At 72.6% G+C, this 57027-nt stretch carries 48 protein-coding genes (2 of these 48 running past the window's edge); 15 read left to right on the forward strand and 33 right to left on the reverse strand.

What is annotated here, in order from left to right; genetic code table 11:
* The 4 genes from AB0E05_RS08980 to AB0E05_RS08995 all read left to right on the forward strand — a co-directional run.
* A protein-coding gene (locus AB0E05_RS08980) for a nitrate- and nitrite sensing domain-containing protein (RefSeq protein ID WP_361960863.1) crosses the window boundary here: on the forward strand, positions 1–2597 show its 3' portion. The gene continues 787 nt to the left of window position 1, outside the view; the window shows 2597 of its 3384 coding nt (coding positions 788–3384); its start codon lies beyond the left edge, outside the window; its stop codon occupies positions 2595–2597.
* Between the two features lie 10 nt (positions 2598–2607).
* A complete protein-coding gene (locus AB0E05_RS08985; RefSeq protein ID WP_358825178.1) occupies positions 2608–3021 on the forward strand; it encodes a roadblock/LC7 domain-containing protein in 414 nt (137 codons plus the stop codon).
* A 97-nt stretch (positions 3022–3118) separates the two neighbouring features.
* A complete protein-coding gene (locus AB0E05_RS08990; protein ID WP_361960865.1) occupies positions 3119–3760 on the forward strand; it encodes a DUF742 domain-containing protein in 642 nt (213 codons plus the stop codon).
* Positions 3741–4322, forward strand: coding sequence for an ATP/GTP-binding protein (locus AB0E05_RS08995; protein WP_130585192.1), 582 nt, complete (start codon positions 3741–3743; stop codon positions 4320–4322). Before AB0E05_RS08990 ends, AB0E05_RS08995 begins: the two co-directional genes overlap by 20 nt.
* Positions 4323–4502: 180 nt before the next feature.
* Here the strand turns inward: AB0E05_RS08995 and AB0E05_RS09000 are convergent, their stop codons facing one another.
* The 3 genes from AB0E05_RS09000 to AB0E05_RS09010 all read right to left on the reverse strand — a co-directional run bounded on the left by AB0E05_RS09000 (position 4503) and on the right by AB0E05_RS09010 (position 8776).
* A complete protein-coding gene (locus tag AB0E05_RS09000; protein WP_361960867.1) occupies positions 4503–4709 on the reverse strand; it encodes an acyl-CoA carboxylase subunit epsilon in 207 nt (68 codons plus the stop codon).
* 28 nt (positions 4710–4737) lie between these two features.
* The gene (locus AB0E05_RS09005) at positions 4738–6321 is read right to left on the reverse strand and encodes an acyl-CoA carboxylase subunit beta (protein WP_361960869.1); all 1584 of its coding nucleotides are present in this window, start codon (positions 6319–6321) and stop codon (positions 4738–4740) included.
* Between the two features lie 154 nt (positions 6322–6475).
* Positions 6476–8776: a polysaccharide lyase 8 family protein gene (locus AB0E05_RS09010; RefSeq protein WP_361961071.1), complete on the reverse strand. Its 2301-nt coding sequence runs from the start codon at positions 8774–8776 to the stop codon at positions 6476–6478.
* Positions 8777–9060: 284 nt separating this feature from the next.
* Here AB0E05_RS09010 and AB0E05_RS09015 point away from each other — a divergent pair, with 284 nt between their 5' ends.
* Positions 9061–9651 carry a YceI family protein gene (locus AB0E05_RS09015; protein WP_361960871.1) on the forward strand — a complete coding sequence of 197 codons (591 nt, stop codon included), beginning with the start codon at positions 9061–9063 and terminating at the stop codon, positions 9649–9651.
* On the opposite strand, the gene AB0E05_RS09020 is transcribed toward AB0E05_RS09015, so the two are convergent.
* The 14 genes from AB0E05_RS09020 to AB0E05_RS09085 all read right to left on the reverse strand — a co-directional run bounded on the left by AB0E05_RS09020 (position 9638) and on the right by AB0E05_RS09085 (position 25030).
* Positions 9638–10240: a DUF6309 family protein gene (locus AB0E05_RS09020; protein ID WP_361960873.1), complete on the reverse strand. Its 603-nt coding sequence runs from the start codon at positions 10238–10240 to the stop codon at positions 9638–9640. The genes AB0E05_RS09015 and AB0E05_RS09020 overlap by 14 nt on opposite strands.
* A gap of 181 nt (positions 10241–10421) precedes the next feature.
* Positions 10422–11786 carry a hypothetical protein gene (locus tag AB0E05_RS09025; RefSeq protein WP_361960875.1) on the reverse strand — a complete coding sequence of 455 codons (1365 nt, stop codon included), beginning with the start codon at positions 11784–11786 and terminating at the stop codon, positions 10422–10424.
* Positions 11787–11869: 83 nt separating this feature from the next.
* The gene (gene cimA / locus AB0E05_RS09030; protein ID WP_361960877.1) at positions 11870–13504 is read right to left on the reverse strand and encodes a citramalate synthase; all 1635 of its coding nucleotides are present in this window, start codon (positions 13502–13504) and stop codon (positions 11870–11872) included.
* 667 nt (positions 13505–14171) lie between these two features.
* Positions 14172–15500 carry an MFS transporter gene (locus AB0E05_RS09035; protein ID WP_361960879.1) on the reverse strand — a complete coding sequence of 443 codons (1329 nt, stop codon included), beginning with the start codon at positions 15498–15500 and terminating at the stop codon, positions 14172–14174.
* Positions 15501–15595: 95 nt separating this feature from the next.
* Entirely contained in the window at positions 15596–16210 is a 615-nt protein-coding gene (locus AB0E05_RS09040) for a TetR/AcrR family transcriptional regulator (RefSeq protein ID WP_361960881.1), read from the reverse strand.
* Positions 16211–16297: 87 nt separating this feature from the next.
* On the reverse strand, positions 16298–17281 hold the full coding sequence (locus tag AB0E05_RS09045; RefSeq protein WP_361960883.1) for a transcriptional regulator: 984 nt from the start codon (positions 17279–17281) through the stop codon (positions 16298–16300).
* Between the two features lie 55 nt (positions 17282–17336).
* Positions 17337–18395, reverse strand: a complete 1059-nt coding sequence (locus AB0E05_RS09050; RefSeq protein ID WP_361961073.1) for an agmatine deiminase family protein — start codon at positions 18393–18395, stop codon at positions 17337–17339.
* A gap of 27 nt (positions 18396–18422) precedes the next feature.
* On the reverse strand, positions 18423–20171 hold the full coding sequence (locus tag AB0E05_RS09055) for an urease subunit alpha (RefSeq protein ID WP_361960885.1): 1749 nt from the start codon (positions 20169–20171) through the stop codon (positions 18423–18425).
* Positions 20168–20851, reverse strand: coding sequence for an urease subunit gamma (ureA, locus tag AB0E05_RS09060; protein WP_361960887.1), 684 nt, complete (start codon positions 20849–20851; stop codon positions 20168–20170). The genes AB0E05_RS09055 and ureA overlap by 4 nt, the downstream gene beginning before the upstream one ends.
* 101 nt (positions 20852–20952) lie before the next feature.
* Positions 20953–21492 carry a tetratricopeptide repeat protein gene (locus AB0E05_RS09065; RefSeq protein ID WP_361960889.1) on the reverse strand — a complete coding sequence of 180 codons (540 nt, stop codon included), beginning with the start codon at positions 21490–21492 and terminating at the stop codon, positions 20953–20955.
* A gap of 58 nt (positions 21493–21550) precedes the next feature.
* Positions 21551–22639: a branched-chain amino acid aminotransferase gene (locus tag AB0E05_RS09070; RefSeq protein ID WP_361960891.1), complete on the reverse strand. Its 1089-nt coding sequence runs from the start codon at positions 22637–22639 to the stop codon at positions 21551–21553.
* A 251-nt stretch (positions 22640–22890) separates the two neighbouring features.
* On the reverse strand, positions 22891–23931 hold the full coding sequence (locus tag AB0E05_RS09075; RefSeq protein ID WP_361960893.1) for a 3-isopropylmalate dehydrogenase: 1041 nt from the start codon (positions 23929–23931) through the stop codon (positions 22891–22893).
* 89 nt (positions 23932–24020) lie between these two features.
* Positions 24021–24152, reverse strand: coding sequence for a hypothetical protein (locus AB0E05_RS09080; protein ID WP_361536953.1), 132 nt, complete (start codon positions 24150–24152; stop codon positions 24021–24023).
* 317 nt (positions 24153–24469) lie between these two features.
* Positions 24470–25030 (reverse strand): GNAT family N-acetyltransferase, encoded by a 561-nt coding sequence (locus AB0E05_RS09085; RefSeq protein WP_361960895.1) that lies wholly within the window; start codon positions 25028–25030, stop codon positions 24470–24472.
* Positions 25031–25130: 100 nt separating this feature from the next.
* On the opposite strand from AB0E05_RS09085, the gene AB0E05_RS09090 reads away from it, so the two are divergent.
* From AB0E05_RS09090 to AB0E05_RS09100, 3 genes are read left to right on the forward strand one after another with little or no spacing between them, the layout of a single operon-like run.
* Positions 25131–25706, forward strand: coding sequence for a CDP-alcohol phosphatidyltransferase family protein (locus AB0E05_RS09090; RefSeq protein WP_361960897.1), 576 nt, complete (start codon positions 25131–25133; stop codon positions 25704–25706).
* A complete protein-coding gene (locus AB0E05_RS09095; RefSeq protein ID WP_361960899.1) occupies positions 25703–26569 on the forward strand; it encodes a phosphatidate cytidylyltransferase in 867 nt (288 codons plus the stop codon). Before AB0E05_RS09090 ends, AB0E05_RS09095 begins: the two co-directional genes overlap by 4 nt.
* Positions 26566–27912: a lysophospholipid acyltransferase family protein gene (locus tag AB0E05_RS09100; RefSeq protein ID WP_361960901.1), complete on the forward strand. Its 1347-nt coding sequence runs from the start codon at positions 26566–26568 to the stop codon at positions 27910–27912. Before AB0E05_RS09095 ends, AB0E05_RS09100 begins: the two co-directional genes overlap by 4 nt.
* 25 nt (positions 27913–27937) lie before the next feature.
* Here AB0E05_RS09100 and AB0E05_RS09105 read toward each other — a convergent pair whose 3' ends face one another.
* On the reverse strand, positions 27938–28408 hold the full coding sequence (locus AB0E05_RS09105) for a hypothetical protein (protein ID WP_361960903.1): 471 nt from the start codon (positions 28406–28408) through the stop codon (positions 27938–27940).
* A 146-nt stretch (positions 28409–28554) separates the two neighbouring features.
* Here AB0E05_RS09105 and AB0E05_RS09110 point away from each other — a divergent pair, with 146 nt between their 5' ends.
* Together AB0E05_RS09110 and AB0E05_RS09115 are read left to right on the forward strand one after the other, a co-directional pair.
* A complete protein-coding gene (locus AB0E05_RS09110) occupies positions 28555–29109 on the forward strand; it encodes an SRPBCC family protein (RefSeq protein WP_361960905.1) in 555 nt (184 codons plus the stop codon).
* Positions 29110–29185: 76 nt separating this feature from the next.
* Positions 29186–29500, forward strand: coding sequence for a metalloregulator ArsR/SmtB family transcription factor (locus AB0E05_RS09115; protein ID WP_361961075.1), 315 nt, complete (start codon positions 29186–29188; stop codon positions 29498–29500).
* Positions 29501–29625: 125 nt separating this feature from the next.
* Here the strand turns inward: AB0E05_RS09115 and pruA are convergent, their stop codons facing one another.
* Both pruA and AB0E05_RS09125 read right to left on the reverse strand, forming a co-directional pair.
* Positions 29626–31266 (reverse strand): L-glutamate gamma-semialdehyde dehydrogenase, encoded by a 1641-nt coding sequence (pruA, locus tag AB0E05_RS09120; RefSeq protein WP_361960907.1) that lies wholly within the window; start codon positions 31264–31266, stop codon positions 29626–29628.
* A gap of 41 nt (positions 31267–31307) precedes the next feature.
* Positions 31308–32234: a proline dehydrogenase family protein gene (locus AB0E05_RS09125; RefSeq protein ID WP_361960909.1), complete on the reverse strand. Its 927-nt coding sequence runs from the start codon at positions 32232–32234 to the stop codon at positions 31308–31310.
* Between the two features lie 190 nt (positions 32235–32424).
* On the opposite strand from AB0E05_RS09125, the gene AB0E05_RS09130 reads away from it, so the two are divergent.
* Positions 32425–33627 carry a helix-turn-helix domain-containing protein gene (locus tag AB0E05_RS09130; RefSeq protein WP_361960911.1) on the forward strand — a complete coding sequence of 401 codons (1203 nt, stop codon included), beginning with the start codon at positions 32425–32427 and terminating at the stop codon, positions 33625–33627.
* Positions 33628–33991: 364 nt separating this feature from the next.
* Here the strand turns inward: AB0E05_RS09130 and serA are convergent, their stop codons facing one another.
* From serA to AB0E05_RS09160, 6 genes are all read right to left on the reverse strand, one after another.
* On the reverse strand, positions 33992–35596 hold the full coding sequence (gene serA / locus AB0E05_RS09135; RefSeq protein ID WP_361960913.1) for a phosphoglycerate dehydrogenase: 1605 nt from the start codon (positions 35594–35596) through the stop codon (positions 33992–33994).
* Between the two features lie 277 nt (positions 35597–35873).
* The gene (gene ilvC / locus AB0E05_RS09140; RefSeq protein WP_361960915.1) at positions 35874–36872 is read right to left on the reverse strand and encodes a ketol-acid reductoisomerase; all 999 of its coding nucleotides are present in this window, start codon (positions 36870–36872) and stop codon (positions 35874–35876) included.
* Positions 36873–36980: 108 nt separating this feature from the next.
* On the reverse strand, positions 36981–37508 hold the full coding sequence (ilvN, locus tag AB0E05_RS09145) for an acetolactate synthase small subunit (protein WP_361536977.1): 528 nt from the start codon (positions 37506–37508) through the stop codon (positions 36981–36983).
* A 30-nt stretch (positions 37509–37538) separates the two neighbouring features.
* Positions 37539–39398, reverse strand: coding sequence for an acetolactate synthase large subunit (locus AB0E05_RS09150; RefSeq protein WP_361960917.1), 1860 nt, complete (start codon positions 39396–39398; stop codon positions 37539–37541).
* Between the two features lie 337 nt (positions 39399–39735).
* The gene (locus AB0E05_RS09155) at positions 39736–42531 is read right to left on the reverse strand and encodes an EAL domain-containing protein (protein ID WP_361961077.1); all 2796 of its coding nucleotides are present in this window, start codon (positions 42529–42531) and stop codon (positions 39736–39738) included.
* Between the two features lie 377 nt (positions 42532–42908).
* Entirely contained in the window at positions 42909–43868 is a 960-nt protein-coding gene (locus AB0E05_RS09160) for a 2-hydroxyacid dehydrogenase (RefSeq protein ID WP_361960919.1), read from the reverse strand.
* Between the two features lie 118 nt (positions 43869–43986).
* On the opposite strand from AB0E05_RS09160, the gene AB0E05_RS09165 reads away from it, so the two are divergent.
* The 3 genes from AB0E05_RS09165 (at position 43987) to AB0E05_RS09175 (ending at position 46489) form a co-directional block, all read left to right on the forward strand.
* The gene (locus AB0E05_RS09165; protein WP_361960921.1) at positions 43987–45012 is read left to right on the forward strand and encodes an aldo/keto reductase; all 1026 of its coding nucleotides are present in this window, start codon (positions 43987–43989) and stop codon (positions 45010–45012) included.
* 113 nt (positions 45013–45125) lie between these two features.
* Complete coding sequence (locus tag AB0E05_RS09170) at positions 45126–46283, forward strand: PQQ-dependent sugar dehydrogenase (protein ID WP_361960923.1); 1158 nt, start codon at positions 45126–45128, stop codon at positions 46281–46283.
* Positions 46284–46297: 14 nt separating this feature from the next.
* Positions 46298–46489 carry a DUF6191 domain-containing protein gene (locus tag AB0E05_RS09175; RefSeq protein WP_361960925.1) on the forward strand — a complete coding sequence of 64 codons (192 nt, stop codon included), beginning with the start codon at positions 46298–46300 and terminating at the stop codon, positions 46487–46489.
* A 36-nt stretch (positions 46490–46525) separates the two neighbouring features.
* Here the strand turns inward: AB0E05_RS09175 and AB0E05_RS09180 are convergent, their stop codons facing one another.
* From AB0E05_RS09180 to AB0E05_RS09190, 3 genes are all read right to left on the reverse strand, one after another.
* Positions 46526–49588: an AAA family ATPase gene (locus tag AB0E05_RS09180; RefSeq protein WP_361961079.1), complete on the reverse strand. Its 3063-nt coding sequence runs from the start codon at positions 49586–49588 to the stop codon at positions 46526–46528.
* A gap of 107 nt (positions 49589–49695) precedes the next feature.
* A complete protein-coding gene (locus tag AB0E05_RS09185; RefSeq protein ID WP_361960927.1) occupies positions 49696–49884 on the reverse strand; it encodes a hypothetical protein in 189 nt (62 codons plus the stop codon).
* A gap of 208 nt (positions 49885–50092) precedes the next feature.
* Entirely contained in the window at positions 50093–50992 is a 900-nt protein-coding gene (locus tag AB0E05_RS09190; RefSeq protein WP_361960929.1) for a LysR family transcriptional regulator, read from the reverse strand.
* Between the two features lie 99 nt (positions 50993–51091).
* On the opposite strand from AB0E05_RS09190, the gene AB0E05_RS09195 reads away from it, so the two are divergent.
* Entirely contained in the window at positions 51092–52357 is a 1266-nt protein-coding gene (locus AB0E05_RS09195) for an MFS transporter (RefSeq protein ID WP_361960931.1), read from the forward strand.
* Here the strand turns inward: AB0E05_RS09195 and AB0E05_RS09200 are convergent, their stop codons facing one another.
* The 4 genes from AB0E05_RS09200 to AB0E05_RS09215 form a co-directional block, all read right to left on the reverse strand.
* Entirely contained in the window at positions 52358–53149 is a 792-nt protein-coding gene (locus AB0E05_RS09200; protein ID WP_361960933.1) for a GNAT family N-acetyltransferase, read from the reverse strand.
* A gap of 62 nt (positions 53150–53211) precedes the next feature.
* The gene (locus AB0E05_RS09205; protein ID WP_361960935.1) at positions 53212–53793 is read right to left on the reverse strand and encodes a GNAT family protein; all 582 of its coding nucleotides are present in this window, start codon (positions 53791–53793) and stop codon (positions 53212–53214) included.
* A 57-nt stretch (positions 53794–53850) separates the two neighbouring features.
* Complete coding sequence (locus tag AB0E05_RS09210) at positions 53851–56100, reverse strand: MMPL family transporter (protein ID WP_361960937.1); 2250 nt, start codon at positions 56098–56100, stop codon at positions 53851–53853.
* A 183-nt stretch (positions 56101–56283) separates the two neighbouring features.
* A protein-coding gene (locus AB0E05_RS09215) for a phosphocholine-specific phospholipase C (RefSeq protein ID WP_361961081.1) crosses the window boundary here: on the reverse strand, positions 56284–57027 show its end. It continues 1371 nt past the right edge of the window; 744 of the gene's 2115 nt are visible here — the last part of the coding sequence; its start codon lies off the right edge, out of view — the gene reads right to left on this strand; it ends in the stop codon at positions 56284–56286.

Consider the following 57027-nt stretch of genomic DNA (forward strand, 5'->3'; position numbering starts at 1 on the left):
ACTCGTACAACTACCTGGAGCAGATCGCGGTCGCCGAGTACATCTCCGGCGGCACCCAGCAGGACGCGGACAAGCTCACCTCCGTCATGAAGCGCAAGGCCGACGAGGGCGCGCAGCAGCTTCAGGCGTCCGGGCTCAAGCCGGCGCCGGGTGCGGACGGCTCGGTGTTCGCCGGGATGGCCCAGAAGATCGGCTCCGGCGCCTCCCCCGAGGACCTGGCGAAGCAGGACATCACGCCCGAGACGTGGACGGCCGCGGCCACCGCCAAGTTCGAGGGCTATCTGGAGGTCGAGCGCGACCTCGTCAAGCAGGCCGTCGAGGAGGCCGCGTCGATCTCCGCCGACGCCAAGCGGAACGCCATCCTCAGCGGTGCGATCGTGGTCGTCGCCCTGTTGGTCGCCTTCTTGCTCGCCGCGGCCGTGGCACGGCAGATGAGCCGCTCCATGCGCCAGCTGCGCTCCGCCGCCTTCGCCATCGCCGAGCAGCGCCTGCCGATGCTGGTCGACCAGCTGTCCCGTACGGAACCGGGTCGGGTGGACACCCGGGTGCAGCCGATCCCGATCGACACCCGGGACGAGATCGGCGAGGTCGCCCGCGCCTTCGACCAGGTCCACCGGGAGGCCGTGCGGCTCGCCGCCGAGCAGGCCATGCTCCGGGGCAACGTCAACGCGATCTTCACCAACCTCTCGCGCCGCAACCAGTCGCTGATCGAGGGCCAGCTGACCCTGATCACCGAGCTGGAGAACAACGAGGCCGACCCGGACCAGTTGGAGAGCCTGTTCCGACTGGACCACCTGGCGACCCGGATGCGCCGCAACGGCGAGAACCTGCTCGTCCTCGCCGGCGAGGAGCCCGGTCGCCGCTGGAACCAGCCCGTGCCGCTGGTCGACGTGTTGCGCGCCGCCTCGTCCGAGGTCGAGTCGTACGAGCGCATCGAGCTGACCGGCGTACCGGAGACGGACATCCACGGCCAGGCCGTGACCGACCTCGTGCACCTGCTGGCCGAGCTGCTGGAGAACGCCACGTCGTTCTCCTCCCCGCAGACCAAGGTCCGGGTGACCGCGACCCGGCTGCCCGACGGCCGCGTGATGATCGAGATCCACGACAAGGGGATCGGGCTCACCGCCGAGGACTTCGCGGACATCAACCACAAGCTGGCCAACCCGCCGACCGTGGACGTCGCGGTCTCCCAGCGCATGGGCCTGTTCGTGGTCGGTCGGCTCGCCGACCGGCACGGCATCCGCGTGCAGCTGCGCCCCTCGGGCGAGCAGGCTGGCACCACCTCGCTGGTGATGCTGCCGGACCCGATCACCCACGGCGGCGGTGGCGAGCCGCTGCCGGAGGACGACTTCACCGTCTCGCAGATGATCCCGGAGCAGCAGGCGCACCCCCAGGGCGGCCCGGCGCTGACGGCCGCGGACCTGGGCTTCGACGACTCGCGCTACGGCGATCAGCAGCAGGGGCCCGGAGCCGGACGGCCGGCGGTGGGCACCGGCCCGCTGGACCCGGTGGGCCGCTCGCTGGCCCGCGGAGGGCGCCGGACGGCGCTGGGGGCCCAGGCGCCCGGCGGCGACCAGCCGCAGACGTACCAGGACGTGCAGCAGCAGGGGCAGCCGTACGACACCGGGCAGTGGGGCCACGACCCGCTCGCGGGGCAGGGTCAGGACGGCCGGGGCGGCTACCCCGCCCAGCCGTCGTACGACGGCTTCCAGACCGGCGGTTACGCCGAGCCGGCGGTGGAGCAGACGCAGCCGATGTCCCCGGTGCACCAGGAGTCCTACGAGGCACAGGCACCGCTGACGTCACAGATACCCCAGGCGCCGCAGGCACACGAACTGCCGCAGGCGCCCCAGGATGCTCAACTGCCTCCGGGCTCGGGGTATCCGGAAGCCGGCTTCCCCGATCACGGCCGGCTCGAACAGCCCTACGGCGGCCAGTATGCTCCCCAGCCCCAGCAGGCGGAGTGGCCGGATCAGAGCGGTTTCCCGGGTGCGTACGAGCCTGATTACCGTCCGGAGTCGGAATCTGCCCGCAGCGCCCCCACGAGTGGCGCCGAGAGCGTAGGCTTCGAGCGTCCGGGACCTTCTCCGAGCAGTGGTCACGAGCTGACCGAGGCCGGTCTTCCTCGGCGCGGCTCCAAGCAGCGGTCGCAGCCCGCGCAGGATCAGCCCCAGCCCAGCCAGCAGTGGCAGCAGCCCGGGGACCAGGTCCCGCAAGCGCCGCAGGGCGCCCAGCCCGAGACGGCGACCGACGGCGGCGACGAGGCCGCCGAGGCCGGTGGTCAGCAGGACTGGCGCTCGGCCAACGACGAGCGCTGGCAGCGGGCGGAGAAGCTGCGCGAGCCGAAGGCGGGCGGGATCACCTCGTCCGGACTTCCGCGGCGGGTGCCCAGGGCCAACCTCATCGAGGGCACCGCGGAGCAGACGCCGCAGCAGGGACTGCCCCAGGTCTCGCGAGCGCCCGAGGACGTGCGCGGCAGGCTGAGCAATCTGCGCCGCGGGGTCCAGCGGGGTCGCGGCTTGGGAGCGGACACGAACGGACCGGCCACCTACGATCACGACGGTGGCCCGGGCAGTACCTACAACCAGGAGCGTTAGTGTGAGCCCGATGAGCCAGGCGGCGCAGAATCTCAACTGGTTGATCACCAACTTCGTGGACAACACCCCCGGGGTGTCCCACACCGTGGTGGTCTCCGCCGACGGACTCCTGCTGGCGATGTCCGACGGATTCCCCCGGGACCGCGCCGACCAGCTGGCAGCAGTGGCCTCCGGACTGACCTCGCTGACCGCGGGGGCCTCCCGGATCTTCGAAGGCGGCGCCGTCAACCAGACGGTGGTGGAGATGGAGCGCGGCTTCCTCTTCATCATGTCCATCTCCGACGGCTCCTCCCTCGCCGTGCTGGCGCACCCGGAGGCCGACATCGGCCTGGTGGGGTACGAGATGGCGTTGTTGGTCGACCGGGCGGGCAGCGTGCTCACCCCGGACCTGAGGGCGGAACTCCAGGGCAGTCTTCTCAACTAACCGGCAGACAGTGCGTTTTACGCCACCGCACCATTAGGGTGCGGTGGCGCGGGTCCACAGGGACAGCAACCGGCGGATCGCGGTCGGAGGAGGAAACGTGGCAACACCCCCGGGCGGACGCCCGTATGACGGCGGTGAGCATCACCTGCCGGGCGAGCACTCGCACCACGGCTACCCCTTTCCCTCCACGCCGGGCAGAGAAGGCGACCACTTCTCCCGCCACCCCCAGCAGCCCCAGCAGTACCCTTCGCAGCAGCCGTACGACCCGGGATACGGCGGCGGGCAGCCAGCCCATCCGCACCAGCCGTCCCACCACCAGCAGCAGTACCAGGAGCAGCGCTACCAACAGCCTCAGGGCCGGCGCCGCACCCCTCCGCCTTCGCCCAGCCAGGGCGGCCCCAATCCGCTGGTGCGGCCGTACGCCATGACCGGCGGCCGGACCCGGCCGCGGTACCAGCTCGCCATCGAGGCGCTGGTCAGCACCACGGCGGATCCGACGAGGTTGCAGGGGCAGTTGCCCGAGCACCAGCGGATCTGCCGGTTGTGCTTCGAGATCAAGTCGGTCGCCGAGATCTCGGCACTCCTCTCCATTCCCCTCGGCGTTGCCCGGATCCTCGTCGCCGACCTGGCGGAGGCCGGACTTGTCGCCATCCACCAGCCCGGCGGCGACGAAGCCGCCGGTGGCCAGCCAGACGTGACACTGCTCGAAAGGGTGCTCAGTGGACTTCGCAAGCTCTAGCGGCGGTGCGCCTCGATCGACCACCAGCGCGAAGATCGTGGTGGCCGGCGGATTCGGCGTGGGCAAGACCACGTTCGTCGGCGCCGTCTCGGAGATCAACCCGCTGCGTACCGAAGCCGTCATGACCAGCGCATCCGCCGGCATCGACGACCTCACCCACACCGGCGACAAAACCACCACCACCGTCGCCATGGACTTCGGCCGCATCACCCTCGACCAGGACCTCATCCTCTACCTCTTCGGCACCCCCGGACAGGACCGCTTCTGGTTCATGTGGGACGACCTCGTCCGCGGCGCCATCGGCGCCGTCGTCCTCGTCGACACCCGCCGCCTCGCCGACTGCTTCCCCGCCGTCGACTACTTCGAAAACAGCGGCCTCCCCTTCGTCATCGCCCTCAACGGCTTCGACGGACACCAGCCCTACACCCCCGAAGAAGTCCGCGAAGCCCTCCAAATCGGCCCCGACACCCCCATCATCACCACCGACGCCCGCCACCGCGCCGACGCCAAAAGCGCCCTCATCACCCTCGTCGAACACGCCCTCATGGCCCGACTGCGCTGATCCGTCCGCCGCCCCGGCGTTGCCCGTCTTCGCAAGAAGCCCTCGACGCCTCCCCTTCCGGGAGGCCGAGGGCTTCTTGCGCGTCCGGCGTGCTCCTCGTGGCCGAACGCCGAAGCGCCCGCCGGCCGGAGTGACGGCCTGCGGGCGCTCGGGTGACGATGCGGGCGGGTGCCCGGCGGGTCAGCCCTGCCAGCTGTGGGAGGGCTGGAAGGCGCGCTGGCGCTCCAGGCGCCGCCAGGGGGCGGTGGAGCGGGCGTGGGTCGCGGGTTCGGCCGGGACGGACGCGGCGCGGGCCATCAGGACCGCGGTGATCGCGGCCAGTTCCTCGGGCTCGCAGTGGCCCTTCTCGACCCGCAGCAGGGAGGCGTCGGCGGTGGGGGTGCTCATGTCTGGAGGCTCCGTATTCTCCGCAGCGTCACTGCGGGGGGTTGCCGTGCTTGCGCGACGGCAGGTCGGCGTGCTTCGTGCGGAGCATCGCGAGGGAGGCGATCAGCACCTCGCGCGTCTCGGCGGGGTCGATGACGTCGTCCACCAACCCGCGCTCCGCCGCGTAATAAGGGTGCATCAGCTCGGACTTGTACTCCTTGACCATGCGCGTCCGCATGGCCTCGGGGTCCTCCGCGTCGGCGATCTGGCGGCGGAAGATGACGTTCGCGGCGCCCTCGGCACCCATCACCGCGATCTCGTTGGTCGGCCAGGCGTAGGTCAGGTCGGCGCCGATGGACTGGGAGTCCATCACGATGTACGCGCCGCCGTACGCCTTGCGCAGGATCAGGGAGATCCTCGGCACGGTCGCGTTGCAGTACGCGTACAACAGCTTCGCACCGTGCCGGATGATCCCACCGTGCTCCTGGTCGACGCCCGGGAGGAAGCCGGGCACGTCCAGGAGGGTGACGATCGGGATATTGAAAGCGTCGCACATCTGCACGAAGCGTGCAGCTTTTTCGGACGCCTCGATGTCCAGGACGCCCGCCAGCGTCTGCGGCTGGTTGGCGATGATGCCGACGACCTGGCCGTCGAACCGGGCCAGGGCGCAGATGATGTTGCGCGCCCAGCGCTCGTGGACCTCCAGGTAGTCGCCGTCGTCGACGAGTTCCTCGATGACCTTGTGCATGTCGTACGGGCGGTTGCCGTCGGCCGGGACGAGGTCGAGCAGGACGTCCGAGCGACGGTCGGCCGTGTCGGTCGCGGCGACCTGCGGCGGGTTCTCCCGGTTGTTCTGCGGCAGCATCGACAGCAGGTAGCGCACCTCGGCGAGGCAGGTCTCCTCGTCGTCGTACGCGAAGTGCGCGACGCCGCTGGTCTCGGCGTGCACGTCCGCGCCGCCGAGGCCGTTCTGGGTGATCTCCTCGCCGGTGACGGCCTTGACCACGTCCGGTCCGGTGATGAACATCTGCGAGGTCTCGCGGACCATGAAGACGAAGTCGGTGAGGGCGGGGCTGTAGGCAGCGCCGCCGGCGCACGGGCCGAGCATCACCGAGATCTGCGGGATGACGCCGGACGCCTTGGTGTTGCGCTGGAAGATGCCGCCGTACCCGGCGAGGGCGCTCACGCCCTCCTGGATGCGGGCGCCGGCGCCGTCGTTCAGGGACACCAGCGGCGCACCCGCCGAGATGGCCATGTCCATGATCTTGTGGATCTTCGTGGCGTGGGCCTCGCCCAGCGCGCCGCCGAAGATCCGGAAGTCATGGGCGTACACGAAGACGGTGCGGCCCTCGACCGTGCCCCAGCCGGTGACGACGCCGTCGGTGTGCGGACGCTTGGCCTCCAGGCCGAAGCCGGTGGCGCGGTGCCGGCGCAACTGCTCGACCTCATGGAACGAGCCCTCGTCCAGCAGCAGCGCGATCCGCTCGCGCGCGGTCAGCTTGCCCTTGGCGTGCTGCGCCTCGGTCGCGCGGTCGCTGGGGCCGCTGCGGGCCCGCTCGCGCAGATCGTGGAGCTCGGCCACGCGGCCCCGCGCGTCGGTCGGCTCGCTGGCGGTCTCGTCCACAACTGTCATGGATCGACCCTACGGACCCGAACAAGAAAACTCCGCCGTTGACTCCGTACAGTCTCCGGACGTTTCTCCTGTGAGGCTCGTACATAAGGGTGTGGCGCACTACCCCTACTGCCAGGCTAGGGGGAGTTTTGTTTGTGGGGTGCCCACAAGGCGTTCAGCGCAGCGTCACCTCGCAGCGACGGCCTGCACCCGCGGTCCCCCCGTTCAGCCGCAGCCGAATGGCCCCGCCGGTGGCGAGCACCTCGATGTCGGGGTCGACGGAGGTGACCGCGCGCACGGGGCGGTGCCAGGTGATCTCCACCGGGCGGCCGGTGCGCGCGGGGTCGCTCAGGCACAGGGTGGCGGTGGTGGCGCGCGTGCGGACCAGCACGCTCGCCGGGGCGGATGCGCTGAGCGGGCCCGCGGCGCCGGCCCGCCAGAAGTTGGCGGCGGTCAGACCGCGGGAGCGCACCGCAACGGCCTGGTGGGCCGCGCTGTTGTCGAGGACGGTCAGCCAGTGCCGGTCCGCGGCGCGGGCGGCGACCCGTGCGGGGCCGGCGCCGGGCATCAGGAGGTAGGTGTAGCGGGCGTCCTCGGGGTCGGTGCCGTGGTCCAGATAGAGGGTCTGGTAACGGCGGGTGACCTGCTCGGTGGAGCTGGTGGTGTTGATGTCGCGCCAGGCGCCGGTGCGGTCCTCGCGCAGGGTCCGCAGCCGGCCGGTGCCTTCGGCCAGGACCCAGCCGCCGTGTCCCTCCAGATGGGCCCAGCGCCGGCCGCGGAGCAGCCGGGCCCGGCCGCCCTCGCCGAGGTTGCGGTTGTCGACGACCGTCTCCACGGCCGTGCCGTCGGTGCAGGTGATGCCGGCGCCGAGGCAGACGACCGCGTCGTCGAGGAAGAACCAGGACTTGTGCGCGACAAGGGTGGAGCCGAGCCCCATGAGGTGCTGTCCGACGGCCGCGTACGTCCCGTCGCTGACCCCGCCGACCCAGCGGGCGGCGGGCCTGGGCTCGCCCCACTCGCCGCCCTCGCGGTCGGCGAGCCGTCGGGTCGACACGGTGGTGCCGGGCAGCCGGTACGGGTCGACGGTCGGCCAGAACCAGTCGGTGTACTGGTCGCCGTGGGCGCCCCGGGGCCACCAGGTGAGCATCCCGGCCCCGGTGTGCCAGCCGCGCGGGTGCTCGCCGTTGCCGCACTCGTAGTACGCGATGCGGTCGGAGCACATCGCGAGGTTGGCGCTCCAGCCGGGGCGGCGGTGGACTGCCCGGTCCATGGCGGCGAAGAGCGTGTGGCCCACGGGCTCGGGCGCGGCGGGCCCGGGCGTCGCGGCGACCGCGTGCAGCCGGGCGAGGTCGGCCACCCCGTACTGGGGGGAGGTGAGGACGGGCAGGGTGGTGTCCCGGGCGATCCACCCCTTGATCCGGGCGTGCCAGCGCTCGCGTTCGGCCGGGCTCGCCGCCTGGGCGAGGAGCGCGATCGCGGCGATCGCGGCGTGGCCGTGGAAGTGGTCGCTGCGCATGACCCGGCGGTCGTCGCCCCGCAGCAGCCCCCGACTCACGGCGCGACCGCTGACGCTGTCCATCATCAGCCCGTCGAGGATCAGGGGTGCGTACGCGCGCTCGACGGCGTCGAGCACGATCTGCCGGGCCGGGTCGGTGACCTGCCAGGGGGAGTCGGCGAGGAGGGCGAGGAGCCGGCCGAGGCCGTCGAGCAGCACCTGTCCGTACGTGCCGGTGTAGGCGACCCGGGTGTGCTGGACGAAGGAGCCGTCGACGTAGAGGCCGTCGCCGCTGGTGACGTACGGGAAGACGGGCGAGAGCGCGTCCCGGGCGAGGGCGATCTTCTCGGGGGCGCGGCCCAGGACGCCGCGCAGGGCGACGGAGCGGCACAGGTCGACGCGGTTGGCGCCGGTGGAGGTGCCGGAGTAGTCGCGCAGGGCGGAGTCGGGGACGAAGTGGTCGACGGCGGCGCAGGCGGCGGCGCGCTGGGCGGGGGTGAGGTGGTCGTGCACCGCGGCGACCACGTCCATCAGCAGGCGGGGGCTGCCGATCTGCCACTCCCACCAGTTGCCGTGACGGGTGGTGCCGGGGTGGTACACGGTGGCGGCGAGGTGGTCGAGGCCGCGGAGGGTGTCGGCAAGCAGCCCCGGGTCGGCCTCGGGTCGGTACGCGTACGCCTGGGCCATCGTCCACAGCCGGCCGTAACTGCGGGTGATCCCGGCGGGCGGGTCGTACGGGCAGTCCGGCCAGAGCGAGCCGGGTGCGGGGGCCATGGTCGCGCGGACGGCGGCGGCCAGTCGGGCGGTTTCGGCGAGGCGGGCGGCGTAGGGCTCGGCGGCGGGGTCGTATCCGGTGCCGAGGGCGATGGCGAGCCAGCGGCGGCGGAGGGTGTCGTACGGGTCGGCCGTCCCGGCGCGCGCCGGGTCCGGGGCCAGGGCGGGTAAGGCGAGGGTGAGGGCGCCGGCGCCGGACGCGCCCATGAAGACGCGGCGGGACCAGGCTGAGGACGGGGTCACGTACACCTCCCGAAACGGTGGTGGCACTGCGGACACGGGCCCGGCTGCCGAGACAAGCACGACGTCACCGGGCCTTCAAGGGCCGCGGCGCAGATACTGAAAGCGCTTGCCCACCGGCGCCCCGCCCGTTCACCCGTGAGGAGTCGTTTCGGGCCACCACCCGAGAAGAAGTTGAACTTTCAACCTCAAGGGTCTACAGTCCTCATCGTTGAACATTGAACCATCCCCGTCCCCCCAAGGAGTTCGTCATGGGCATCTTCAACCGCAAGTCCGACGCCGCCGCCCCCGTGGACCCCGCCCTCGCGGCCCTCTCGGGTGACTACACGATCGACCCGGCGCACAGCAGCATCGGCTTCACCGTGCGGCACGCGATGGTGACCAACGTCCGCGGTGCCTTCGACGAGTACGACGGCAAGCTGTCCCTGAACGGCGCCGACCCGGCCTCCTCCTCGGCCAGCATCGACGTCAAGATCGCCAGCATCGACACCGCCAACGCGGACCGCGACAACCACCTGCGCAGCGCCGACTTCTTCGACGCCGAGAACTTCCCCACCATGACCTTCCGCTCCACCCGCGCCGAAGAGGCCGGCGGCGGCACCTACCGGATCATCGGGGACCTGACCATCAAGGACGTCACCCGTCCGCTCACCATCGACCTGGAGTTCAACGGCTCCGCCAAGGACGCCTTCGGCAACGAGCGCGTCGGCTTCGAGGGCGGCGCCACCATCCTGCGCTCCGACTGGGGCCTGACCTGGAACGCCGCGGTGGAGACCGGCGGCGTCATGGTCAGCGACAAGGTCAAGCTGAACTTCGACATCTCCGCCATCAAGAACACCTGACGGCGCGCCGCACCCGGCGGACGTCCTCTTCGGGCCCGGCCGCGGACCGGGCGGACGGAGCGACCCCTTCCACCGCCAGGTACGCCTCGACGGTCACGTCGCCGTCGAGGCGCCCGGCCCGCTCCCAGGCCAGCATCCGGTGCAGCCCGTCCAGGTGGATCAGTCCCTCCACGGCTTCGAGCCGCTCGTAGTCGGGGCCCGGCACGGGCCGGGCGGAGAGATAGACCGGGCTCATCGGCGCCCGCGCGTGGTGCTCCAGCTTGGCGGCACAGCGCGGATTGCCGTGCAGGTACGGCTCGCCCAACTCGTGCAGCCGCGCGATGGCCGTGGCCACCGTCATGCCGGTGGGCGGGATCAGCTCGTGCTCGCCGTACTCACCCGTGTGCCAGGGCAGCACGACCTCCAGGACATCGGCGCGCTCCAGCGCGACGCGGTGCCAGCGACCGAGGACGAGCTGTGCCTGGCACAGGTTCTCCTCGGCGTCGTCGTTGGTGTTGTCCTCGTCCTCCACGCCCTCCCTCACGTGCGGATGCTCTTTCACGAAGTCCCTCAGGACCTGCTCGAACGGGACGGTGGCGAGGATCCTCATCGGGGGGCCTTTGTTCGTGGGGGCGGGATGCGCGGGGGCGGAAGGGGAACCTATCCGACGGCCCAGGGGTGCATGCCTGTCACCCGCACGATGACCGACGCGTGACGCCTTGGCCGGATCGGCGCCGGGCGGTCCGCGCACCGGTGGTGTCCGTGAATCCGTCCCGGGTCGGGCACGGCGTTCAGAAGCCGCCCCCGAAGTCCCCGCCGCCGAAGTCTCCGCCGCCACCGCCGAAGTCCGACGCGCCGAAGTCGGAGCCGGAGACGTCACCGCTGCCGAAGTCGCCGCCGCCGTACTCCGCGGCGTACGCGGGCGACGACAGCATTCCGCCCAGCATCGTGCCCACCAGCAGCGCGGGCAGCAGGCCGCCGGCGAAGTAGCCGCCGGCCCAGGGGCCGTAGGCCGGACCCGCCTCCCAGTACGGCCGGCGCCCGGTCTCCGTCTGAACCGTCCGTGCCATCGGGTCCAGACCGTCCTCCAGCCGGGCCGCGTCCGCCGCGCACACCGGCACCTGCCGGGAGAGCCCGCCGGTCGGCATCCAGTCCACGTCGGTGACGGACGGGCCGTGGCGGGGGTCGAAGAAGCACGGCGGACGGCGCTCGGGCAGCTCCCGGCCGGTGCGGCGGGCGTCCAGGACGGCCAGGCTGAAGCGGCCGTCCGCCAACTCCCCCGTCACCGCCCGCACGTCCGAGGGCCGCTCGGCCGAGCCCATCAGGGACTTCGCCCGTTCGTACGCGTCCAGCGCCCGCTCGTAGTCGGCGCGCATCGCGTCGTCCGCGCCCGGCTCCGCGGGGTGGAAGTCCAGCCGGTCCAGTTCCTCGCCGTACGCCGTGATGTCCTCATCGACGACCACGCGCAGCTTGTCGAGCGCGGCCCGCTCCTCCGCGGCCTTGCGGCGGCGGTTGCGCTGGACGACGGCGAACGTGCCCGCGGCGCCCGCGGCCAGCAGCGCGCCGAAGGCGATCAGCGCCCCGGTGTTCATGCTGCCGTCGCCCGCGGCGGCCCAGGAGGCGGGGGCGCTGCCCCGCATCTGCGGGAGCGCCTGGTCGGCGAAGGCGTTCAGCTGCGCGGCGGCGTCCGCGCCGGCCGGCGTCTTCACCGCGGTGACCAGGGACTGCACCTGCTGCGCGGGCATCACGGTGCCGTCGGCGCCGGCGTTGAAGCCGTCGCCGAGGCGGACCGCGTACAGGCCCGCGACGCCGGTGTCGGCGCGCAGGGTGGCGAGGACGGAGTCCGCGGGGAAGTCCGGGGTGTTCGGCAGCACGGCGACGAACAGCGGCTTGTCCGCGTCCCTGATCTTGTCGGCGAGGGCCTTCGCGTCGCCCGCGGACAGTTGGTCAAAGGCGCGCGGATCGACGTACACGGGGCCGTTGCGCAGTGCCTCGGCCACCGTCTTCGGGCCGAGGGCCGGCGCCTCGGCCACCACGCGCGCCTCGGCGGCGGACGGCGGGCCGGGGTCCGCGAGCGCCCCGGGCGCCGCCGCGAAGCCGAAGCCGAGCAGCGCCGCCAGCACGCCCACGAGTGCGGAGGGGAGCCTGATGCTCATACCTCGACGCTACCCGAAAGGGTGATAGCGAACCTTTCGGGCAGCGAGCGGTGCGGCGGGCCCGACGGGCGGGCCCGCGCGGCTCACTCGGCGGGCTCGACGCCCGCCCGCAGCAGCCCGTAGGTGTACGCGTCCTCCAGCGCCTGCCAGGACGCGGCGATGACGTTGTCCGCCACGCCCACCGTCGACCACTCCCCCGCGCCGTCACCCGTGGTGATCAGCACCCGGGTGGTGGACTCGGTGCCGTGCCGCCCTTCGAGGATGCGGACCTTGTAGTCCACCAGCTCCAACTTGGCGAGCTGCGGGTAGAAGCGCTCCAGGCCGACCCGCATCGCCCTGTCCAGGGCGTTCACCGGGCCGTTGCCCTCGGCGGTGGCGACGATGCGCTCGCCCTTGGCCCACAGCTTGACGGTGGCCTCGTTGGCGTGGGAACCGTCGGGGCGGTCCTCGACGATGGCCCGCCAGGACTCGGTGCGGAAGTAGCGGCGCGCCCGGCCCTCGGCCTCGGCGCGCAGCAGCAGCTCGAAGGAGGCGTCGGCGGCTTCGTACGTGTACCCCTTGAGCTCGCGCTCCTTCACCCGCGCCACGACCCGGCCGACCAGCTCGCGGTCGTCGCCGAGGTCGATGCCCAGCTCCCGGCCCTTGAGCTCGATGGACGCCCGGCCCGCCATGTCGGAGACCAGCATCCGCATGGTGTTGCCGACCCGCTCGGGGTCGATGTGCTGGTACAGGTCCGGGTCGACCTTGATCGCGGAGGCGTGCAGCCCGGCCTTGTGCGCGAACGCGGACAGGCCCACGTACGGCTGGTGCGTGGAGGGGGTGAGGTTCACGACCTCGGCGATCGCGTGCGAGATCCGGGTCATGTCGGCGAGCGCGCCCTCGGGCAGGACCTGCTTGCCGTACTTCAGCTCCAGCGCGGCGACGACGGGGAACAGGTTGGCGTTGCCGACGCGCTCGCCGTAGCCGTTCGCCGTGCACTGCACGTGGGTGGCGCCGGCGTCCACCGCGGCGAGCGTGTTGGCGACGGCGCAGCCGGTGTCGTCCTGCGCGTGGATGCCGAGCCGGGCCCCGGTGTCCGCGAGCACGGTCGCCACCACGGCCTGGACCTGCGCGGGCAGCATGCCGCCGTTGGTGTCGCAGAGGATCACCACGTCCGCGCCCGCCTCGGCCGCGGTGCGGACCACGGCCTTGGCGTACGCGGGGTTGGCCCGGTAGCCGTCGAAGAAGTGCTCGCAGTCCAGGAACACCCGCCGGCCCTGCTCGCGCAGGTGGGAGACGGTGTCCCGGACCATCTCCAGGTTCTCCTCCAGGGTGGTGCGCAGCGCCAGCTCCACGTGCCGGTCGTGCGACTTGGCGACCAGCGTGATCACGGGCGCGCCGGACGCGAGCAGGGCCTGGACCTGGGGGTCCTCGGCGGCGGTGGCGCCGGCGCGGCGGGTCGCGCCGAAGGCGACGAGTTGCGCGTTCTTGAAGCTGATCTCCTGCTGGGCCCGGGCGAAGAACTCCGTGTCCCGGGGGTTCGCCCCCGGCCATCCCCCCTCGATGAACCCCACGCCGAAGTCGTCCAGGTGCCGGGCGATGGTCAGCTTGTCGGCGACGGTGAGGTTGATGCCCTCGCGCTGGGCACCGTCGCGGAGGGTGGTGTCGAAGACGTGGAAGCTGTCGTCCGTCGTCGGCCTCGACGACGGCTTCGGCGCTGGCTTCGGCTGGGTGTTCATGGCTTGTGCTGCTCCTGTCGGATGGGCGGGTCCCGGAATGACTGGATCCACTTGCCCCTATCCTCTCGCGCAGGGCGCCTCCGGCGGGGGTGGGGCCGGGGCGCGGACGCTGCGGAAAAGAAAAAACCCCTCGCGGGTGCGAGAGGTCTGCGCGCGGGTCTGGGGCACGGTGGCACGGCGTACGGATGGTGACGTACGGGGTGTCACGGCGGACCGGCGCGCCTGCCGATAATCATGGCGAGGGTAGGCACGGTCGCATCCTGCCACACGCCTCCGGCGGGGGTGGCGGAGTCTCACCATCCGGGACGCCGATCTCGACCCCTGCACCCCGGGGCCGGGGCACGCCTGCCCGTGCCTCGCCGTGCCTGGCGAGACCGCGGATTCCCTGCGGGACCGTTGGCCGCTGCGGCTGGTGCTGGGCTGTTCGCGCAGTTCCCCGCGCCCCTGGTCGCCTGCGGCGTGGGCTCGACCTGCACGGTCGTAGCCCCTCCGGGCGAAGCCCGGGGCACCAATAGGGGCGCGGGGGACTGCGCGACAAGCCACCGTGGGGCCGCGCAGGGCAATGCTCCCGCAGGGGAACGGCGGGTATGGCAGGAGCGCCGGGGGCCCGTACCCCAGGGCGCGGAGTTGCGTGGGCAACCCACCGCGGCGCGAGCGCAGTCGCGGGTCAGGGCGACGGGACCCGGGAGGAATCCGCGGCGGCGGGCGACTGAGGCGACGCACGGCCCACCGACTTCAGATCGATGTCGCGCGTTTCGCGCATCGTCAGGTACACCACCAACGACACCGCCGCGCACCCCGCGACGTACCAGTAGTACCCGGACTCGACCCCCGCGTCCTTGAACCAGAGCGCCACGTACTCCGCCGTTCCGCCGAACAGCGCGTTGGCGATCGCGTACGGCAGCGCCACGCCCAGCGCCCGCACCCCCGTCGGGAACAGCTCCGCCTTCACGCACGCGTTGATGGAGGTGTAGCCGGTGATGACCACCAGCGCCAGCAGCGAGAGGCCGAACGCCGGCCAGAAGGAGCCGGCGTGCTGGAGCAGGGTCATGATCGGGACGGTGAGGAACGTGGAGCCCAGCGCGAAGGTGATCAGCAGGGGGCGGCGCCCCACCCGGTCCGACAGCGCGCCCGCGAGCGGCTGGAGGCAGGCGAAGACGATCAGCGCGCAGAAGGAGACCAGCGTCGCCGTCTGCTTCGACAGGCCAGCGGAGTTGGAGAGGTACTTCGTCAGATAGGTGGTGTACGTGTAGTACGCGACCGTGCCGCCCATCGTCAGCGCGATCACCAGGACCGCTTCCCGCTTGTGCGCGAGCAGCGCCTTGATGGTGCCCTTCTCCCGCTCGGGGGTGGCTTCGTCGTCCTCCTCGTACACCTCCGTCTCCAGCATGTTGCGCCGCAGGTAGAAGACGACCGCGGCGCCCAGCGCGCCGATGATGAAGGGGATGCGCCAGCCCCAACTGTGCAGTGCTTCGTCGGACATGGTGCGCTGGAGGATGATCTGGAGACCGAGGCCCAGGATCTGACCGACGGTCATGGAGACGTACTGGAAGCTGGAGGCGAGGCCGCGGCGGCCGGGTGCGGACGCCTCGGTGAGGTAGGTCGCACTGGCCGCGTACTCGCCGCCGACGGAGAGCCCTTGGAGGAGTCGGGCGACCAGCAGGACGGCCGCGCCGCCGTAGCCGGCGACCGAGTACGTCGGGGCGACGGCGATGAGCACGGCGGACGCGGACATCAGGGTGACGGTGAGCGTCAGCGCCGCCTTGCGGCCCTTGCGGTCGCCGACCCGGCCGAGCAGCCAGCCGCCGACCGGCCGCATGAAGAAGCCGACGGCGAAGATGCCGGCGGTGTTCATGAGCTTGGCGGTCTCGTTCCCGTCGGGGAAGAACGCGCCCGCGAAGTACGTGGCGAAGCTGGCGTACACGAACCAGTCGAACCACTCGACCATGTTCCCGGCGGAGCCGACCCAGATCTTCTTCCAGTGCTCTCGTCCCATGGGCGAAAACCGTGCCGGAGGCCCGTCGGCAGCGACAAGGGTTGCATCGGCAACGATCGGGAGTACTTGCGTGCGTTGCGTTCCCGCCGCGGGGCTCAGGGGGCGTCGGTGCGCAGCAGCGAGTCGCCGAGGAAGTCGGCCACGTGCGCGAGGGCACCGGCGCGGTCCGCGCCCGGCAGCCCCACCGCCACGTGCACGCTGAGTCCGTCCAGCAGCGCCCGCAGCCGGGTCGCGTACCGGTCCGGCTGCACCGCGCGGAACTCGCCCTGCGCGACGCCCTCGACGAGCAGGGCGACCAGGTCCCGGTGCCAGGCACCCTCGATGGCGGCCTGGCGGGCGCGGGCCGCGTCGTCCGCGTACGCCGAGCGGTTCCACACCTCCAGCCACAGCGTCCAGTGCGGGTCGCGCGGTGCCTCGGGCAGATAGAGCCGTACGTAGGAGTCGAGCCGTGCGGCGGCCGGCGCGGGGCGGGACAGCAGTTCGCCGCGCTCCGCGCCGAGGCGGCCCTCGCTCCACTCCAGGGTGCGCAGCAGCAACTCGTCCTTGGTGCCGAAGTAGTACAGGAGGTGGCCGCTGCTCATACCGACGTCCCGGCCGAGGCCCGCCATGGTCAGGGCGTCCAACCCGCGCTCGGCGATGGTGTCCATGGCGGCGCGGAGCACGGCCTCGCGGGGCGGCGCGACATTGCGCCGCCGGGCGGGTGGGGTCATACGGGGCTCGGCCCTTTCTCGGGACGTCCGGCGGCGTGCGGCCCCTGCCGGCCGCCGGGGCGCCGGCAGGGGATTCATCCGTACGTTCTACCGGATCCCCGGAGTGCGCCTGGTGGAGGAGGTCCGACGGGTGAGCTGGGTGATGTCGGACGGGGGCACCGGGTCGGACGGGGAGAGCGGCAGGTTCTCGTAGAGGTCCTGGACGCAGGGGTCGTGCAGGTACTCGTCGAGCAGCGAACGCAGGCCCATCACGTCCCCGCCCACCTCGATGTGCTCCAGCGAGCGACAGGCGTAGCCGCACGCCTCGTACTCCTCGCCCTCGGCGGCCTCGATCGCCGCCAGGCCCAGGTAGACCATGGAGCGCTGGCCGTGGTCCTCGGTGCTGAGGTGGGTCATCGCGTACAGCAGGGTCCGACGGGCCTGGGCGGTCAGCCCGGCCTGGAGTTGGATCCGGCCCTTGAAGACGCCGAGCAGGGCGGGGGTGAACCAGTCCAGCCAGGCCGGGGCCGTGGCGACGTCCGCCGCGTGCAGGACGGCCTCGGCCCCGTCGACCAGGTGCAGGGCCCTGGCGTTCTCCCCGGCGCGGGCGACCCGTTCGGCCTCTATCAGATCCAGCCAGGCGTTGAGGTGGTCGTTCGGCGTACCGCGCGAGGCGAGGGCGCGCGCCTCCGTGAGGACGTCGGTGGCGGCCACGGCTCCCGGCCAGCCCGGCACCAGCGCCGCGTGGCCGACGGCGGCGGCGGCGAGCTGCGGATCGCCGCCCAACTCGGCCGATTCCCGGGCCTCGCGGAAGTCGACGTCCGCTCCCGACGGGTCCTGGAGTCCGAGGAGGCGAACGCGTCCGGCCAGCACCAGGCTCTCGGCGAGCGCCACGGCGAGCGTGCGCCGCTGCTCGCCCCCGACCCCGGTCATGAGCTTTCTGCCCTGGGCCGCGTGGTCGCTCAGTACGCCCAGCAACTCGGCCGGGTCGGTGGTCCAGTACTGCGACCGGTACATCCGGGTGTCCGCCTCGAAGTAGGCGACCTCCGATTCACCGGCCTCGCCCTGGACCTCGTCTGCGGTCGGGGACATGCGAGCTTCACCTCCGGAGCGGACGGCCGAACGACGCTGGCGGGGCCGTCATCGGTCAATTGTCCCCCGAATTCCGCCCGACCGCGGGCTGCTGCTGGGTGATGCAATGGATTCCGCCACCCCCGGCGAAGATCGTCCGGGCGTCGACCAGGGTCACCTCGCGGTCGGGGTAGAGCCGGCGGAAGATCTGCGCCGCCTCCTCGTCCCGGGGGTCGTCGAAGGCGCAGAGCACCACTCCCCCGTTGCACACGTAGTGGTTGATGTACGAGTAGTCGGCCCAGCCGCCGTCCTCGTCGTGCAGGGCGGTGGGCGCCGGGACCTCGACGACCTCGATCGGGCGGCCCTTGGCGTCGGTCTGGGCACGCAGGAAGGCCACGTTCTCGGCGCAGGGTTCGTGGTCGGGGTGGGCCGGATCGGGCTGGGTGTGGGCGACGATCACCCCGGGTCCGGCGAAGGCGGCGACGATGTCGACGTGGCCGAGGGTGCCGTAGCCGTTGGTGGGGGTCTCGCCCCGGCCGGCCGGCGGCGCGGGGTAGTCGGCGGTCAGCCCGCGGCGCAGCCAGATCGCCTTGGTGGTCCCGAGTTTGGCGTGGATCTCGGCCTCGACCTGCTCCTTGGTCCAGCCGGGATTGCGCTCGGGGCCGAGTTGGACGGTCTCGGTGAGCAGGACGGTGCCCTCGCCGTCGACGTGGATGCCGCCGCCCTCGTTGACCAGCGGGGAGGCGTGCACGGGGGCGCCGACGAGATCGGCGACCGCGCGGGCGATCTTCGCGTCGTGCTCCCAGCGTGCCCACGGCTGGGCGCCCCAGCCGTTGAACACCCAGTCCACGGCGGTCAGTCGGGTGCCGTCGGTGACGAACGTCGGGCCGATGTCCCGCATCCAGGCGTCGTCGAGGGCGCGCTCGACGACGTCCACGTCGGGGCCGAGGAGGCTCCGGGCGTGCGCGCGCTGGCCGGGGCCGACGACCACCGTCACCGGTTCGTGGCGGCGTACGGCGCGGGCGACGGCGGCCCAGGCGCGCCGCGACTCCTCCAGGTCGTCGCCGGTGAAGGTGGCGTTCGGGACGGGCCAGGCCATCCAGGTGCGCTCGTGCGGGGCCCACTCGGGCGGCATGCGGAACACGGCGTAACTCCAAAGGGGTCAGAGGAAGTAGAGGCGGTTCAGGGAGACCGATTCGGCCGGCTCCGAACGGATCGGGGCGCCGTCCAGGGTCACCAGACCGGTGCGGCCGTCCACCCCGACGTCCCCGGTGCGGGAGTTCAGCAGCAGGTCGGCGGGGCCGATGCCGCGGGTGCCGCGGACGGCGACGCGACGGCGGCGGGTGGGCAGCCGGTCGCCGCCGACGTCGATCGCGGCCCGGGCCACGAACGCCACGGACAGTTCGGCCGGAGTGGCGCCGTGCGCGCCGAACTGCGGCCCGAGGACCAGGGGTTCGCAGGTGTCGGTGGCCGCGTTCGGATCGCCCGTCACCCCGTACGCCGGGAAGCCGGCCTTCAGTACGAGCTGCGGCTTCGCGCCGAAGTAGCGCGGGTGCCACAGCACGACGTCGGCGAGCTTCCCGGTCTCGATGGAGCCGATCTCGTGGGCGAGGCCGTGGGCGATGGCCGGGTTGACGGTGAGCTTGGCGAGGTAGCGCAGCACGCGCGCGTTGTCGTCGTGGGGGCCGTCGCCCTCCAGCGGGCCGAGTTCGGCCTTCATCTTGCCCGCCATCGCGAAGGTGCGGCGCACGGTCTCGCCCGCCCGGCCCATGCCCTGGGCGTCGGACGAGGTGATGCCGATCGCCCCCAGGTCGTGCAGCACGTCCTCCGCGCCCATGGTGCCGGCGCGGATGCGGTCGCGCGCCATGGCGGCGTCGCCGGGCAGGTCGGTCTTGAGGTCGTGGACGGAGACGATCATGCCGTAGTGCTCGGCGACGGCGTCCCGGCCGAAGGGCAGGGTGGGGTTGGTGGAGGAGCCGATCACGTTCGGCACCCCGGCCATCTTCAGCACGTTGGGCACGTGGCCGCCGCCGCAGCCCTCGATGTGGAAGGCGTGGATCGTACGGCCGTCCAGCACCCGCAGGGTGTCCTCCACCGACAGGCACTCGTTCAGCCCGTCGCTGTGCAGCGCGACCTGGACGTCGTGTTCGTCGGCGACGCGCAGCGCGGTGTCCAGGGCGCGGGTGTGGGCGCCCATGTCCTCGTGCACCTTGAAGCCCGAGGCGCCGCCCTCAGCGAGGGCTTCGACGAGGGGCGCGGGGTGGGAGGACGAGCCGCGGGCGAGGAAGCCGATGTTCACCGGCCAGGCGTCGAAGGCGCCGAAGGCGCGTTGGAGCGCCCAGGGCGAGTTGACGCCGACGCCCCACACCGGGCCGAACTCCTGGCCGATGACCGTGGTCACCCCGGAGGCCAGGGACGCCTCCATGATGCGCGGGGAGAGCAGGTGGACGTGGGTGTCCACGGCGCCGGCGGTGGCGATCAGCCCTTCGCCGGAGACGATCGTGGTGCCGGTGCCGGTGACGACGTCCACACCGTGCAGGGTGTCCGGGTTCCCGGCCCGCCCGATGCCGGCGATCCGGCCCTCCCGGATGCCGATGGACACCTTGCGGATGCCCAGCACAGCGTCGATGACCAGGACGTTGCTGATGACGACGTCGCACGTCTCGCGGACGGCGGCGGCCTTGAGGTGCAGCCCGTCCCGGGCGGTCTTGCCGAAGCCGGCGAGGAACTCGTCACCGGGGTGCTGGGAGTCGGACTCGACGCGCACGACGAGTCCGGTGTCGCCGAGGACGACCCGGTCACCGGCGCGCGGGCCGTGCACGGAGGCGTACTCGTACGGGTCGATCCCCCGGCCGGTCCCGCTCCCGCCCGGGCGGTGGTCGTCCCGGCCGTGGTCGTGGCGCCCGCTCATCGCTCCGCTCCCAGATAGCCGCAGGCCGCCGCCTTCCGCAGCGCCTCCTCCTTGGCGCCCGGGGCGTCCAGGGGCCCGTCCACCAGCCCGGCGAAGCCGATCGCCACGCGGTCGCCGCCGATGGGGACGAGCCCGACGTCGCCCTGCCCGCCGGCGTCGAAGCGCACGGAGGAGCCCGCCGGTACGCACAGCCGCATGCCGTACGCCGCCGAGCGGTCGAAGTCGAGGCGCGGATTGGCCTCGAAGAAGTGGAAGTGCGAGGTGACGCTGACGGGGACGGCGGCGGTGTTGCGCACGGGGAGCACCACGGCGGGCGCCGGCTCGGGCGCGGCGGGGCCGGGCAGGATCGCGCCGGGCGCGGCGGGGCCGAGACCGCCGCCCGCGATGGGGTCGGAGACCACGGCCAGCCGGGACCCGTCGTCGAAGACGGCCTCCACGTGCACCTCGGTCACCACGTCCGCGACGCCGGGCAGCACGTCGTCCGGACCGAGCACGGACCGGGCCGCCTGGATGGCCTCGGCCAGCCGTCGGCCGTCCCGTGCGGCCTCGCACACCGTGTCCGCGATCAGCGCGGTGGCCTCGGGCACGTTGAGCCGCAGTCCGCGCGCACGGCGCGCCCGGGCCAGTTCCGCGGCGCTGAAGAGCAGCAGCCGGTCCCGTTCCGTGGGGGTCAGTCGCATCCCGCCACACACCTCCTTTTAGAGCGTCACTCTAAAAGCTGGACGCACGGAAGAGAAGGACCACCGGGCCCTTTTTCGAGCAGCGCTCAAAAACTGCGGCGTCAGTCGACGGTCCGGCCGAGGTAGGCGGCGTAGTACGCGATCGCCCGGCCGAACTCCCGCACGGTGGGATCCTCGCTGGTGGTCGCGACGAGTTCGAGGAGCAGCCGTACGGACTCCTCGTACCGCCCCGTGTTGTGGAGGGCCATGGCCCAGAACGCCCGCAGCCCGCCGTGGTCCGGGAACTCGGCGACGGCTTCCCGCAGCGTGGCCTCCGCCTCCTCGTACCGACCGAGCACCCGGTAGGTGCTGCCGAGTCCGAGCAGGGCCTCGCAGCGGTCGGCGGGGGTGAGCCCGTCGCCCGCCAGAGCGCGGCGGTAGTGGGGCACCGCCTCGGCCTCCCGTTCCAGGACGTCGTGCGCCCAGGCGGTCTGGTACGCCACCTCGGCGTCCTCCGGCCACCGGCGGGAGAGCACGAGGAGTCGCTGGCGGGCCTCCTCCTGCGACGCCGGGTCGCCCCGCTCCCGCAGCCGGATCGCCTCCGCCAGCTCGGCGTCCCGCTCTGCCCGCCGTGGTCCTGGCGGTCGTGGTGACGCAGTCATGCCCCCGTCCTCGCGGCGCGAGGACGGGGGCATGACGCGGGCCCGGGATCCTCGGGGATCAGCCCAGCTCGTGCATCCAGCCGTGCCGGTCCTCCGCGACGCCCCGCTGGACGTCCAGCAGGCCCTCACGGAGCTTCATCGTGACCTCGCCGGGCGTGCCGTCGCCCTGGACCCACTCGGCGCCCTCGGACTTGACCCGGCCGACGGGGGTGATCACCGCGGCGGTGCCGCAGGCGAAGACCTCGGTGAGCGTGCCGTTCGCGGTGTCCCGCGCCCACTGCTCGGTGGAGATCCGGCCCTCCTCGGCCTCGTACCCGAAGTCCTCGGCGAGGGCGAGCAGCGAGTCACGGGTGATGCCGGCGAGCAGCGAGCCGGTCAGCTCGGGGGTGACGATCTTGTTCCCGTACACGAAGTACAGGTTCATCCCGCCCATCTCCTCGACCCACTTGTGCTCCAGGGCGTCCAGCCAGACGACCTGGTCGCAGCCCTTCTCGGCGGCTTCGGCCTGGGCGAGCAGCGAGGCGGCGTAGTTGCCGCCGGTCTTGGCGAAGCCCATGCCGCCGGGGACGGCGCGGACGTAGTTCTCCGAGAGCCAGACGGAGACCGGCTTGATGCCGCCGGGGAAGTAGGCGGCGGCGGGGCAGGCGATGACGACGAAGAGGTACTCCTTCGCCGGACGCACGCCGAGGCCGGCCTCGGCCGCGATCATGAACGGGCGCAGGTAGAGCGACTCCTCGCCGCCGTGCGCCGGGACCCACGCCTTGTCCGCCTGGACCAGGGCGTCGCAGGCGGCGACGAAGGTCTCGACCGGCAGCTCCGGCATCGCCAGCCGGCGCGCGGAGGTGCGGAAGCGCTCGGCGTTGGCCTGGGGGCGGAAGGTGGCGACGGAGCCGTCGGGACGGCGGTACGCCTTCAGCCCCTCGAAGATCTCCTGGGCGTAGTGCAGGGTCATGTTCGCCGGGTCGAGCGAGAGTGGCGCGTACGGCGTGAGCTGGGCGTCGTGCCAGCCCAGCCCCTCGCTCCACTTGATCGTCACCATGTGGTCGGTGAAGTGGCGGCCGAATCCGGGGTCGGCCAGGATCGCCGCGCGCTCGGCGTCGGAGAGCGGGTTCGAGGAGGGCTTCAACTCGATCGTGGGCGTCGTCATGGGTGCTGTGTCCTTCACCGTTGGTTGGTCGGACCGTGCACACGCCCGCTCGTGGTACTAGGACGTCCGAGCAATCCCGTGGGCCACGGCCCGGCTTCGATTATCGCTCCCGGGGGGCGTGCTCGAAACGGGTGGTACGGGGGGAATGTGCGGTCCGGGGTGCTGACTGGTCGAACAGTGCACCCGGGGCCGCGCAAGAGGAAGCCGCCGGGCGCTTGGCGACCCGGCGGCTTCGTGGTGGAGTCGTCGGGTCAGGTCGCTACGCGTACCGCGAGCGCGTCGCCGATCTCGTCCGTCGTGCGGAAGGTGTCGTCCCGCTCGGCCAGGTCGGCGGAGACGGCCTCCTCGATGCGGCCGGCCTCGACGTCGAAGCCGAGGTGGCGCAGGAGGAGGGCGACGGAGAGGATCGTGGCCGTCGGGTCGGCCTTGCCGGTGCCCGCGATGTCGGGCGCGGAGCCGTGGACGGGCTCGAACATCGACGGGAAGGTGCCCGTCGGGTTGATGTTGCCGGAGGCCGCCAGGCCGATGCCACCGGTGACGGCGGCGGCCAGGTCGGTGAGGATGTCGCCGAAGAGGTTGTCGGTGACGATGACGTCGAAGCGCTCCGGCTGGGTGACGAAGAAGATCGTCGCGGCGTCGACGTGCAGGTAGTCGGTGGTGACCTCGGGGTACTCCTGCCCGACCCGGTCGAAGATGTTCTTCCACAGGTGACCGGCGTACACCAGGACGTTGTTCTTGTGGACCAGCGTCAGCTTCTTGCGGGGACGGGAGTTGGCCCGCTCGTACGCGTCACGGACGACGCGCTCCACGCCGTACGCGGTGTTCAGGCTGACCTCGGTGGCGACCTCGGCGGGCGTGCCGGTGCGCAGCGAGCCGCCGTTGCCCGTGTACGGGCCTTCGGTGCCCTCGCGCACGACGACGAAGTCGATCTCGGGCCGGCCTGCGAGCGGGGTCGCCGTGTTCGGGAAGAGCTTCGAGGGGCGCAGGTTCACGAAGTGGTCGAAGGCGAACCGCAGCTTCAGGAGCAGTCCCCGCTCCAGGACGCCGGAGGGCACGGAGGGGTCGCCGATGGCCCCGAGCAGGATCGCGTCGTGCTCCTTGAGGGCCGCCAGCTCCTCGTCGGGAAGGGTCTCACCGGTGCGGTGCCAGCGCTGGGCGCCGAGGTCGTACTCCTTGGTCTCCAGCTTCACGTCCTGCGGGAGGACGGAGGTCAGGACCTTGAGGCCCTGGGCGACGACCTCTCGGCCGATGCCGTCACCGGGGATCACTGCGATGTTGAGGCTGCGGGGCATGGGGGCACCCTACTGGGTGTCCCACCCCATGACACGGACTGTCCAGCTTTTGGACAGAGGGGCCATCCGACGGGACGGCCGGCCCGTCGTCACAGGCTGGGGGAACCGCCGTTGTCCCGGCGGTCGAGCGCGCGCTGGAGGGCAGCGGCGGCGTTCTTCCGGTCGGACTCGGTGGTGCGGACGTGACGGACGCGGACGCGGCGGACGCTCGGTGCGGACATGGTGGATCGACTCCTTGAGATCGCGGGGATTTCGAGGCGCCGGGCGGGGCGGTGCGCCTGCCCCAGGGGTGACCTGGCTGTGGCACGGGCGCGAACCGCCGTTCGCTGGATCGAGCGAGGCGTTCGGCTCCTACAAAAGTAGGGCAGCGAAGCGTCGCTGTCTCTACAAATAGTTGGGCTTCCTACTATCTGAGACGGAGATCATGGAACCCGCAGGTCAGATGGGGTTGGCGAAGCCATGATCGTCTCACCCGGTTGGCCGTCAGCGCCGCCTTGGGGGGTCGACGGCCCCGAGCACCTTCAGGTGCTCGGGCGCCTCAGAGCACGTCGCCGTCGCGCCAGTCGAAACTGAGCGCGCCCTCACGGGCGGGGACGGCGCCCCACACGTAGGTGGAGCCCTCGTCGTCGGGGAAGTGCACGATGCCCTCGGGGCCGACGCCTTCGATGCGGCCCGGCCAGGGCGACCAGCCGCGCGCGCGGTACAGGCCCGCGCCCTCCGGGGAGGCCGACAGCGCGCCGAAGTCGTACGCGCGCTCGATGACCTGCTCCAGGGCGGCCATCACCCGCCCGCCGAGCCCCTGGCGTTGGAGCGCGGCCGTGACGCCCAGGGCTTCGACGTATCCCACGCGGTACCAACGGCCGCCGTGGGCGACCCGGCGCATGACCACCGAGCCGTGGGCCACCAGTCGGCCGTCCGGGCCGTGGATCAGGACGTGCACGCCGCCGAGGCCGTGGTCGAAGTCCTCGTCGGAGAAGTCCCCTTCGAACGCCTCGTCCATCAGGGCGCGGATCTCGGTCAGTTCGGCCGGGGCGAGCTGGAAGGTGTGCAGGACGCGCGCTTCGGTACCGGCGGGCGTGGTGGTGGAAGTGTGGGGCATGGGGCCCAGACTTCCAGGCGATCCGCCGGGTACGTACTCATTTTCCAACTGAGTACCCGGTCCGTGGTGGGGCTGCGGCCGGCGGAGAAGAGTGGACGGCATGAACGGCCTCTACGCTCTCAAGCCCTGGTACGCGACCCGGCTCGCCGGGATCCGCGGGGCGCTCGCCCGGCGCGGGGTGTCGCCCGACGCGCTCACCGCCGCGGGCGTCGCGTCCGCCGCGGGCGCCGCCGCGGCCCTCGCCTGGCTGCCCGCGCCGCTCGCCGCGCTCCCCGTCGCCGCCCTCCTCGCGGCCCGGCTCGCCTTCGCCAACCTCGACGGCGCCCTGGCCCGGGACACCGGCCGCACCACGCGGCGCGGCGCGCTGCTGAACGAACTCGGCGACCGGGCGGCGGACCTGGTGGTGCTGGCAAGCTTCCTCGCCCTCGCGCCGCTGTGGCTGGTGGGCGTCGCCGCGCTGGCGGCCACCCTGCCGTCCTGGGTGTCCCTGGCGGGCGCCGCCGCGGGCGCACCCCGGCTGAACGGCGGTCCGGTCGGCAAGACGGAGCGCTGTCTGCTGGCGGTGGTGGCCGCGGCGACGGGCTGGGCGGTGCCGGTGCTCATCGTGCTGGCGGTCGGCTCCGCGCTGACCGCCATGGTGCGACTGGGTCGGCTGTGGCGGGAGTTGGGCGCATGAGCGCGTCAGCGGTGGTCGCCGGCGAGGCGGTGGGGCGGGCCCTGCCGCTGGTGGCGGGGGCGTTGGGGGCGGGCGGCCTCGCGGTCGCCGCACTGCCCGCGCGGATCCGGATGCGGGCCGAGTTGCGCCGGCGCTGGCGCACCTGGGCGATCGCGGCGCCGGTGTTCCTCGGGGCGCTCTTCCTGGGCGCGGGCGGGGCGTTCGCGCTGGCGGCGCTGCTCGGGGTGGTGGCGGCGGGCGAGTACGTGCGCATGGCGGGCCTCGCGCGCGCCGACCGCGCGGTGCTGCTGGCCGCGGCGGTCGGGCTGCCGGCGCTGGCGTGGCTGGCGCCGGGGGCGCTGGACGCACGGGCCGCGGGCCTGTTGCTGCTGGCCGCAGCGGTGCCCCCGCTGCTGTCGGGTGACGCTGCTTCAGGCTTCACCCGGGCCGCGCGCACCGCGTTCGGACTGCTGTGGATCCCGCTGTCGCTCACCGGTCTGGTGACGCTCGGCGAGACCGCGGTCGCGGTGGGCCTCGCCGTGGCGCTGGGCGACGTGGGCGCTTGGTGCGGCGGTACGGCCCTGGGGCGGCGCGGGCCGCTGGCCCGTCCGCTGTCCCCGCTGTCGCCGAACAAGACGTGGGCCGGGGTCGCGGGCGCGGCCGTCGCCACGGGCCTGGTGCTGCTGGCAGTCGGCGCCTTCTCCCCCGCTCTGTGGGCGGCGGTGCTCGCCGGGTGCGTACTCGGCGACCTGCTGGAGTCCATGGTCAAGCGGGAGGCGGGCGTCAAGGACGCGGGCAGTTGGCTGCCGGGCTTCGGCGGTCTGCTGGACCGGATCGATTCCCTGCTGCCCGCGCTGCTGCTGGCTGCGGTGGTGACCGGATGAGACCCGCGGTCGGGGCGGACACCGCTTCAAGGAAGGCGCTGGCGACCGGATCCGTACGCCGGGCGACGGAGGAGGACGCACGGATGACCGCCGGGAACGACGCGCCCGCGACCCGTACGGGCGATGCCACCACGGCCGACAAGACCGCCGACCCCGCCGACGCACGGTCGTGGGCGCCGCCCCGCTCCAGGCTCGCCTCCGCGCTCCGACGCGCCCTGTGGTGGTGCGTGTTGACCCTCACCGGTGGCGTGGAGCGCCGCGGGCGGCTGCCGCGCGGCGGCTGCGTCGTCGTCGCCAACCACTCCTCGCACGCCGACACCGCGGCCCTGCTCGCCGCGCTCGACGCCCGGCACGCCCCGGCGATCGGCGCGGCGGCCGACTACTGGTTCGCCTCGCGGTGGCGCAGCCGGATCTGCCGCCGGCTGGCCGCCGGCTTCCCGGTCCGCCGCACCGGCGGCGGTCTGGGCGATCTGCTGGCCATGGCCGACGACCTGCGGGCGGGGCGCGCGGTCGTGCTGTTCCCGGAGGGGACGCGCGGCGCGGACGGTGCGCTCGGCTCGTTCCACCGCGGTGCCCTGGTGCTGGCCGCCGAGGCCGGGGTCCCGGTGGTGCCCGTCGGCATCGCGGGTACGGACCGGCTGCTGCCCAAGCACGGTCGGCTGCGTGCCTCGCTCGTACGGGTGCGGATCGGTGCGCCGCTGCCGCCGACGGTCACGCCGGAGGTGGCGCGCGACGCGGTCGCCCGGCTGCACCGCCGCACCAGCGCGGAGGCGCTGCGGGACTCGACCGCCCGACGGCGCGTCGCAGCCGTCGCCGCCGGTCGCTGGGGGCTGCTGATCGCCTTCCTGTGGGCCTTCGCGGAGGCGCTGAGCTGGCCGCTGATGCCGGAACTCCTGCTGGGTGCGGCCTGTTTCGCGGCGCCGGCGGCAGCCCTGCGGCTGTCGGTGACCGCTCTCGCGGGCAGCCTCGCCGGCTCGCTGCTGGCGCTCGAACTCGCGGCCTTCGGCGTCGCCCCGCCGGCGCCGCTCACCACGGACCGGATGCGCGTCGAGGTCCGGCACGCGCTGTCCGTACGGGGTGCGGACGCGGTGGCGCAACAGCCGTGGAACGGTGTCCCGTTCAAGGTGTACGCGGCCGAGGCCGGCCGCGCGGAGGTCCCCAGGGACGACTGGCTGGCGGCCTCCGCAGCCGCCCGGGGCTCGCGCACCCTGACCGTGGGCCTCGCCTTCGCGGCGCTCGGGGTGCTGCTGCGGCGCTACCGCCGCTTCTATCCGCTGTATCTGGTTCTGCTGGGCGGCGGTTTCGCCGTCGGGCTCTCCCTGATCGTGGCCGGCTGGCGCTGACAACGCGCCCGACGGGTACGGGTCCTCATCTGGCTCCCGCGCCCGTACGGCACGGGTCGCGGGGGCCGTGCAGCCCGATCGCCTGGAGGTAGCCGCCTGGTCGGCCGATGCCGTGGTCAACGCGGGCCTGCCGCGGCAGGTGCGCCACCACCTCGACCCTCGGGCGTCCGAAGAGGTCCACGCCCCGGTGCACCACCGGCACCAGCGCGGGCCCGATCGGCTCCGCGCCGCTCGCGTCCGCGGGCTCCCGCGCCACCTCCACGTAACCGAGCCCTCCCCCGCGCGCGCCGCGCGGCGCACCGCGTTCGCCGCGCGCCGTGAGGGTGAGGCCCAGGTAGTCCCCGGTGAACGCCCAGTCGGCGCCGGCACCGCCGAAGACGTGGATCTCGCAGATGATCGAGACCGCCCACTGGGCCGCGTACTCACTCATGCCGAACCGCAGCGTGCCCGCGCGGTGCGGTAGCACGAGTCCGGTTCCCGGCAGGAGTACGAACACCCCACAAGTCAACCACCGCACCGCCGACGGCCCCTTCTCGGGGCGCGACAGCGCGAGAAGTGCAACCGTGCGGTTGCATGATGAATGTCGACATGCAACCATGAGGTAGCACATCAGGTACGACAGCACGACACGAGGAGCCCACCATGAGCGAGATCCAGCACTCCAAGGCCCCCGACGGCACCGACACCGCGGCCCCGGAGCGGGACCGGATCGAGAAGGAGATCACCATCGCGGCGTCGCCCGAGCGCGTCTGGGCGGTGCTCACCGAGCCGAAGCACGTGGGGAACTGGTTCGGGCAGGGCGAGCCCACCCCGGTGGACCTGCGGCCCGGCGGCACGATGCTCCTCGACCACGGGGAGTACGGGACGTTCCCGACCACCATCGTCGAGGTGGACCCGCCGCACCGGTTCGTCTACCGGTGGGCCGCCGCCCACCCCGGCGAACAGGCCGTCGAGGGGAACTCGACCCTGGTGGAGTTCACCCTCGTCCCGGACGGCGAAGGCACCCACCTCACCGTCGTCGAGACCGGCTTCACCACGCTCGACGTCCCCGCGGACAGCGTGGAGACGGCCTCGTACGAGAGCCACGAAGGCGGCTGGGCCGGCCAGGTCGTCAACATCAAGACCTACGCCGAAACGGGGGCGACGGGGCGGACCGACGGGGTGACCGGAGGCAACTGCGAAGACGCGGGGTCCTAGGGGCGAGAATCGAGCCATGACTACAGGCACGGGCGAGCCGGCGGCGGGAGCCGCCCCGCTCGACACGGCGGACGCCATGTCCGAGGTGCTGTCGGCGCTCGCCGACCCCACCCGACGGCGGATACTCGACGCGCTCGCCACCCACGGCAGCGCGACCGCCACCGCCCTCGCCAGGGAACTGCCCGTCAGCCGACAGGCGATCGTCAAGCACCTCGGGGTCCTCAGCCGCGCCGGACTGGTGACGGGCCGGCGCTCGGGCCGCGAGGCGCAGTTCACGGTGCTGCCCGCGCGGCTGAACGCGGCGGCCCACTGGATGGCCCGGGTGGCTTCCGACTGGGACTCCCGCCTCCACGCGATCAAGCGCCTCGCGGAGACGCCGCCCGAGGAGTGAGCGGCCGGCCCCGTGCGGGGTGCTCGGCCGGGCAATGGAAACCGCCCCCGAACCGGCGTGGGGGCCGGAACGGGGGCGGTGTCTTGGGGGGGGAAGCGCCCCGGGGCTCCGTCGAGCCCGCGGGGTCAGCCCATGTGCGGGTAGCCGTACTCGGTCGGCGGCACCAGCGTCTCCTTGATGGCGCGGGTCAGCGTCCAGCGCATCAAGTTCTGCGGCGCACCCGCCTTGTCGTTGGTGCCCGAGGCCCGACCGCCGCCGAAGGGCTGCTGGCCGACGACCGCACCGGTCGACTTGTCGTTGACGTAGAAGTTGCCCGCGGCGTAGCGCAGCTTCTCCATCGTGTGCGCGGCGGCGGCACGGTCGTTCGCGATGACCGAGCCGGTCAGGGCGTACGCGGAGACGGACTCCATCTGGTCCAGCACGGCGTCGTAGCCCTCGGGCGACTCGTCGTCGTACACGTGCACCGCGAGGATCGGGCCGAAGTACTCGGTCGTGAAGACCTCGTTCTCCGGGTCCGTGCACACGATGACGGTCGGGCGGACGAAGTAGCCCGCCGAGTCGTCGTAGCTGCCGCCCGCGACGATCTCGCAGGTCGGGTCGGCCGCGGCGCGGTCGATCGCGGCCTTGTTCTTGGCGAAGGACCGGTCGTCGATGACGGCGCCGATGAAGTTCGACAGGTCGGTGACGTCACCCATCTTGATCCCGTCGACCTCGGCCGCGAACTCCTCCTTGAAGCCGGAGTTCCAGATCGAGGCGGGCACGTACGCCCGGGAGGACGCCGAGCACTTCTGGCCCTGGAACTCGAAGGAGCCCCGGGTCAGCGCGGTCTTCAGCACCGCGCGGTCCGCGCTCGGGTGCGCGACGACGAAGTCCTTGCCGCCGGTCTCGCCGACGATCCGCGGGTAGGAGCGGTACTTCTCGATGTTGTTGCCGACCGTCTTCCACAGGTGCTGGAAGGTGCGGGTGGAGCCGGTGAAGTGGATGCCCGCGAGGTCGGGGTGGTTCAGCGCCACCTCGGAGACGGCGATGCCGTCGCCGGTCACCAGGTTGATGACGCCCTTGGGCAGGCCCGCCTCCTCCAGGAGCTGCATCAGCAGCACGGCGGAGTGCGTCTGCGTCGGGGACGGCTTCCACACCACGACGTTGCCCATCAGGGCGGGGGCGGTGGGGAGGTTGCCCGCGATGGCGGTGAAGTTGAAGGGGGTGATCGCGTAGACGAAGCCCTCCAGCGGACGGTGGTCCATCCGGTTCCACACGCCCGGGGAGTTCGCCGGCGGCTGCTCGGCGAGGATCTGGCGGGCGTAGGCGACGTTGAAGCGCCAGAAGTCGACCAGCTCGCACGGGGTGTCGATCTCGGCCTGCTGGGCGGTCTTCGACTGGCCCAGCATGGTGGAGGCGGCCAGCGTCTCGCGCCAGGGGCCGGCCAGCAGCTCGGCGGCGCGCAGGATGATCGCGGCGCGGTCGTCGAAGGACATCGCGCGCCAGGCCGGAGCGGCGGCGAGCGCGGCGTCGACCGCGTCCTGGGCGTCCTGCTGGGTGGCGCCGGCGAAGGTGCCGATCACGGCCTTGTGGTTGTGCGGCTGCACGACGTCGACCCGCTCGCCGCCGCCCATCCGCCGCACGCCGCCGATCGTCATCGGCAGCTCGATCGGGTTCTCGGCCAGCTCCTTGAGCTTCGCCTCCAGGCGGGCTCGCTCGGGGCTGCCGGGCGCGTAGGAGTGGACCGGCTCGTTGACCGGCGCGGGGACCTGGGTTACGGCGTCCATGGGTGCCGACAACTCCTTCGTTCGTGGATCGGTTGGGGGTTTCAGCCGCGGCTGGCGAGCGAGCGCAGGAAGAAGGCCAGGTTGGCGGGGCGCTCGGCGAGCCGGCGCATGAAGTAGCCGTACCAGTCGGTGCCGTAGGCGATGTACACCCGCATCCGGTGTCCCTCGGCGGCCAGCCGGTGCTGCTCGGCCTCCCTGATGCCGTAGAGCATCTGGAACTCGTAGTCCTCCAGCTTGCGGCCGGCCCGGTGGGCCAGCTCCTGGCTGATGGAGATGATGCGCGGGTCGTGGGACCCGATCATCGGGTAGCCCTCGCCGTCCATCAGGATCCGCAGGCAGCGGACGTACGCCTTGTCGACCTCGGCCTTGTCCTGGTGGGCGACGGACGCCGGCTCCTTGTAGGCGCCCTTCACCAACCGTACGCGCGAACCGGCCTCGGCGAGCATGCGGCAGTCGTCCTCGGTGCGGAAGAGGTACGACTGGACGACGGCGCCGGTGCGCGGGAAGCGCTGACGCAGGTCGGCGTGGATCGCCAGCGTCGAGTCGACGGTGGTGTGGTCCTCCATGTCGAGGGTGACCGTGGTGCCGATCTCGGCGGCGGCCTCGACGACCGGGGTGACGTTCTTCAGGGCCAGGTCGTGGCCGCCGGCCAGCGCCTGGCCGAACGACGACAGCTTCACCGACATCTCGACGCGCTCCCCGAGGCCGAGCGGGCGCAGCGCCTCGATCAGCTCCAGGTAGGCGTCGCGGGCGCGCAGCGCCTCGACCGGGTCGGTGACGTCCTCGCCGAGGACGTCGAGGGTGACCTCAAGACCGCGGCTCGCACTGTCCACGACGACGGGCACGGTCTCCTCGACCGACTCACCGGCAATGAAACGATTCACCACAGGCTTGGTGATCGGGGCTGCCGAAATGATGCGACGCATCCGGTCGCTGCGCGACGCGGCGAGGATCACGGGACCCAGCACGGGGACCTCCACGAAGATGTACGAGCAGGCCGACCCGGACCGCGGGGAAGACGGTCCGGAACGGCACGAAGAACCACCGTGAAATCTAGGGATCGCTCCGATCCTCAGCCATCGACAGCTGTCACGCATCCGTGGCCGAGATCTCAGACACCTGTCTGAAGGCAGCGGGCGAGCGTGCCAGAATGTCCGGGTGAAGGGCGATTACCAGGACCTCGTCGACGAGATCTCGGCCCTGTTGGGGGCCCCCGCGACGCTGGAGAACCGCGACTTCGGGCTGATCGCGTTCGGCGTCCACGACGGCGGGTTCGACGAGTCCGCGCTGGACCCGGTGCGCACCCGCTCGATCCTCACCCGCACGTCCACCCCCGCGGTCCGTGCCTGGTTCGAGGGCTTCGGCATCGCCCGGGCGACCGGCCCGGTGCGGATCCCGGCCGCCCCGGACGCGGGCGTCCTGCGCGACCGGCTGTGCCTTCCCGTACGCCATAGGGGTGTCGTCCTCGGGTACGTCTGGCTGCTCGACACCACCCCGGGCCCCAGCGATGCGCAGCTCGCCGCCGCCATGGAGGTGGCCGCCCGCATCGGCGTGCTGCTGGCCGACGAGGAGCGCGCCGACGCCGACCTGGCGCGCGAGTTGCGCGCGGTGCTGACCGCGGAGCGCGGCTGGCAGTACGACATGGCCGTCGCGGCGCTGCGGACCGCGTTGGGAGGGGCGGAGGGCGGTCCGCACGCGGTGCTGTGCGTGGCGCCCTGGCCGGCGGCGGACGCCCCGTCGGCGCGGTCGCTGCCGGGGGTGTCGGCGCTGTGCACGGTGACCGTGCCCTGGCTGCTGCCGCGGCGCGCGCAGTCGGCGCCCCCGTCGGCGAAGGGCGGCTCCGCGCCCGCGACCACCCGGGTGCTCGCCGTCCTGGTGCGGCTGCGGGCCGCGGACGCCACCGGCCCCGCGCTGACCCTGGCTGACCAGTTGATCGGCACCGCCCGGGACCTGACCGCCGGGATCGCCGCCCCGCGCACCGGGCTGACCGAGCTGAACGCCGCCTGGCACGAGGCGGCGTCCGCGGCCCGAGCCGCCCATGCGGAGCCGGGGTCGCCCCCGGTGGCGGAGTGGGGCGCGATCGGCCCGTACCGCATGCTGACCTCGCTGGCCGACGGCCCCGCCGCCGACGACCCTGCGGTACGCCCCCTGTTCGCCCCCGCCCACCGCGAGCTGGCGCGCACCGCCGAGGTGTTCCTGGACTGCGCGGGCCAGGCGGGCCGCACGGCCGCCACCCTCGGCATCCACCGCCAGACGTTGTACTACCGCCTCTCCCGCGTCGAACAGCTCACGGGCCTGGACCTCGCGATCGGCGAGGACCGCCTGCTGCTGCACATGGCCTTGAAGGCGGCGCGCCTTTAGCGCGAGCTGCCTGGGGCGGGCGCAGAGCACCGTCACGGGTGCGCGGTGATTGGCCTCTGCGGCCCCTTTGTGGCTTGTCGCGCAGTTCCCCGCGCCCCTGGTGACCTCCACCTGCAGCCCGCAGACAAATGGCGGGGGCAGCAAAACAGGGGCGCTGGGGTCCTCTCCCCCCCCCGCCCTCTGGGCGTAGGCGGAGGCCCCCCGTGCCCGCAGGGCACTTCTGCGGAGTTTCGGCGGGTGCGTCAGGCGGCACAGGGGGCCACGCCGGACATCTCGCCGGCCCGAAAAACACCGGGGCCCGGCCCACCAACCGTGGCGGGCCGGGCCCCAAGCGCACGCATCGGACGCGCGTACGCGAAACGCGTCAGTCGACCAGGTTCACCGAACGGGCCGACACCGCGCCGATCTCCGCGGCGATCTCCGCCACCACCGGCTGCGGCACGGTGTCGTCGACGGTCAGCACCACCAGCGCCTCCCCGCCTTCCTCCGCGCGCGAGACCTGCATGCCCGCGATGTTCAGACCGGCCTCGCCGAGGATGCGGCCGACGGTGCCGACGACACCGGGACGGTCGTCGTAGCGGAGCACGAGCATGTGCTCGGCGAGCGCCAGGTCCACGTCGTGCTCGCCGATGCCGACGATCTTCTGGACGTTCTTCGGGCCGGCCAGCGTGCCGGAGACCGAGACCTCCTCGCCACCGCCGAGGGTGCCGCGCACGGTGACCACGTTGCGGTGGTCCGGCGACTCGGAGCTGGTGGTCAGCCGCACCTCCACCCCGCGCTCCTGGGCGAACAGCGGCGCGTTCACATACGAGACGGTCTCCGCCACGACGTCCTCGAACACGCCCTTGAGCGCGGAGAGTTCCAGCACCTTGACGTCGTGCTGGGTGATCTCACCGTACACCTCGACGTCGAGGCGGACCGCGACCTCGCCGGCGAGCGCGGTGAAGATCCGCCCCAGCCGCTCGGCCAGCGGCAGCCCGGGCTTGACGTCCTCGGCGATCACGCCGCCCTGGACGTTCACCGCGTCCGGCACCAGCTCGCCGGCGAGCGCGAGGCGCACCGAACGGGCCACCGCGATACCGGCCTTCTCCTGCGCCTCGTCCGTGGACGCACCGAGGTGCGGGGTGCACACGACCTGGTCGAACTGGAACAGCGGCGAGTCCGTGCACGGCTCCTTCGCGTACACGTCCAGGCCCGCGCCGGCGACCCGGCCCTCCTTCAGCGCCGAGGCCAGCGCCTCCTCGTCGACGATCCCGCCGCGCGCGGCGTTCACGATGCGGACGGTCGGCTTGACCTTGTGCAGCGCCTCGTCGCCGATGAGCCCCACGGTCTCCGGCGTCTTGGGCAGGTGGACCGTGATGAAGTCGGCGGTCTCCAGCAGCTCGTCGAGCGAGAGCAGCTTGACGCCCATCTGGGCGGCGCGCGCCGGCTGCACGTACGGGTCGTACGCGACGACCTTCATCCCGAACGCGGACATCCGCTGGGCGACCAGCACGCCGATGCGGCCGAGGCCGACGACGCCGAGGGTCTTCTCCGCCAGCTCGACGCCGGTGTACTTGGAGCGCTTCCACTCGCCGTTCTTCAGGGCGGTGTTGGCCTGCGGGATGTTGCGGGCGGTGGCGATCAGCAGGCCGCAGGCGAGCTCGGCGGCGGTGACGATGTTCGACGTCGGCGCGTTCACCACCATCACACCGGCCTTGGTGGCGGCGGAGACGTCGACGTTGTCCAGGCCGACGCCGGCGCGGGCGACGACCCTGAGCTTCTTCGCGGCGGCGATCGCCTCGGCGTCGACCTTGGTGGCGGAACGGATGAGAATCGCGTCGACGTCGGCGATCGCGGGGATCAGCTGCGCGCGGTCTCCGCCGCTGCAGTGCCGGATCTCGAAGTCCGGACCGAGCGCGTCCACGGTGGCGGGCGACAGCTCTTCGGCGATCAGTACGACGGGTTTACGAGCAAGCTCAGCGCTCACGTGAGTCCTCACAAGTCCAAAGATGCCGCACGGGCTCGCAAAGCCACGGCGGGAGTCGGCCGTCCCGACGGCCGCAGGCGGTGGAGGGGCTAGCCGCGTGGAAGACGCACGACACTGTGGGCCTGACGCGTGTTGTTCAGAAGTGTAGTGGTGCCGGGAGGGCGGTCCTGCGCCTTCTCGGCAGGATCACCCGTCCGTGGGTGGACGAAGTGGTCAACGACGGCGAAGGGCCGTCACGCCCCCGTTCCCCGGGGTGTCACGGCCCTTCGCCACGGGCTCACGCCTCGTCGTCGACCCAGCTCATGAGCTTGCGCAGCTCCTTGCCGGTGGTCTCCAGCAGGTGGTTCTCGTCCTGCGTCTTGTACTCGTTGTACTTCTTCAGACCGCCGTGGTACTCGTCCATCCAGTTCTTGGCGAAGGTGCCGTCCTGGATCTCGGCGAGGACCTTCTTCATCTCGACCTTGGTCTGGTCGGTGATGATCCGCGGGCCGGTGACGTAGTCGCCCCACTCGGCGGTCTCGGAGACCGACCAGCGCATCTTCTCCAGGCCGCCCTCGTACATCAGGTCCACGATCAGCTTCAGCTCGTGGAGGCACTCGAAGTACGCGATCTCCGGCTGGTAGCCGGCCTCGACCAGGGTCTCGAAGCCCGCCTTGACCAGCGCGGCGGTGCCGCCGCAGAGCACGGCCTGCTCGCCGAACAGGTCGGTCTCGGTCTCCTCGGTGAAGGTGGTCTTGATGACGCCGGCGCGGGTGCCGCCGATGCCCTTGGCGTACGACAGCGCCAGCTCGAACGCCTTGCCGGAGGCGTCCTGCTCGACCGCCGCGATGCACGGGACGCCGCGGCCCTCCTCGTACTGGCGGCGGACCAGGTGGCCCGGGCCCTTCGGGGCGACCATGGCGACGTCGACGCCGGCCGGGGGCTTGATGAAGCCGTAGCGGATGTTCAGGCCGTGCCCGAAGAACAGCGCGTCGCCGTCCTTGAGGTTGGGCGCGATGGACTCCTCGTACACCTGGGCCTGGATCGGGTCCGGGACCAGGATCATGATGACGTCGGCCTCGGCCGCGGCCTCGGCGGGGGTGACGACGCGCAGGCCCTGCTCCTCGGCCTTGGTCTTGGACTTGGAGCCCTCGTGCAGACCGACGCGGACGTCGACGCCGGAGTCACGCAGCGACAGCGCGTGGGCGTGGCCCTGGCTGCCGTAGCCGATCACCGCGACCTTGCGGTTCTGGATGATGGACAGGTCGGCGTCGGCGTCGTAGAACAGCTCGGCCACTGGGATATCTCCTTGGGGTGCAGATGGTGCGTCCCACCGTACGGCGGGGAGGGGGCGGGGCGCCCGGGGGTCTCGCGATCCGGGCGGGGGTGCGCGGGCGGTACGGCCTCAGGCCGTGCGGTCCAGGGCGCGCAGGGACCGGTCGGTGATGGACCGGGCGCCACGCCCTATGGCGATCGTGCCGGACTGGACCAGCTCCTTGATGCCGAAGGGCTCCAGCATCCGGAGCATCGCCTCCAGCTTGTCGCTGGAGCCGGTGGCCTCGATCGTGACGGCCTCGGGCGAGACGTCGACGGTCTTGGCGCGGAAGAGCTGGACGATCTCGACGATCTGGGACCGGGTCTCGTTGTCCGCCCGGACCTTGACCAGCACGAGCTCGCGCTGGATCGCAGCGCTGGGCTCCAGTTCGACGATCTTCAGGACGTTGACCAGCTTGTTGAGCTGCTTGGTGACCTGTTCCAGGGGCAGGCCCTCGACATTGACCACGATGGTGATGCGGGAGATGTCGGGGTGCTCGGTGACGCCGACGGCGAGCGAGTCGATGTTGAAGCCGCGGCGGGAGAAGAGGGCGGCGATCCGGGCGAGGATGCCCGGGGTGTTCTCCACCAGGACGGAGAGCGTGTGCTTGGTTGACATGACGTGGGTCTTCCGTCTCTCTCTGCTCGCTCAGTCGTCTTCGTTGTCGCCGAAGTCGGGGCGGACCCCGCGGGCGGCCATGACCTCGTCGTTCGAGGTGCCGGCGGCGACCATCGGCCAGACCATGGCGTCCTCGTGGACGATGAAGTCGATCACGACGGGGCGGTCGTTGATCGCGTTCGCCTCGGCGATGACCTTGTCCAGCTCGTCCGGGGACTCACAGCGCAGGGCGTAGCAGCCCATGGCCTCGGAGAGCTTGACGAAGTCCGGGACGCGGGTGCCGGCGCTGGGCTCCTTGCCGGTGGCTCCGGGGCCGGAGTGCAGCACGGTGTTGGAGTAGCGCTGGTTGTAGAAGAGGGTCTGCCACTGGCGGACCATCCCGAGCGCGCCGTTGTTGATGATGGCGACCTTGATCGGGATGTTGTTGAGCGCGCAGGTGGTGAGTTCCTGGTTGGTCATCTGGAAGCAGCCGTCGCCGTCGATGGCCCAGACGGTGCGGTCGGGGGCGCCGGCCTTGGCGCCCATGGCGGCCGGGACGGCGTACCCCATCGTGCCGGCGCCGCCGGAGTTCAGCCAGGTGGCGGGCTGCTCGTAGTTGATGAAGTGGGCCGCCCACATCTGGTGCTGGCCGACGCCGGCCGCGTAGATGGTGTCCGGGGGCGCCAGCTCGCCGATGCGCTGGATGACCTGCTGCGGCGAGAGGCTGCCGTCCTCGGGCTGGTCGTAGCCGAGGGGGTAGGTCTCGCGCCAGCGGTTGAGGTCCTTCCACCAGGCGGTGTAGTCGCCGGTGTGGCCCTCGCTGTGCTCGGCCTGGACGGCCTGGACGAGGTCGGCGATGACCTCGCGGGCGTCGCCGACGATCGGGACGTCCGCGGCGCGGTTCTTGCCGATCTCGGCCGGGTCGATGTCGGCGTGGACGACCTTGGCGTACGGGGCGAAGCTGTCCAGCTTGCCGGTGACGCGGTCGTCGAAGCGGGCGCCGAGGGTCACGAGCAGGTCGGCCTTCTGCAGCGCGGTGACGGCGGTGACCGAACCGTGCATGCCCGGCATGCCCACGTGCAGCGGGTGACTGTCGGGGAACGCGCCCAGCGCCATCAGGGTGGTGGTGACGGGGGCTCCGGTGAGCTCGGCCAGGACCTTCAGCTCGGTGGTGGCGCCGGCCTTCAGGACGCCGCCGCCGACGTACAGCACCGGGCGCTTGGCCTGGACGATCAGCTTGGCGGCCTCGCGGATCTGCTTGGCGTGCGGCTTGGTGACCGGGCGGTAGCCGGGCAGGTCCTGGGAGGGCGGCCAGCTGAAGGTGGTCTTGGCCTGGAGGGCGTCCTTGGCGATGTCGACGAGGACGGGCCCGGGGCGGCCGGTGGAGGCGATGTGGAACGCCTCGGCGATGGTGCGCGGGATGTCCTCGGCCCTGGTGACCAGGAAGTTGTGCTTGGTGACCGGCATGGTGATGCCGACGATGTCCGCCTCCTGGAAGGCGTCCGTGCCGATCGCGTGGGAGGCGACCTGGCCGGTGATCGCGACCAGCGGGACGGAGTCCATGTGGGCGTCGGCGATCGGCGTGACCAGGTTGGTGGCGCCGGGGCCCGAGGTGGCCATGCAGACCCCGACCTTGCCGGTGGCCTGGGCGTATCCGGTCGCGGCGTGCCCCGCGCCCTGCTCGTGGCGGACCAGGACGTGGCGGACCCGGGTGGAGTCCATCATCGGGTCGTACGCGGGGAGGATGGCACCACCGGGAATACCGAAGACGGTGTCGGCACCCACTTCCTCAAGAGAGCGGATGAGGGACTGCGCACCTGTCACGTGCTCGACTGCGGGGGTCTGCTGCCCGCCGCCACGGGCGCGCGGCTGGGGATGGTGGGCCCCGGTGGCCTGCTCGGTCATCGGCATTCTCTTCTCGAAGCAGAGGGATTGCTGGAGGGTGCTGCGGGTGGTGCTGCCGGTCTGGTCGGTTCGCCGCTCGGGGGGTCGCCGGGCGTTACCGGCCTACTCGGTTTTGCTCGGTCTTGCGGTGGTTGGCGCCGGTACGGCGCCCGGTGCCGATGCAACAAAAAACCCCTCGTGCCGTCAGGCAAGCGAGGGGAGCGCGTCGGGAGGAGTCCGCGGGGTCCTTGGTGAGGATCCCGCTCAGCCGACGCGCTGTCCAAGTACGAGAATTCGGGTGCGCATGGCAAAGACCCTCTCCCCGACGCGCTATCACTGTCAAGCCCGTGGGATGCACGTCTCATCATGTGAGCCGTGGTTTGTGCGAACCGCGCCCCATGCCGAAGGAGCCGCCGGCCGCGCCGCCCATCAGGGCGGGCAGCGCCATCGCACCGGGCACCGTGAAGTCGTCCCTGACCAGGGCGCGCCGCAGCCGGTACTCGTCGAGGGCGCCGGAGAAGGCCATCCCCTGGCCGTGGCTGCACCCCATGGCCCGCAGGGCGAGCACCTGCTCCGGGGAGTCCACCCCTTCGGCCACGGACTGCATCCCCAGGTCGTTGGCGATCCGCAGCAGCCCGCTGGTGATCTTGTGGAGTCGGGCGGACTCCACGACGCCGTCGACCAGCCCCCGGTCCAGCTTCAGCACGTCCACCGGGAGCCGGCGCAGGGCGTTGATGGCCGCGTGGCCGCTGCCGAAGCCGTCCAGGGCGATCCGCACCCCGAGTCGACGCAGCGCCACGAGGCGCTGCTCCAGGTCGTCGAAGGAGTTCCGCGGGTCGTGGTAGATCCGGGGGTCGTTGTCGGACAGCTCGACGATCAGCGAACCGGACGGCAGGCCGTGCCGGGTGAGCAGGCCCTCGATGCTGCCGAGCGGCAGCGACCGGTCCAGCAGTCGACGCGCGGAGATCCGTACGGACACCGGGACGCAGTGGCCGTGCCGGCCGCGCTCGGCGGCCTGCGCCACGGACTCCTCCAGCAGCCAGCGGCCCAGCTCCGCGGCGCGGTCCACGTCGTCGGAGACCCGGAGGAACTCGGCGGGCGTGAAGAGGATGCCCTGGGCCGAGCGCCACCGGGCCTGGGCGGCGACGGCGTCGATCCGGCCGGTGGCCAGGTTCACCACGGGCTGGTGCAGCAGCGCGAACTCGCCCTCGTGCAGGGCGCTGCGCAGCCGGGCGGCCAGCTCGGTGCGGCGGACCACTTCGGCCTGCATCTGCGGTACGTACAGCTCGACCCGGTCCTTGCCGCCGGCCTTCGCCCGGTACATCGCGAGGTCGGCGTTGCGCATGAGGTCGGAGGGGCCGCAGCCGGGCTCGGCGAAGGCCACCCCGATGGAGGCGGCCACGCGGACGTCCTGACCGTCGATGCGATACGGCTGGGAGAGCGTCAGCCGCAGCCGGTCGGCGATCTCGACGACCTGGGCCTCGCGGGTGACCCGGTCGCGGGTGCCGTCGCCGGCGATCAGGGCGGCGAACTCGTCACCGCCGAGGCGGGCGGCGGTGTCCCCCGCCCGCAGGGACTCGGCCAGCCGGCCCGAGGCGGCGATGAGCAGTTCGTCCCCGGCCTGGTGGCCGAGGCGGTCGTTGACGCCCTTGAAGCCGTCGAGGTCGATGAAGAGCACGGCGGTGCCGGCGTCGCCGGAGCGCCGGCCGGACAGGGCCTGGCGCACCCGCTCGGTGAACAGCGCCCGGTTGGGCAGGTCGGTGAGCGGGTCGTGCTCGGCGCTGTGCTGGAGCTGGGCCTGGAGCCGGACCCGCTCGGTGACGTCCCGGCTGTTGAAGAGCAGCCCGCCCTGGTGGCGGTTGACGGTGGACTCCACGTTGAGCCATTCGCCGGCGCCGGAGCGGAAGCGGCACTCGATCCGGGTGGTGGGCTCCTCAGCCGGTGGCGCGGCCAGGAACCGTCTCACCTCGTGGACGACCCGGCCGAGGTCCTGCGGATGGACCAGACAGGCCAGCTCGGAGCCGATCAGCTCCTCCGCGTCCCGTCCGTAGACCCCGTTGGCCGCGGGGCTGACGTAGCGCAGCACCCCGGAGGGCGCGGCGATCATGATCACGTCGCTGGACCCCTGGACCAGGGAGCGGAAGTGGTTCTCCTTCTGGGCCAGTTCGTGGGTGAGCGCGATGTTGTCGAGGAGCATGATCCCCTGGCGTACGACCAGGGCGAGCACGACGGTGCACGCGGTGATCACCACGACCCGGTCGACCCGGCGCCCTTCGACCACGTTGTACAGGATCCCCAGGGTGCAGACCGCGGCGGCCAGGTACGGCGTGAGGGCGGCCAGGGAACCGGCCACGGGGCGGGTGGGCGGGCGCGGCTGCGGCGGTCTGACCGTCTCGGTCGGCCGCGGCACGCCCCACGGGGCGTACGCCAGCAGGAGCGATCCGGCGAACCAGCCGGCGTCCAGGAGCTGCCCGGAGCTGTAGGTCTCACGCAGCAGCGGCGAGGTGAACAGCGCGTCCGACACCACCGTGAGCGCGAGCGCGGCGACCGCGGTGTGCACCGCGGAGCGATTGCCGGCCGAGCGGCGGAAGTGCAGCGCCAGCACCATGCTGACCAGCACGATGTCCAGCATCGGATACGCCAGGGAGAGCGCGGCGGGCGCCACGCTCTCGCCCTGGACGGTCGCCGTGTGGGCGAGGGCGAGGCTCCAGGAGATGGTCAGCAGGGAGCCGCCGATCAGCCAGGCGTCCAGCGCCAGACAGACCCAACCGGCCCGCGTGACGGGGCGTTTGGCGAGGACGAGCAGACCCACGATGGCGGGCGGCGCGAAGCAGAGGAAGAACACGTCCGCGGTCGAGGGGCTGGGCACCGGACGGTCCAGGACGACCTCGTACCACCCCCAGACGCCGTTGCCCAGGGAGGCCATGAGGGAGGAGAGCGCGAACAGCAGCCACGCGGGCCTGCGCCGCGGGGAGACCTGGCGCGCGTAGCAGAAGCACGAGACCGCGGCGATCAGGGCGGCGGCGCTGAGCCCGAAGTCGCCCATGATCAGTGCGAGTTCGCGGGAGCCCCAGCCGACGGCGGCGCCCACGGCGTAACCGATACAGAGGAGGGCCAGGAGGAGGGGGGCGAGGAGCCCCTGCGCGCCGTCGGACGCCATCCGGCCGACCGCCAGCGCCTCCTGGGCGCTCACCGTCCCGCTCCCCGAGGAGACCCCGGGTGTCGTCGACGACATCCCCGCCGCGTTGGATCATTGGTCCATTGGCCGTGCATCGCCCGTCGCCCCCCTCGGAATCCAATCGTCAGTCAGGCTGCGCCACCGCACCGCCCCATGCTGGGTGCAACCCCCAAGTCGGGACTTTACACCAGGATGGTCACTCAGGGACATAGCCCCTCTACTCTCCGTGACAATGGTCGAGCGGGTCGACGCGCTGGGCGATCGGAGGACTTCGCAGCGTTTCCGGCTGTGACGGGGTCGGACCGGAGGGCCGGATGGCGCGAACCGTACGGTCCGACCCTGCCCACGATCTCCCGGCGCTACGCCGTGGGGCCGGTGGTGCGGACGACGTTGTCCAGCGGTTCGCCGGCCGCGAAGCGGGTGAGCTGACGGGCCAGCAGCCGCCGGGCGCGCGGCATGAACGCCGAGGTGGATCCGCCGACATGGGGGCTGATCAGCACTCCGGGCGCGTGCCAGAGGGGGTGCCCGACGGGCAGCGGCTCCGGGTCGGTGACGTCGAGCGCCGCGGTGATGCGTCCGCTCGTCACCTCGGCGAGCAGTGCCCCGGTGTCGACGACGGCGCCGCGAGCGACGTTCACCAGGAGCGCGCCGTCCTTCATCGCCGCCAGGAACGCCCCGTTCACCAGGCCCTTCGTCCCGGCGGTCAGGGGCACCGACAGGATCACCACATCGGCTTCGGGGAGCAGGGCGGGGACATCGGTGAACGGGCGCACCGCACCGCGCTCGGTGGTGCGCGGGGAGCGCGCGACGCGTTCCACGCGCGCGCACTCAAAGGGTGCGAGCCGGTCCTCGATCGCCGCCCCGATCGCCCCGTATCCGATGATCAGCACCGACTTGTCGGCGAGCGCGGGGTAGAAGCCGGAGCGCCACTCCTCGGCATCCTGGCCCCTGACGAAGCCGGGGAAGCCGCGGAGCGAGGCGAGGACGAGCGCGAGGGTCAGTTCGGCCGTGGACGCCTCGTGCACCCCGCGGGCGTTGCAGAGGCGTACGCCGGAAGGCAGGCTTCCGAGCCCGGGTTCGACGTTGTCGGTCCCTGCGGAGAGTGTTTGCACGACCCTGACGGACGACATCGCGGGCAGCGGGCGGGTGGCCGTCTGCGCACCGGACATGTAGGGGACCGTGTAGAAGACGCAGTCGGCCGGGTCGGCGGGGAAGTCCTCGCCGCCGTCCCAGAGCCGGTAGGTCAGGCCCGAGTCGGCGGCCTGGGGCAGGCCCTCGATCTCGTCGGCCGGTATGGGCAGCCACACGTCGGAAGTCATGGTCACCACGGTAGGCCGCGTCTTGTCGATCTTGACGGGCTGGAGGTGGAGAAACGGTCGGGGTTGGTTAGTTTGGTGGGCGTCCGGCGACGGACGAGGAAGCGGAGGGTACGGGCGGGTGGAGCGCAGGACGATCGGCGCGGCGGCGCTGCGGGTGGGCGCGGTGGGGCTGGGCTGTATGCCGATGAGCTGGGCGTACGCCACCTCCCAGCAACGCGGGGACCGTTCCCTGCGCACGGTGCACGCGGCCCTGGACGCCGGCTGCACCCTGCTGGACACCGCCGACATGTACGGACCGTTCACCAACGAGCTGCTGCTCGGCCGGGTCTTGAAGGAGCGGCGGGCGGACGCGTTCGTGGCGACGAAGGTCGGACTCCTGGTGGGTGACCAGCACGTCGTCGCCAACGGCCGGCCCGGGTACGTGCGACGGGCGTGCGACGCCTCGCTGCGGCGGCTCCAGACGGACGTGATCGACCTGTACCAACTGCACCGGACCGACCCGGAGGTCCCCGTCGAGGAGACGTGGGGCGCGATGGCGGAGTTGGTGACGGCGGGGAAGGTGCGGGCGCTCGGGGTGTGTGCGACGGGCGCCGACGACGCCCGGGTGCCCCGGCGCGGTACGGCGCACCCACTCGCGCACGCGGGGCCGTACGGCAAAACGATCCGGCTGCTGGAGCGGGTGCAGCAGGTGTTCCCGGTGGCAGCGGTGCAGGCGGAGCTGTCGGTGTGGTCGCCGGACGCCCTGGAGCGGCTGCTGCCGTGGTGCGAGGCGAGGGGCGTCGGCTTCCTGGCGGCGATGCCGCTGGGCAGCGGGTTCCTCACCGGGACGCTGACGCCGGGGCAGGGCTTCGAGCCGGACGATCCGCGGGCCCGGCATCCCCGTTTCACGGCGGAGATGATGGCGGCGAACCAGCCGGTGGTCGCCGGGCTGCGGCGGGTGGCCCGGCGGCACGGGCCCGACACCACGCCGGCGCAGGTCGCCCTCGCGTGGGTGCTGGCGCGCGGGGGGCACGTGGTGCCCGTGCCGGGCGCCAAGCGCGAGAGCTGGGCCGTGGAGAACGCCGGGGCGGCGGGGCTGCGTCTCACGGAGCGGGACGAGGCGGAGATCGCGGCGCTGCCGGCGGCGCTGGGCTCCTGGGACTGAGCGGCGCCTCCCGGCGGCGGGACGCTGGCCGGGAACGTGCGATCGGGAACCGTTCGGGCCCGGGCGGTGTAAGAAGGGTAGTCATCCGCCCATCCGACGAAGGGATCGTGATCGTGCGACGTCCTGGCGCGACGGCCGTTGTGGCCACCGCCGTGCTGCTGCTGGCCACCGCGTGCTCGTCCGACGGCGACGGGACGCCGAGCGACCCCGGTTCGACCTCCGCTTCCGGTCCGGCCGGTGCCGCGTCGGGCTCCCCGTCGCCGACGGGTCCGCCGGCGCAGGGCTCCGTGAAGGTGACGGGGACGGTCACCGAAGGGCTGAAGTCCCCGTGGGGCGCGGTCGCCCTGCCCGACGGGGACGTCCTGGTCGCCTCGCGCGACGAGGCCACGATCACCCGCGTCGACGGGGAGAGCGGCAAGCAGACGCAGATCGGCTCCGTCCCGGGCGTCGCGGCCAATGGCGAGGGCGGGCTGCTGGGCCTCGCCGTCTCCCCCGACTTCGCCTCCGACCGCCAGGTGTACGCGTACTTCACGACGGACTCCGACAACCGCATCGCCCGACTGCGCTACGACGAACAGCGCCCCGCGGGGCAGCAGTTGGGTGCCCCGGACACGATCCTGCGGGACATCCCCAAGGGCGTCGTCCACAACGGCGGCCGGATCGCCTTCGGGCCGGACAAGATGCTGTACGCGGGCACGGGCGAGGTGGGGCAGACGGGTCTGTCGCAGGACCCGGCGTCGCTCGGCGGGAAGATCCTGCGGATGACCGCGGACGGGCGCCCCGCGCCGGACAACCCCCGCCCCGACTCCCTCGTCTACTCCCTGGGCCACCGCAACGTCCAGGGGCTCGCCTGGGACTCCGACAAACGGCTGTGGGCCAGCGAGTTCGGCCAGAACACCTGGGACGAGCTCAACCTGATCCGCCCCGGCGGCAATTACGGCTGGCCCGACGTCGAGGGGAAGGGCGGCAAGGACGACTTCGTGGACCCGGTGGCCCAGTGGAAGACGGACGAGGCGTCCCCGAGCGGCATCGCGTACGCCCAGGGCTCCATCTGGATGGCGGGGCTGAGGGGAGAGCGGCTGTGGCGCATCCCGCTCGCCGGCGGGGAACCCTCCGCCGCACCCCAGTCGTTCCTGAAGTCGGAGTACGGCCGATTGCGCACCGTCGTCGCCACAAGCGGCCCCGGGGTCCTGCTGATCACCAACGAGACCGATGGTCGGGGCTCGCCCGAGGCCAGGGACGACCGGATCCTCCGCCTGGAGGTGAAGTAAGGAGTGCCCCACCGATGTTCAACGTCTTCGAGCAGATCTTCGCACCGGGCCGCAAGCACACGGACGAGGAGCACCATCGGCTCACGCTGACCCGGGAGGACGTCGGGGACGCCGATCCCGGGCGCGGCCCGATCGACCTCACGTCCGGCCGGGTCGTCGTCCGCCGCCCTGGCGGTGACGCCCCGCCGGCCGCCGGCTCCGACTGAGCCGGCGGGCCACCGGGCTTGATGCGTCGGCCGGCGTCAGACGCCGGTCTCCTCCAGAGGGAAGAGCCGCAGTCGGTGCGCCACCGCCGCGGCCTCGCCCCGACCGGAGACGTTCAGCTTGGCCAGGATGTTGGACACGTGCACGCTCGCGGTCTTCGGGGAGATGTACAGCGACTCGGCGATCTGGCGGTTGCTGCGGCCCGCGGCCACCAGCCGTAGGACGTCCTTCTCGCGCGGGGTCAGTCCGAAGGCGGAGCCTCGGGAGGGGTCGCCCCCGGCGCAGGCCGCGGCGGGCGTCGCGGGCGACTGCGGCTCCAGCGGGATGCGGGCGCGCTGGGCGAGGAGCGCATTGTCCTGGACGAGCGGCCTGGCACCGAGGCGTACGGCGGTTTCATGGGCCTGCCTCAGCAGCTCCCCGGCCCGCGCGCGGTCCGTCGACAGCAGTGCCTCCGCCCAGCGGTGCCGCACCATCGCCAGCCCGAAGGGGTGCGCCGTCTGCTCGAACGCCTCGCCGGCCTCGGCCCAGTCCTCGGGGCGGTCCTCGCCCCGGGCGCGGCGCACCTCGGCGCGCACCCAGCGTTCGTACGCCATCCATATGGGGTCGGCGGCGGGCAGGGTGCGGGCGAGCGCGGCGATGCGGTCCAGGACTTCGGCGCGGCCTGCTTCGGCGGCGGGCAGCCCGCGGGTGTCGCCCTCCAGGGTCGCGGCGACGCGCAGCAGCGGCCAGGCGTACCGCTGCGTGCCGGGCGGGAAGCCGTCGGCGGTCACCCGGGTGAACTCGGCGCGGGCGTCCGCCACCCGCCCCTCCGCAGCGGCGATCGCGACCTCGATCCTGTCGAGGCTGACGGTGCTCTGCGGGGTGGGGTCCTTCGTGCCGAAGTACTCGCGCGCCTCGCGCAGCCGTCGGGCGGCCGACGCGGTGTCGCCGCGGCCCAGGTCCAGCAGGGCGAGCCCGGTGGCGGCCCAGGCGCGCGGCTTGGGGCTCTGGGCGACGAGCAGGGCCCGCTCTCCCGCCGCCTCGACCTCGTCCCAGCGGCCCAGGACGAAGTACGACTCGGCCAGGTTGCCGAGGACCCACGCCTCGGTGCCGACCAGGCTGTAGCTGGCGGCGACCTCCAGGCCCTTCAGGAGGACGTCCACGGACTCCTGGGAACGCCCCACGCTTTCCAGGGCGTGCGGCAGGTTCACATAACTGCTGGAGATCAGGGTGTGGGCGTTGAGCGCCACGGACCGTTCCTTGACGGTGTGCATCTCGGCCAGACCCTCGTCGGCATGGCCGGCCTCGACCAGGAGGCCGCCCAGGGAGAGCCGGGCGGCGAGTTCGACGCGCTCGTCGCCGACCATCCGGGCGTACTCCACGGCCTGCTCGGCGATGGCGAGGCTCTCGGGGCCGGGGGTGTGGATGCGGTACCACGAAGCGGCTTCGGCGAGGATCTGGGCGTGCACCGGGGACGGCGGCAGCCCGCGCACCAGTTCCTTGGCCTCGGCGAGTTCGGCCCAGCCGTCACCACGGCCGAGCACGGAGACCAGCCGGGAGCGTTGGAGGGCGAACCAGGCCGCGCTCAGCGGGTCCTGCTCGGCGAACGCCAGCCGCTGGCCGCGCTTGGCGATCTGTAGGGCGCGCTCCCGCTCCCGGCTGAGCCGTCCGGCCGTGGTGGCCTCCGCCATCAGGTCGAGGAAGCGCAAGGGGGACTCGGGGTCGCGGCCGTGCGAGGGGTAAGCCTCCGCGTAGTCCAGGGGGCGCAGCGCGGCGCGGACCTCGGCGGATGCGCCGTCCCACAGCTCCATGGCGCGCTCCAGCAGCCGCAGTTGCTCCGAGTAGGCGTGGCGGCGGCGGGCTTCGACGGAGGCGTCGAGCACGGCCGGCAGCGCCTTGGCCGGGTCGTGCGCGTGGTACCAGTAGGTGGCGAGCCGCATGGCCCGCTCGTCGTCCCTCACGAGCCCGGGATCGGCCTCCAGCGCCTGGGCGTACCTGCGGTTGAGCCGGGAGCGCTCGGGAGGCAGCAGGTCGTCGCTGACGGCCTCGCGGGCCAGCGAGTGGCGGAAGCGGTAGCCGTCGCCGTCGGAGGAGGGCTGGAGGATGTTCGCCTCGACGCCGGCGCGCAGGGCTTCGATGAGGTGGTCCTCGGCGAGGCCGGTGACGGCGAGGAGGAGGCCGTACTCCACGGCGGAGCCGCCCTCGGCGAGGACGCGGGCGGCCCGCTGTGCGGACTCGGGCAGGGCTTCGACCCGTACGAGCAGGATGTCGCGCAGCGAGTCCGGCAGGCCGCAGGGGTCGTCGGCGACGAGGCTGCGGGCCAGCTCCTCCACGAAGAAGGCGTTGCCGTCGGAGCGGTCGAAGACGTTGTCGACCATGTCGGGGGCGGGCTCGGCGGCGAGGATGCCGACGAGCTGGCGGTGCACCTCGCCGCGGGTGAACCGGGCCAGCTCGATGCGTTGGACGGTGCGGGTGCGGTCGAGTTCGGCGAGGAAGGGGCGCAGCGGATGGCGGCGGTGGACGTCGTCGGAGCGGTAGGTCGCGATGAAGACGAGCCGGCCGCGGCGCAGGGTGCGGGTGAGGTACGCGATCAGATGGCGGGTGGAGGCGTCGGCCCAGTGCAGGTCCTCCAGCACGAGGACGACGGTCCGCTCGGCCGCGACGCGCTCCAGCAGCCGGGTGGTCAGCTCGAAGAGGCGGGCCAACTCGCCGTCCTCGTCCCCGCTGCGCTCGCCCCTCGGATACTCCCCCAGCTCGGGGAGGAGCCGGGCGAGCTCCTGTTCGTGTCCGGCGGCGGCGGTCGCCATCTCCTCGGGCATCAGCCGACGCAGGGCGCGCAGGGCGGTCGAGAAGGGGGCGAAGGGCAGTCCGTCGGCGCCGATTTCGACGCAGCCGCCGACGGCGACGACGGCGTCACGACGCCGGGCCTCCGCCCACAGCTCCTCGATCAGCCGGGTCTTGCCGACCCCGGCTTCGCCGCCGACGAGGAGGGCCTGGGGCTCCCCGCAGCTCGCGGCGGCGTCGCCGGCGGCGCGGGTGAGCGCGTCGGTGAGCACCGACAGCTCGCCTGCGCGTCCGACGAACACCGGACTGACGGATCTTGTCTCCACGCTGCCGAGCATCGCACAGGCGTCTGACAGCACGGCACCCCCGACGATCCTCGTCGGGGGCGGGCCGTCGGTGACGCCGGGCTCCCAGGGGTGGCCGGGGGCCGCGGCGCGGACCGGGTTCACGCGGCGGGGGCGTAGCGGTGCGCGGGACTCACCCCACCCTCCCCCGGCTCGGCGCCGGGTTGTTCGGTGCGCCGGGCGAGGCGTGCCCGACGGGCCAGCCGGTACGCCTCGGCCTGGCGGACCAGTTCCTCGTGGCGTACCCGGGCGGTCTCCCGGTGGTGGTCGTGCGTGGCGAATGCGGACATGTCCCGCTCCTCGGGTCGGTGGTGGGGCCGGCTCGCTGCCGTGCCACCACTCTCGTGTCCCAGTCGGGTCCGGCACATCGGAAGGGTGCCGCATCCTCGCGCGGGCGGGGTCCTTAGGCCCGGGCCGCGGACGGGGCGGTGGGCCCGGGGCGGTCTAAGGAGGTGCGCCCGGTGCCTTAGGCGGCTCGCTCCGGTGTCCTAGGGCCGGTCAGCGGCGGGTGAACTGATCGCGCAGGTGTCCGGTGAGTGCGGTCAGTTGGCGGTTGGTGCGGTCGGTGCGCCAGACCAGGCCGAGTTGGGAGGGCTCGTCGAGCCCGTCGACCGTGAGGTAGCGGACGTCGCTGCGGGCCGTGCGTTCGCTCATCGGTCGGCAGACCAGCATGCCGTGTTCGCCGGTGGCGACGCGGGCCAGGCCCTCGTGGACGGTGGCGATGCCGGTGGTGGAGCTGATGGGGGTGCCCGCGGGGGTGGCGTGCGGCACCTGGGCCGTCATCCAGTAGTCGGGGGCGTCCCCGACGGGCCGCAGCAGGTCCAGTCCGCCCAGCTCCTCCACGTCGACGCGGTCCGCCGCGGCCAGCGGGTGCGAGTCGGCGAGGGCCAGCAGCCGGTCCTGGGGCGGGAAGCGGAATCCGGTGGTCAGGGCGGCCTCGTGGACGGGCAGTTCGACCACGACGGCGTCGACCCGGCCGCCGAGCACGGCCGTGAAGGGCGAGCCCCAGGGGATCTCGCGCAGCTCCATCGTCACGTCCTCCTCGGCGCGCAGCCGCCGGAACGCCTCGGTGACCTCTTCGTACACACTGCCGTGGAAGCCGATGCGCAGCCGGCACAGGGTGCCCCTGCGCGCCCGCTCCCGGGCGCCGGTGAGCGCGGAGTCCAACGCGTCGTAGGCCGGGCGCACCTCGTCGACGAACTGGGCGCCGAACCGGCTGAGCGCCACGCGCCGGCTGGTGCGGTCGACCAGCCGGACCCCCACCCGGCGTTCGAGGGAGCCGATCAGTTGGCTCACCCGGCTCTGGGAGATGCCCAGGCGGGCGGCGGTGCGGCCGAAGTGCAGCTCTTCGGACAGGACGAAGAGGCACTCCAGCTCCTGCACGTGGACCTGGTTCATCGCGGTCTCCCAGCACTGCGCCGATTGATTACTCCAGCTCATCGAACCCTGAGAAGATCGGCGTTGTTCCCGCTCAGGGGCGCTGCTTGGTTGGAACGCATGGAAACCCCCGCACCACTCACCGACAGTAGAGACCCCGTGGACACCGGCTCGCCCGCCGTGCGCACCGCTGCGTGGCAGTGGCTGGCGGTCGCCGTGCTGTCGCTCAGCACGTTCGTCGTCGTCACCTCGGAGATGCTGCCCGTCGGGGTGCTGACGCCGATGGCCGACGGCCTGGGGATCAGCCGGGGAGCGGCCGGGTCGAGCCTGACCGTCACCGGCCTGGTGACCGCCGTGACCGCCCCCGTCGTACCGAGGCTGCTGGGCGCGCTCGACCGGCGCGCGGTGCTCGCAGCGGCGATGGTGGTGCTGGCCGCGGGCAATGCCCTGACCGCGGCGGCGGACGACTTCGGTGTGCTGGTGGTCTCCCGGGTGGTCCTCGGCATCGGGATGGGCGTGGTGTGGGGGCTCGCGTCCGCGGTCGCGCCCCGGCTCGTATCACCGCGTCATGGCGCGGTGGCCGTGTCCCTCGCGGTCGGCGGGGTCGCGGCGGCTTCGGTCGTCGGCGTGCCGCTGGGCACGCTGGTGAGCAATGCGTACGGCTGGCGTTCGGCCTTCGGCGCGCTCGCCGTCGGCGCCGTGGTGCTCGCCGCCGCCCTGCTCCTGGCACTGCCCCGGCTGCCCCGCCCGGCGGCGCCGACCGCCACCGCGGACGGCACGGACGCGGCGTCCCCGCTGCGCGTCCCGTCGGTGCAGATCGGGCTGGTCGTGGTCCTGTTCCTGGTCACCGCGCACTTCGCCGCGTACACCTACGTACGGCCCGTCCTTGAGGAGCGCACCGGGCTCGCCCCGGGCACCATCGCCGTGGTCCTGCTGGTGTACGGGTTCTTCGGGCTGGTCGGCAACTTCGCGGCCGGCGCCCTGGCGGCCCGTCGCGCCCGCCGCACGGTGCTGGTCCTCAGCGCCGGCGTCGGCGCGGCGATCGCGCTGCTCGCGCTCTTCGGCCGCTGGGCGGGGCCGACCGTCGTGGCCGTCGCGCTGTGGGGCGTGATGTACGGCGGGCTCTCGGTCGCCGGTCAGATCTGGATGACCCGCTCGGCGCCGCACCGCGTCGAGCAGGTGACCGGGATCTACGTGGGCGTCTTCACCGCCGCCATCGCCCTCGGGGCGTTCCTCGGCGGCGCCGTGGTGGAGGGGGTCGGCGTCCCGGCGCTGCTGTGGAGCGCCGCGGCGCTCGCTGCTGCCGCGCTCGCCGTAGGGCTGTTCGACGGCGGCCGGACGCCCTCGAAGTCCCCTGGTCGGGGGCGTCCCCGACGGGCCGCGTGATCAGCCGGTGGAGGCCCCGTCTTTCGCAGCGGCCGTCCGCACGTACGGCGTGGTGGTGCTGAGCACCCGGAATCCGAGCCGTTCCAGGATCGGCCGGCTCTGGTCGCTCGCGTCCACCTGGAGGTAGCGGTAGCCCCGCTCCGCGGCGATCTTGGCGCGGTGGGCGACCAGCGCCCGGTAGATGCCCCGGCCGCGCCACTCGGGGTGGGTGCCGCCGCCCCACAGGCTGGCGAACCCGGTGCCGGTGTGCAGGTCCATGCGGGCCGAGCACACCGGCACGTCGCCGGCCACGGCCACGGCCATCACCGTGCTCTCGCTGCCGAGCTGCCGCAGGAGCTGCCGCTCCATCTCGGCGTGGACCCGCCCGAACGCCAGCTCGTTGACCCGAGTCATCAGCCGTACGCCCGCCGCGTCGGTGACGTCGTCGATCCGCACCCCCTCGGGAAGGGGCGCTTCCATGGGCAGTTCGGCGATCTCGGCGACCATCAGGGCCTCCTCGGGCTCGGGCACGAAGCCCGCCGCGAGCAGTCGGTCCGCGAGGTCGGCGGGCCGGTCGTGGGAGTACAGCTTCCACTCGAAGTCCCGCCCGGCGGCGTCGAAGTACGCCGTCTCGGCGGCGACGGCGGCGTCCGCGGTGTCGTCGTCGAGGTCGGACCACAGGACGCCGTTCCAGTCGGGCGCGGTCGCCCGTACGACGTCACCCACCCGCTCGAAACGGGTGCCGGGGTCGTCGGCGACGAGGTCGCGGCGCAGCTGCGCGTCGAACAGGGCGAGCAGTTCGGTCTGGTCCATCCGCCCATTGGAGCAGCCGGGAACCGGGCCGACCACGGGTTTTCCCGCCGCCCGCGCCGTCCTCAGCCGGTGCCCTCCGCGGCGGTGCGCAGCTCGCGCCACTCGGGCGCCAGCACCGACCAGACCTCCATGTCGTGCCGGACGCCGTGGTGCTCGTAGGACTGCCGCAGGACCCCGTCCCGGCGCATCCCGAGCCGCTGGGCGACGTTCACGCTGGGGGTGTTCCCCGAGGCGACGACCCACTCGACCCGGTGCACCCCGCGCACCTGCACCGCCCAGTCCACGAGGACCGTGACGGACTGGGTGACCAGTCCGCGGCCGACCGCGGCGGGCTCCAGCCAGCAGCCCACCTCGCAGCTCCCGCCGGCGGCGTCGAGGGAGACGAAGAGGACGCCGCCGACGAGGGTGCCGTCCAGCCAGATGCCGTAGATCCTGGCGCCGTCGGCGGCCTGTCGGTCGGCGTACGACTGGAGGAGGGAGCGGGCGGAAGCGAGGTCGGCGGCCCGGTCGGCGAAGGAGATGAACTGTCCGACGAAGTCCCGGCCGCGGTCCATGTGGGCGAGGAACTCCGCCGCGCGCCACGGCTCCAGGGGGCGCAGCTCCGCCGTCTCGCCGTCCCGCGCCTTCAGGGGTATCGCAAACATCGCCGCCGCCCTCGTCCTCGTCTTGTGTCTTTGCTCTCGCACTCGCCCGTGCCGTGGTCAGCGCCGCCCGGCCGTGCGCCGTTCCTGGTGCTGCTCTGGGATCTTCGCATGCGCCCGGCACTCGGGTCGTTCGATGCTGATCCGCGGCAACCGTCGGTCCAGCCAGCGGGGCAGCCACCAGTTCGCGCCGCCGAGCATGTGCATGAGGGCCGGGACCAGGAGCGTACGGAGGACGAAGGCGTCCAGGGCGACGGCCGCGGCGAGCGCGATGCCGAACATCGCGATCACCCGGTCCCCGCTGAGGACGAAGGCCAGGAAGACCGAGATCATGATGACCGCCGCCGAGTTGATCACCCGGCTGGTCTCGGCGAGGCCCACCCGCACCGCCCGGCGGTTGTCCCCGGTCTCCAGCCACTCCTCGTACATCCGGCTGACGAGGAAGACCTGGTAGTCCATGGAGAGTCCGAAGAGGACGGAGACCATGATGACCGGCAGGAAGGGTTCGATCGGGCCGGCCCTGCCCAGTCCGAGCAGTTCGCTGCCCCAGCCCCACTGGAAGATCGCGACGACGACCCCGAAGGACGAGGCGACGGCGGCCACGTTCATCGCCCCGGCCTTCAGCGGGATGCCGATGGAGCGGAAGGCGAGCAACAGCAGCAGACAGCCGAAGGCGATCACGGAGCCCACGAAGAGCGGCAGCTTGCCGACGATCACCTCGGCGAAATCGTCGTACCCGGCCGTCACCCCGCCGACGTGGACCTTCAGCGAGGTGCCCTCGGCGGCCTTCGGCAACAGGTCGCCGCGCAGCCGGTCGACCAGTTCGCTGGTGGCTTCGGCCTGCGGCGCCGAGTCGGGGACGACCGTGAGCATCGCGGTGTCCCCGCTGCCGTTGTACGTGACGGGGCTGACCGACGCGACGCCGTCCGCGCCCCGCAGCGCCTGGGGCAGCCGGTCCATGGCCACCTGTTGTGCGGCGCCGTCGAGCCGGGCGACCAGGGTGAGCGGGCCGTTCACACCGGGGCCGAAGCCGCCGCCCGAGGCCCCGGACGGCCCGGGGGCTTGATCGGGGCCGCCGTGCGCCAGCAGGTCGTACGCCTGGCGGGTGGTGCTGGACGCCGGGTTGTTGCCCTGGTCGGAGGTGCCGAGGCGGAGGGAGAGCGCGGGCAGCGCGAGCACCGCCATCACCACCACGGCGACGGCGCCCAGCAGCTTCGGACGGCGCTCCACGAACGCGGACCAGCGGGCCGCGAACCCGGTCGGCACCTCCGGCTGGGGCCCCGACTCGCGCAGCCGGCGCCGCTCGCGCCCGCTGAGCGCGCGGTCCCCGATGTACGACAGCAGCGCGGGCAGCAGCGTCACCGATGCGGCCACCGTGAGGACGACGGTGAGGCAGGCGGCGATCGCGACGCCGTTGAGGAAGCTGAGGCGGAGTATCAGCATCCCGAGCAGCGCGATGCACACGGTGGCGCCGGCGAAGACCACGGCGCGGCCGGTGGTCGCCACCGCGTTCTGCGCGGCCCGGGGCACGGTGAGGCCCGCGCGCAGCCCCTTGCGGTGGCGGGTGACGATGAACAGGGCGTAGTCGATCCCGACGCCCAGCCCGATCAGCATGCCGAGCATGGGCGCGAAGTCGGCGACGGTCATCAGGTGGCCGAGCAGGACGATGCCGGCGTACGCGGTGCCGACGGAGACGACTGCGGTGGCTATCGGGAGCAGGCTGGCGGCGAGGGAGCCGAAGGCCAGGAAGAGGACGACGGCGGCGACGGCCACGCCGACGACTTCGGCGAGGTGGCCCGGGGACGACTCGACGAGCCCGACGGCCGGGCCGCCCAGTTCCACCTGGACTCCGTCGGACTGCGCTGCCTTCGCGGTCTTCGTCACGGCGTCGACGTGCGACGGCGGCACGGAGTCCGGCTTCTGGTCGAAGGTGACGGTGGCGTACGCCGTGCGTCCGTCGGGGCTGATCCTGCTCGCGCCGTCGGCCGCGTACGGGCTGCTCACGGCGGCCACCGACGGCAGCTCGGCGACCTCGTCGAGCATCGCGGACATCCGCTCCCGCACGTCGGACGCGCGGACGGTGCCCTGCTCCACGTGCCACACGACGGTGTCGCCCTCGCCGCCCTGGCCGCGGAAGCCCTCCTCGATCAGCGCGGTGGCGCGACCGGACTCGGTGCCGGGGACCTCGTAGTCGCTGGAGTAGGCGGAGCCGGCCGCGCCCGCCGCCGTGACGACGCCCGCGCAGACGAACAACCAGATGAGGACGGTGGCGAGTCGGTGCTTGACGCACCACCGGGCGATGGCTGCCAACGGACGTGCTCCCTGGTGGTTCGTGGATCTTGATCGGGAACAGCCCGAAAAGAACTCAATGAACGCTTGGCCCCTGCGGTGACACTCTCGCAGTCAATCGTGATCGTTTGTCCCTTTGGGGCTCTTTCGTGGGCTTAGTCACAACCGGTGCCAGGTCGGCGGAAGCGGCCCGTCCGCGCCGGGTCACCCGGAGACGCTGGGCCGGCCGTTCTCGATGTGCCCCATCATCCTGCGGCGGAACGCCGGATCCCGGTCCGCGGTGACCTCCAGGTCGTACCAGCCGTGGGCGTCGGCCGCCGAGTGCACGACGGTGCGGCTGCGTCCCGGCTTCACCCTGATGGTGCGCGTCCAGTCAGCGAGGTCGGCGTCGTCCACGTACGCCAGCGGGCGGACGGTGAAGGTGACGGATGAGGTGCCGGTGTTGCGCAGGACGAGGTGCAGATCGCGGTCGTGGTGGTCGACCGCGGTGGTCACCTCCGGCCCGCGGCTGCGCGCCGCGGTGCCGGAGAACTCCCGGCGGAAGCCGCCTGGCCCGATGACGGTGAACCGGTACGCGCCCCCGGTGACGCCGGCGAGCGGCACCGTCCACCGCGCCGTGCCCTGCACGTCCCGGTGCTGGGGCCCGGCGAACTCCCCCGCGTACGGGTAGAGGGCGAGGTGCGCGCTCGACCGTCCGGCGTTGGTCACGGTGAGTTCGAAGGCGTCGCCCGCGATCCGGCCGTGCGCGTCCGGCTGGTACGGCAGCGGGCGGGCCGGGCGGCTCCCCGGCTCCTGCCGCGGCATCCGCTGCACCTGCGGCGGCTTCGGCCGCCACCGCTCGCTGAGGGGCGGTACGGCGCCCGGTGGTTCGACCTCGGGGCCCGGGCGGGCGCGTCGGAAGTCGAACGCGGACGTCAGGTCGCCGACGACGGTGCGCCGCCAGGCGCC

Source organism: Streptomyces sp. NPDC048057, from assembly GCF_040653095.1.
Lineage (GTDB): Bacteria > Actinomycetota > Actinomycetes > Streptomycetales > Streptomycetaceae > Streptomyces.

What these genes read in the sequence shown, in the direction of transcription:
- AB0E05_RS09035 (WP_361960879.1), bottom strand. Translation starts at nt 15,500, where the DNA reads ATGGGACGAGAGCACTGGAAGAAGATCTGGGTCGGCTCCGCCGGGAAC.
- AB0E05_RS09065 (WP_361960889.1), bottom strand. Translation starts at nt 21,492, where the DNA reads ATGACTGCGTCACCACGACCGCCAGGACCACGGCGGGCAGAGCGGGAC.
- AB0E05_RS09185 (WP_361960927.1), bottom strand. Translation starts at nt 49,884, where the DNA reads ATGTCCGCATTCGCCACGCACGACCACCACCGGGAGACCGCCCGGGTA.
- cimA (WP_361960877.1), bottom strand. Translation starts at nt 13,504, where the DNA reads ATGAACACCCAGCCGAAGCCAGCGCCGAAGCCGTCGTCGAGGCCGACG.
- ilvN (WP_361536977.1), bottom strand. Translation starts at nt 37,508, where the DNA reads ATGTCAACCAAGCACACGCTCTCCGTCCTGGTGGAGAACACCCCGGGC.
- AB0E05_RS09020 (WP_361960873.1), bottom strand. Translation starts at nt 10,240, where the DNA reads ATGAGGATCCTCGCCACCGTCCCGTTCGAGCAGGTCCTGAGGGACTTC.
- AB0E05_RS09155 (WP_361961077.1), bottom strand. Translation starts at nt 42,531, where the DNA reads ATGGCGTCCGACGGCGCGCAGGGGCTCCTCGCCCCCCTCCTCCTGGCC.
- AB0E05_RS09100 (WP_361960901.1), top strand. Translation starts at nt 26,566, where the DNA reads ATGAGACCCGCGGTCGGGGCGGACACCGCTTCAAGGAAGGCGCTGGCG.
- AB0E05_RS09090 (WP_361960897.1), top strand. Translation starts at nt 25,131, where the DNA reads ATGAACGGCCTCTACGCTCTCAAGCCCTGGTACGCGACCCGGCTCGCC.
- AB0E05_RS09010 (WP_361961071.1), bottom strand. Translation starts at nt 8,776, where the DNA reads ATGGGCGCGTCCGGCGCCGGCGCCCTCACCCTCGCCTTACCCGCCCTG.
- AB0E05_RS09160 (WP_361960919.1), bottom strand. Translation starts at nt 43,868, where the DNA reads ATGACTTCCGACGTGTGGCTGCCCATACCGGCCGACGAGATCGAGGGC.
- ureA (WP_361960887.1), bottom strand. Translation starts at nt 20,851, where the DNA reads ATGCGACTGACCCCCACGGAACGGGACCGGCTGCTGCTCTTCAGCGCC.
- AB0E05_RS09205 (WP_361960935.1), bottom strand. Translation starts at nt 53,793, where the DNA reads ATGTTTGCGATACCCCTGAAGGCGCGGGACGGCGAGACGGCGGAGCTG.
- AB0E05_RS08985 (WP_358825178.1), top strand. Translation starts at nt 2,608, where the DNA reads ATGAGCCAGGCGGCGCAGAATCTCAACTGGTTGATCACCAACTTCGTG.
- AB0E05_RS09070 (WP_361960891.1), bottom strand. Translation starts at nt 22,639, where the DNA reads ATGACGACGCCCACGATCGAGTTGAAGCCCTCCTCGAACCCGCTCTCC.
- AB0E05_RS09080 (WP_361536953.1), bottom strand. Translation starts at nt 24,152, where the DNA reads ATGTCCGCACCGAGCGTCCGCCGCGTCCGCGTCCGTCACGTCCGCACC.
- AB0E05_RS09190 (WP_361960929.1), bottom strand. Translation starts at nt 50,992, where the DNA reads ATGAACCAGGTCCACGTGCAGGAGCTGGAGTGCCTCTTCGTCCTGTCC.
- AB0E05_RS09175 (WP_361960925.1), top strand. Translation starts at nt 46,298, where the DNA reads ATGTTCAACGTCTTCGAGCAGATCTTCGCACCGGGCCGCAAGCACACG.
- AB0E05_RS09055 (WP_361960885.1), bottom strand. Translation starts at nt 20,171, where the DNA reads ATGAGCGGGCGCCACGACCACGGCCGGGACGACCACCGCCCGGGCGGG.
- AB0E05_RS09085 (WP_361960895.1), bottom strand. Translation starts at nt 25,030, where the DNA reads ATGCCCCACACTTCCACCACCACGCCCGCCGGTACCGAAGCGCGCGTC.
- AB0E05_RS09110 (WP_361960905.1), top strand. Translation starts at nt 28,555, where the DNA reads ATGAGCGAGATCCAGCACTCCAAGGCCCCCGACGGCACCGACACCGCG.
- AB0E05_RS09180 (WP_361961079.1), bottom strand. Translation starts at nt 49,588, where the DNA reads ATGCTCGGCAGCGTGGAGACAAGATCCGTCAGTCCGGTGTTCGTCGGA.
- AB0E05_RS09150 (WP_361960917.1), bottom strand. Translation starts at nt 39,398, where the DNA reads ATGCCGATGACCGAGCAGGCCACCGGGGCCCACCATCCCCAGCCGCGC.
- AB0E05_RS09115 (WP_361961075.1), top strand. Translation starts at nt 29,186, where the DNA reads ATGTCCGAGGTGCTGTCGGCGCTCGCCGACCCCACCCGACGGCGGATA.
- pruA (WP_361960907.1), bottom strand. Translation starts at nt 31,266, where the DNA reads ATGGACGCCGTAACCCAGGTCCCCGCGCCGGTCAACGAGCCGGTCCAC.
- AB0E05_RS09195 (WP_361960931.1), top strand. Translation starts at nt 51,092, where the DNA reads ATGGAAACCCCCGCACCACTCACCGACAGTAGAGACCCCGTGGACACC.
- AB0E05_RS09200 (WP_361960933.1), bottom strand. Translation starts at nt 53,149, where the DNA reads ATGGACCAGACCGAACTGCTCGCCCTGTTCGACGCGCAGCTGCGCCGC.
- AB0E05_RS09015 (WP_361960871.1), top strand. Translation starts at nt 9,061, where the DNA reads ATGGGCATCTTCAACCGCAAGTCCGACGCCGCCGCCCCCGTGGACCCC.
- AB0E05_RS09095 (WP_361960899.1), top strand. Translation starts at nt 25,703, where the DNA reads ATGAGCGCGTCAGCGGTGGTCGCCGGCGAGGCGGTGGGGCGGGCCCTG.
- AB0E05_RS09045 (WP_361960883.1), bottom strand. Translation starts at nt 17,281, where the DNA reads ATGTCCCCGACCGCAGACGAGGTCCAGGGCGAGGCCGGTGAATCGGAG.
- AB0E05_RS09000 (WP_361960867.1), bottom strand. Translation starts at nt 4,709, where the DNA reads ATGAGCACCCCCACCGCCGACGCCTCCCTGCTGCGGGTCGAGAAGGGC.
- AB0E05_RS09075 (WP_361960893.1), bottom strand. Translation starts at nt 23,931, where the DNA reads ATGCCCCGCAGCCTCAACATCGCAGTGATCCCCGGTGACGGCATCGGC.
- AB0E05_RS09005 (WP_361960869.1), bottom strand. Translation starts at nt 6,321, where the DNA reads ATGACAGTTGTGGACGAGACCGCCAGCGAGCCGACCGACGCGCGGGGC.
- AB0E05_RS09050 (WP_361961073.1), bottom strand. Translation starts at nt 18,395, where the DNA reads ATGCCGCCCGAGTGGGCCCCGCACGAGCGCACCTGGATGGCCTGGCCC.
- AB0E05_RS09025 (WP_361960875.1), bottom strand. Translation starts at nt 11,786, where the DNA reads ATGAGCATCAGGCTCCCCTCCGCACTCGTGGGCGTGCTGGCGGCGCTG.
- AB0E05_RS09040 (WP_361960881.1), bottom strand. Translation starts at nt 16,210, where the DNA reads ATGACCCCACCCGCCCGGCGGCGCAATGTCGCGCCGCCCCGCGAGGCC.